Origin of the sequence: Glutamicibacter protophormiae (genome assembly GCF_014647495.1) — a bacterium.
In the GTDB taxonomy this organism is placed as follows: Bacteria; Actinomycetota; Actinomycetes; order Actinomycetales; family Micrococcaceae; genus Glutamicibacter; species Glutamicibacter protophormiae.
This window is the reverse complement of sequence record NZ_BMPH01000014.1, coordinates 56,652-103,252: the sequence shown is the minus strand read 5'-3', so window position 1 is coordinate 103,252 and position 46,601 is coordinate 56,652. Positions and strand designations below refer to the sequence as shown.

Sequence of the window (46,601 nt, the reverse complement as noted above, 5' to 3'; positions counted from 1 at the left end):
TCCTGGACTAGTGGTCCAAGGCCCGATTCAGACCTCGAACGCCGCGCGGTCGCACGGACTTATCAGAGATGAACTTACCAGCAACAACCGTCATTTCCTGCATCAATCCGCGGAATCCCCGGAGTTTCTCCCACGATTCGAGGTGTGATAGTTCACGTGATCAGCCGTGTGCGAACGGGTCGAATCCGTCGTTCGCCTCTTTGAACAGTTCCCAGGCACGCTGGTGCAGGTCCTTGCTCCGGGTGATTTTTGCCGGGCTGGCCAGTGCAATTCGGCCTTTCGAGACGTACTTCGGTCCCAGGTACACGCCAGTCGGGGCGGAGGCGAGGTGAGGGTTCAGCGCCGCTTCGACGATCGCGACGGCACCCTGGTGTTTGCCCTGCGCGAAACCGGCCTGCAGCTGCCCCTGCAGGCGCTTGCCGAAGCCCGGCTCGTTGACGCCGGGGATCTGCGGGGTCAGCCCGGAGACCGAATAGCCCGGGTGCACCGTGATGGAGCGGCTCGGCCAGGACAGCTGTCGAAGGCGCCGGTCCAGAGCCAGCCCGATTCCCTGCAGCATCGCCTTGGACTGCGCATAGGCGCGGTAGGGGTGGTAGTCCCGATCCAGCTTCAGGTTCTGCAAGTCCGCTTGGAGCATCAGGGTGGACATCGAACCCAACGCGATGAAGCGCAGGGGATGCGCCGCAAAAGTTGCAGCAAGCTCCCCCAGGAGCCGGGCGTGGCCGATCACGTTGGTCGTCATGACCTGCTCGTAGCCCAGCAGCCCGGGCTGGCGTGTGGGCGGGGTATGGATGATGCCCGCGTTGGCGACGAGCACGTCGATGCGGCGCCCGCGCAGCTCGGCGGCCAGGCCCACCGCGGAGGCCATGGAATCCGCGTCGAACTGCATGAACTCAAGTTGCGCCAACGGCACCCGCCGGCGGATCTGCGCCGCGGCGCGCTCGGCCCGCGACTGGTTCCTGCAGGCCATCAACACGGTGGCCCCGCTGTCGGCCAGGGCCAGCGCGCTGAAGAAGCCGAGCCCGGCGTTGGCCCCGGTCACCACGGCGGTCTTGCCCCGGCCCAGGCCGGCCCAGCGGGCGCGGTTGGCGTGGACGTCGCCCAGCGGCTGTACGTATCGGGGTGCTGAGTGTCTAGCGGTGGCTTGCTGCATGCATTCAACGCTACTATGCCTCCCGCGGCGGGCCCCGGAAGGCTCGATACGGTTCCGCTGTGAATACGCCGAGCCCGCCAGCACGCGGCCGGGATCCTTGATCGCCCGGTGGCACGGTGGAAAAATGGGGCCATGGGTGTCCCGAAGCCTGATGAAGACGCGGCCCTGAATGCCGCCCGCTACAAGATGAGCCAGTCGGCTGGCGAACCGCTGCCGGTTGATGAATACGCCGACGCCACCGGCATGGCGCCGGTGGACAAGGCTCCGCGCACTCCCCTGCAGTTCTACGCGCAGGACGAGGCCTGGGAGGTTGCGAACTCCGTGCTGGACGAGGCCTTCGCCCGTGGCGACTTCGACAACCTCGCCCTGGCCGGCAAGAACATCGACCATATCACCAGCACCACCGATCCGGATTGGTGGCTGAAGTCGATGATGCATCGCGAGAAGATCTCCGGCCTCGGCCCGCCCGCGCTGACCCTGCGCGTGGAGGATGAGCACATGGACCAGACGCTGGACCAGCTGCCCAGCGAGGCCGCGGTGCGCGAGCACATCGAAGACTTCAACCAGCGTGTCGTCGAGGCCCGGCGCCAGCTCCTTGGCGGGCCTCCGGTGATCACCGCGCTGCGCGACGCCACGGCCGAAGTCCTGGCCTGGCAGCAGCGCTGCCACTGCGCCACCCCGGCTCCCGAGAAAGACCCTGAGCAGGCCAAGCGCCGCTGGTGGCGGCGCAGGAAGCAGGGTTAAAGGCGAAAGCCGCCCTCCCGAAGGAGAGCGGCTTTCGCTAAGTCAGAAGACTTGCAGGTCTTACCAGGAAGACTTGGTGATGCCCGGAAGCTCACCACGGTGTGCCATGTCGCGGAAGCGAACACGGGAGATACCGAACTTCTGGAAGGTACCGCGCGGGCGGCCGTCAATGGCGTCGCGGTTGCGGACGCGCACTGGGGAAGCGTTGCGTGGAAGCTTCTGCAGGCCGACGCGGGCTGCTTCTCGAGCCTCGTCGGTGGCGTTTGGATCAATCAGGGTCTTCTTCAGTTCGAGACGCTTTTCAGCGTAGCGCTCGACGATGACCTTGCGCTGTTCGTTCTTTGCGATCTTGGACTTCTTGGCCATGTCTTAGCGCTCCTCTCGGAATTCTACGTGCTTGCGGACTACCGGGTCGTACTTCTTCAGAACCATGCGGTCTGGGTCGTTACGACGGTTCTTACGGGTGACGTAAGTGAAACCGGTGCCGGCGGTGGACTTCAGCTTGATGATCGGACGTACGTCCTTATCCTTCTTTGCCATTTTTAGAGCTTCACACCCTTCGCAATCAGGTCTGTAACAACAGCGTCGATACCACGGGCATCGATGACCTTAATGCCCTTGACCGACAGGGTCAGGGTCACCTTACGGCGCAGCGAAGGCACGTAGTAGGTCTTCTTCTGGATGTTCGGATCGAAACGACGCTTGTTGCGACGGTGCGAGTGGGAGATGCTATGTCCGAAGGCCGGAGTAGTACCGGTTACCTGGCAAACAGCTGCCATGATCACTCCTTAGTTAGTTAGTAGTAAAAATTCGGCGGTACTCGCGCGTGCTGCCCATAAGTGAATCTCGGCACCACATCTGCGTTATGAGTCCCGCCAACCAGTGAAACACCGTTATTACTGCACACTAGGAAGAAACCAGGCTGGGTGAGAACCAACCGAAGAGCCTTAAAGTATGTAAGACGGTGAACTTCGCAGCCGATCGAGCATTTTCCCCGTACTCAGTGGGTTGCGACATTCGGTATTACGGGCTATTCGTGCATGCCAAGATCCCAAAAAATTGGCATTACGGCATACGCGATTAACGCCAGATTAGCTTATCGAGAATTCCTCAGGGTTCCAAATCCGCGGAGGGGTCCTGCAGGATCCAATGATCCGGGTCCATCCCCGCAGTCAACTTGCGGGTAATTCGTCGAAGATCATTAACGTCCTTGTCATCGAGCGATTCGAAGAGCAGTGAGCGAACTGTGGCCACATGGCGGGGGGCCATGCGCACCACAGCTTCCCAACCGGCGTCGGTTAATGAGGCGATTTTCACACGGGCATCTTCTGCGGACTGCTCGCGGGCCACCCAGCCGCGCACTTCCAGCTTCTTCACCACGTGCGACAGGCGCGAGAGCGAGGCGCTGGTGTGCGAAGCCAGCTTGGTCATGGTCAGCTTGCGGTCTGCGGACTCCGAGAGCATCGCCAGCATGTGGTAGTCGAAAAGGGTGATGCCTTCCAGCAGCTGCAGGTCCGAATCGAGGGCGGCAGGCAGCAGCGTCAGCACCGCATTCAGTCCCAGCCACGCTTCGCGCTCCTGTTCCGAAAGCCAAACTGGCGTCTTGCCCATGAAGTTGTCCCATCCTCGGTCGTGCATGACTCCCAGCATATAAGCGGATCGGCGGTATTGCGCTGCAGGGCCGCAAACGCTCCCGCGCTGTTTCAACCTGCCGGCCGGGGCATCGCCGCGCAGCGCGCCATGCGGGCAGCATTTTGCCACTCGCTTGGAAGGAAGCGGCTTGCGGGGCCCAGGGTAGGTGATTTCCTCCCCGGTCGGCAGCACGAAGCCGCGGCACGGCGCCGCCGGGACGCGCAAGAGGGAACCTGGATGTGCCAGATTCCCTCTGTAACAGGTGCGCTTAGATCTTTTCCAGCTGCTTCTTCTTGCGGTAGCTGATGATCTGGCCGATGATCACCACCAGCAGCGCGATGATGAACATCGCCGAGCCGATCACGTTGGCCTGCGCGGGGATGCCGCGGGTCGCCGAAACGTAGATGAACTTCGGGAAGGTCTGGAAGTTCCCGGAGTTGAAGTTCGTGATGATGAAGTCGTCGAAGCTCATCGCGAAGCTCAACAGCGCGGCCGCGACGATGCCCGGCAGCAGCAGCGGGAAGGTCACCTTCCAGAAAGCCAGCCGAGGGGAGGCATAGAGATCGGCGGCGGCTTCCTCTAGGCGCGGGTCCAGCGAGGAGACCCGGGCGCGGACCGTGACGATCACGAAGGACATGCAGAACACGGTATGCGCGATCACGATGGTCCAGTAGCCAAGCTCCCATCCCAGGTTCAGGAACTGCGCCAGTAGCGAGGCGCCGAGTACTACTTCCGGGGTGGCCAGCGGCAAGATGATCAGCACGTCGGTCAGCTTGCGGAAGCGGAACTTGTAGCGCACCAGGCCCAGCGCGATGCAGGTGCCCAGCGCGGTGGCGATCAGCGTGGCGACGATGCCGACCTGCAGCGAATTCGCCAGCGACTCGCACACCGCCGGAGCGCCGCAGGGATTCGCCCAGTTGTCCCAGGTGAAGCCCCGCCATTCAAGGTTGGTGCGGCCCGCATCGTTGAACGAGAACACGAAGATGTAGACGATCGGCACCAGCAGGTAGACGAAGGCCAAGCCGCCGACGACGGGAACAAACCAGCGTCCCAGTTTCATTTACATCAGCTCCTTGGTGCCGAAACGCCGAATATAAATCGTGACCAGGATCAGGATGGAGAGCATGAGGATGAAGCTCAACGCGGCCGCCCCCGGGTAGTCGATGACCTTGAAGAACCTGGAATCGATCACCTGGCCGATCATCGTGGTGTTGCGGTTGTTGCCCAGCAGCGCGGCGTTCACGTAGTCGCCGGCGGCGGGGATGAAGGTCAGCAGCGTGCCGGCGAAGATGCCCGGGGCGCTCATCGGCAGCGTGATCTTGGCAAAGGAGTTCACCGGGCTGGCATACAGGTCGCCGGCGGCCTCCAGCAGCCGGGTGTCCAGCCGGCCCAGGTTGGCGTAGATCGGCAGCACCATGAACGGCAGGAAGTTGTAGGTCAGGCCGGCGACGACGGCGAAGGGTGTCGCCGTCAGGTGGCCGTCGGCCGGCAAGATCGCCACGAACTTCAGCGTCTGGGCGATGAAGCCCTCGTCGGCCAGGATCTGCTTCCAGGCCTGCGTACGCAGGATGAAGCTGGAGAAGAACGGCGCGATCAGCAGCACCAGCAAGATGCCCTGCAGCAGCGGCTTCTCGCGCAGCCTCACCGCCACCAGGTACGCCATCGGGAAGCCGATGAGCAGCGCCAGCACGGTGGCGATCAGCGCGAAGCCGAAGGAGCGCAGCAACTCGGGCCAGTAGGCCGAGAGCACCGTGGCGTAGTTGCCGATCTCGAAGCCCGGCACGAATTCGCCGATCTCCGCACCCGGCGGCTTCACGTACAGGCTCATGGCCAGCAGCACCACCACCGGCAGCGCGAAGAACAGCGCCAGCACCAGCAGGCCCGGAGCCACCAGATACACACCCGTACGGCCCTTGCGGCGCTCTGCGCGGATCTCGTCCTTGCTGCGCAGGTCGCTCAGCCCGGACTTGGTTATGGTCTGTGTCATTGTTCCACCCCCGCATCCATGCGCTCGTCGCCGGCCAGGCCGAAGGAGTAGTCCGCTTCCCAGTACAGGTAGACGGCGTCCCCCACGGCCGCCGGCTGCTGCCCGCGGTTTTGCGAGAAGGTGCCGATGCGCCCGATGCCCGGCACATCCACCAGGTATTCGGTGGTGGTGCCGGTGAAGGACACATCGATCACGGTGCCGGACAGCTCGTTGTGCGCGGCGCCGGAGGAGCTGCGGTCAATGGTGATCTTCTCCGGGCGCACGCCCACCACCACCTGGCCACTAGCCTGCACCGCGCGCTCCTCGGGCAGCAGCACGCTGCGCCCGGCGACGTCGACCTCCAGCAGCCCGGCGCGCTGGCCGGTGACCTCGCCGCGCATCAGGTTGGACTTGCCCAGGAAGTTCGCGACAAAGGCGGTGCGCGGCAGCTCGTAGAGCTCGCGCGGCGGGCCCATCTGCTCGATGCGCCCCTCGTTCATGACCGCGACGACGTCGGCCATGGTCATGGCCTCCTCCTGGTCGTGGGTCACGTGGATGAAGGTCAGGCCCACCTCGGTCTGGATGGTCTTCAGCTCCAGCTGCATCTGGCGGCGGAGCTTCATGTCCAGCGCCCCCAGGGGCTCGTCGAGCAGCAGCACCTGCGGACGGTTGACCAGCGCGCGGGCCAGCGCCACGCGCTGCTGCTGGCCGCCGGAAAGCTGGGCCGGCTTGCGGTTGGCCAGGTGCGCCAGCTCCACCATGTCCAGCCCGGCCTGGGCCTTGGCCATCGCTTCCGGGTCCTTCTTGCGCTTGAGCCCGAACGCGACGTTCTCCCGCACGCTCATGTGCGGGAACAGCGCGTAGGACTGGAACACCGTGTTGACCGGGCGCTTGTGGCTGGGCAGCGAGGTCACGTCCGCGCCGCCGATCGAGATGCTGCCCTCGCTGGGCGCCTCCAGACCGGCGATCATGCGCAGCGTGGTGGACTTGCCGCAGCCCGAGGGGCCCAGCAGCGCGAAGAACGTGCCCGAGGGGACCAGCAGGTCCAGCTCCTTGACGGCCACGAACTCGGCAAAGCGCTTGGTGACGGCGCGCAGCTCAAGATCCGCCCCTGAGGTGCGGGTCGCCGGCAGGGTGGGTGCAAGATTCGCGTTCATACCCCGATCACTTCCTGGAATTGGTTCTGGAAATCTGTTTCTTCCTCCACCGACAGCTCGCGCTCGGAGCTGGTGTTGGAAAGGAATTCTTCGGACGGGAAGATCAACGGGTCTTCCACGAGCTCGGGATCGAAGTTCTCCATCTCCTGCTGGGCTCCGAGCACCGGGCAGAGGTAGTTCACATAGGCGGCGACTTCCGCAGCCACGTCGGGCTGGTAGTAGAAGTCCATGAGCTTCTCCGCGTTCTTCTTGTGCGGCGAACCCATAGGCACCTGGAAGTTGTCGCTCCACAGCAGCCCCCCGCGCTCGGGCAGCACGAACTCCCACTTGCCGCCCTCCTCGAAGTTCAGCTGCGTGATATCGCCCGAGTAGCACAGGCCGGCGATCGCGTCCCCGCTGATCAGATCCTGCTTATAGGAGTTGCCCTTGACCTGGCGGATCTGGCCGTTGCGGATGTTGCGATCCAGCACCTCCAGGCTGCGCCCGTACTCGTCCTGTCCCCAGGCTCCGGCGATGTCCACACCGTCGTCGAGCATCAGCATCGGCATGGTGTCGCGCATTTCGTCGAGTACGAAGATGCGGCCCTTGAGCGCCGGGTCCCATAGGTCCTCGACATTGCGCAGGCCCTTGGGGAACGCTTCCTTGTTCCATACCAGGCCGGTGTAGCCGGACTGCCAGGTCAGCGACTTCTTGCGTCCCGGGTCGAAGCGCACGTCGCGCAGCGCCGGCAGCAGGTTCTTGATGTTCGGGATGTTGGCGTGGTCCAGTTCCTGGGCGTAGCCCTGGCGGATGACGCGCTCGGCCATCCAGTCGCTGAAGACCATCAGGTCCTGGCCGATGTCCTGCCCGGCGGCCAGCTGGGCCTGCACCTTGCCGTAGTACGAGTCGTTCGAGTCGATGTCCTCAACGTACGTGGCCTTCAGCCCGCTCTCTCGCATGAAGCGTTCCAGCGTCGGGTAGTGCTTGGCCTTGTCGTCATAGTCCAGGTACAGGGTCCAGTTGGCCCAGTTCACCACGGCTTCGCTGTCCGAGAGGTCGGTGGCGGGGGTCAGCGCCGCGGTCGGCCCGGCACTGCTGCCCTTGGTTCCGCAGGCGGACAACAGCCCGGCCAGGGCCAGGCCTGCCGCTCCGGCCAGCACCGAGCGGCGCGAAGCCTGTGCCTGTTCGATGCCCTGCAACAGCCGCCGGCGCTGGATGTTGATAGCGCGTTGGCGCGTCATGTCATACTCCTAGATTTAGGCGCCGATGGCGCTTTGGAAATCTGCGGCGAAACTCGATTCCTCGTCCGCGTCCAGCGACCGGAAGACGTGGGCCTTGGCCAGATCCTCCTCGGCCGGGAAGATCAGCGGATTCGCCATCAGCGACGGGTCGATCTTCTCCATCGCTTCCTTGGCGCCGGTCACCGGGCAGATGAAATTCACGTAGGCGGCGACCTGCGCCGCGACCTCCGGCTGGAAGTAGTAGTCCATCAGCTTCTCCGCATTGGCCTTGCGCGGGGAGCCGACCGGGACCATCAGGTTGTCGCTCCACAACGTGCCGCCGGCCTCGGGGATCACGAACTCCCACTGGTCGTCGTTCTCGAAGTTCATCTGCACCAGGTCCCCGGACCAGACGATGCCGGCGATCGCGTCGCCGGAGATGAAGTCCTCCTTGTAGGAGTTGCCCTTGACCTGCCGGATCTGGCCGCTGTCGATGTTCCCGCGCAGCACCTCCAGCGCCTTCTGGAATTCGTCCTGCCCCCACGTGCCGGAGATGTCCACGCCGTCCTGGAGCATCAGCAGACCCATGGTGTCGCGCATTTCGTCGAGCACCGTGATCCTGCCCTTCAGCGACGGGTCCCACAGATCCGCGACGCTCTTGAGCCCCTTGGGGTACTTCGCCTTGTTCCAGGCGATGCCGGCGTAGCCGGATTGCCAGGTCAGCGAGTGTTCGCGGCCCGGGTCGAAGTCCACGTTCTGCAGGCTCGGCAGCAGGTTCGAGCTGTTCGGGATGTTCACCGGATCCAGCGCCTGGGTGTAGCCCTGGCGGATCACGCGCCCGGCCATCCAGTCGGTCAGCGTGAAAATGTCCTGGCCGATGTCCTGCCCCGACTTCAGCTGGGCCTGCACCTTGCCGTAATAGGTGTCGTTGCCGTCGACGTCCTCCGAATAGTTCACCTTGATGCCGGTCTGCTTGGTGAATGCTTCGAGCGTCGGATAGGCCTTGGCAGCATCGTCGTAGTCCAGGTAGAGCGTCCAGTTGGCCCAGTTCAACGTCGGGTCCGAGGCAGAAATATCGGCCGCGGCAGGGCCTGCGGCGACCCCGGTCTTGCTGCCCCCGGTGCCGCAGGCGGCGAGCAGTCCACCCAGCCCCAGGGCCCCGGCGGCGCCGAGTACCGAGCGGCGGCTGAGGCTGCGCTGGCTCATGGCGCTGACCAGCGCTCGAATGTTCGGATCCTGCGGCAGCTTTTGCGAGTGCGACATCGTCCATCCCCCATCTCTCATCGCAGGTGTGCGATCGATCACACGGAACGTGTTGTGGAACATCCTGTCAGGTCGACGGGGCAGTGACAAGACCTCGACAAAAGATTCCATACGAAAATCCGCCCCATAGCGTCGAAAACTTTATCAATCAACCCCTTTCGCAACTGATTCAGTGGCTGTATGGTCGTGGCTAACGCTCTTGAGACGAGGATGACCATGACACTGCCGCCACCGGCGAGCGCCGGCATCGACGAGATTTCCAAGGAGATCATCGAGCAGCTGCAGGAAGACGGCCGACGCTCCTACGCCGCCATCGGCAAGGCCGTGGGCCTGAGCGAGGCGGCCGTCCGCCAGCGTGTGCAGAAGCTCGCCGACAGCCGGATCATGCAAATCGTGGCCGTTACCAACCCGCTGGAGCTGGGCTTCACCCGGCAGGCGATGATCAGCATCGTCGCCGCCTCGGATATCAGCGCCACCGCCGACAGGATCGCGGAGCTGCCAGAGGTCGACTACTGCGTGGTCACCGCCGGCAACGCGGACATCCTCGCCGAGGTGATCTGCTCCAGCGATGAGGACCTGCTGCGGGTCATCAGCACCATCCGCGGCATTGACGGCGTGCTCAGCACCAATACCTTCACCTACCTTTCACTCAAAAAACAGGAATACAACTGGGGAACACGATGAATACTCCACTTGGCACCGACCGCCAGCAAGCTGCCCGCGACCACCTCTGGATGCACATGGCCCGTCACTCCGGCCTGTACAACGGGGGCAAGGTGCCGATCATTTCGCGCGGCGAGGGGCACATGATCTACGACGACGCCGGCCGCGGCTACATCGACGGTCTGGCCGGGCTGTTCGTCGTCAACGCGGGCCACGGCCGCGCCGAGCTGGCCGAGGTCATGGCGAAGCAGGCCGAGAAGCTGGCCTTCATGCCGTTGTGGTCCTACGCCCACGAACCGGCTATCGACCTGGCCGAGCGCCTGGCCGGCTACGCCCCCGGGGACCTGAACCGCGTCTTCTTCACCACCGGCGGCGGCGAGGCGGTGGAATCCGCGTTCAAGCTGGCCAAGCAGTACTTCAAGCTCAAGGGCAAGCCGGGAAAGACCAAGGTCATCTCCCGCGCGCTGGCCTACCACGGCACCCCCCAGGGCGCCCTGGCGATTACCTCGCTGCCAGGGATGAAGACGCCGTTCGAGCCGCTGGTGCCCGGCACCTTCCGGGTACCGAACACCAACTTCTACCGCGCCCCGGAGATGTTCTCCGAGAATGAGAAGGACTTCGGGCTGTGGGCCGCCGAGCGCATCCGCGAGGCCATCGAATTCGAGGGCGCCGACTCGGTGGCCGCGGTCTTCCTGGAGCCGGTGCAGAACTCCGGCGGCTGCTTCCCGCCTCCCCCGGGCTATTTCGACCGGGTGCGCGAGATCTGCGACGAATACGACGTGCTGCTGGTGTCCGATGAGACCATCTGCGCCTTCGGCCGCATCGGGGACATGTTCGCCTGCAACGACTTCGGCTACACTCCTGACATCATCACCTCCGCCAAGGCGCTGACCAGCGGCTATGTGCCGCTGGGCGTGATGATCGCCTCGGAGAAGCTGTTCGAGCCGTTCACCAAGGGGGATACCACCTTCTACCACGGCTATACCTTCGGCGGGCACCCGGTGGCCGCGGCGGTGGCGATGGCGAACCTGGACATCTTCGAGCGCGAGGATTTGAACGGCAACGTGCACCGCAACGCCGACGCCTTCAAGTCCACCCTCGAGAAGCTCAAGGACATCGACATCGTGGGCGATGTGCGCGGGGCCGGCTACTTCTACGGGATCGAGCTGGTGAAGGACAAATCCACCAAGGAGACCTTCAACGACGAGGAGTCCGAGCGCCTGCTGCGCGAGTACCTCACCCCGGCGCTGTGGGAGGCCGGGCTGTACTGCCGCGCCGACGACCGCGGCGACCCCGTCATCCAGCTCGCGCCGCCGATCACCATCGGCCAGCCCGAGTTCGACCAGATCGAGTCGATCCTGCGCTCGGTGCTCTCGGAGGCATCCAGCAAGATCTAGCACGCCCCTCGGGCGCAGCCGTGTAACCTGGCTGCGCCCGATTGGTGCTTTGTGGCCTGTGACACTACTGTGTGGTTTAAGCAGTCATGGAAGCAGGAACGTCATGCTGGAACCGACCCGAATTACGCTGGCCCGCCACGCTGCGGGGTACAGCGCCATGGATCTCGCCCGACTGATTCAGGTCGCCGAATCCACCGTCCGCCGCTACGAAACCTGCGGCGCCCCCGAAGCCATGGCCGGCGAACTGGCCGCCGCGCTGGGCTGCGCCCCGGGCTACTTCCACCGCCCTCCGGCAGCCGGAATCGACGTCGAACGCATCTTCTTCCGCACCCCGCGGCGCATTTCCCGCGCGCGGAAAACCTCCTGCTCGGCCCTGGGCCGCACCGGGGTCGAACTCTACGACCTGATCACCGGCGACTACCTGCTGCCGGACACCGAAGTGCCCGACTACACCGGGCTCGACGCGGAGGCCGCCGCCGTGCAGCTGCGCCTGGACTGGAACCTGGGCTGCGGGCCGGTGCCCGACCTGCTCTACGTGCTCGAATCGCGCGGCGTGCGCGTGCTCAGCCTGGCTGACGGCCCCAGCTTCAGCTTCTGGGAAGACGGGCAGGCATTCATCTTCCTGGCCGCCGGGGACCGCACCGGCCAGCGCCACCAGCTGGCGCACGAACTGGGCCATCTGCTGCTGCACTCCGCGCTGGGCGCCGGCGGGCACGCCGCCGCCGAAGCCGAGGCCGAGCAGTTCGCCTCGCGGCTGCTGCTGCCGGCGCTGTCGCTGCAGGCGCGCGTGGGCGACACCCTGCGGATGCCCCAGCTGCTGGATGCTCAGGAGCTGTTCGGCGTCCCGGCGCACATCATCCTGTCCCATGCCCGCGACTGCGGCATGCTCGGCGACGACAGCTACAGCTGGCTGATGCAGGAGCTGGCCCTGGAACCGGCGCCGCGCCGCGCACCGCTGGCCTCGCGGGTGTTCTCCCTGGTGTTCCCGTCGCTGCGCGGCGAGGACCGGATGGGCACCCTGCGGATCGCCGCCGCCCTGGGGGTGCCGGCCCGCACCCTGCACGACCTGACCTTCGGGCATGCCTTCATGGTGCTGCCCGGCCTGCAGGAGGCAGCCCCGCTCGGGATGCCCGGGCACCTGCGCGCGCTGCCCTAACCCGGGCGCACCGGCTCCGCCCTAGCGCCGCACGCGCGGCCGGACTAGGCTGGGCATTCCAGGCGGTGGCCTGCCGCCCGGTCTCGAAAGGGTACTGCCATGGACATCAACGCCGCCAAGGCCCGTGCACTGGCCGAAGAATCCCGCGAACAGGGCTGGCAGCGGCCGAGCTTCGCCAAGGGCATCTACATGGGCGAGGTCGACTTCTCGCTGATCGAGCCGCTGCCCGCGCCGGATCCCCAGGTCGCGGCCCGCGGCGCGGCCTTCATCGCCGAACTGGAAACGGTGCTGGACGGATTCGACCCCGGGCGCATCGAGGCGGACTCCCGGGTGCCCGACGAGTACATCGCCGCGCTGCGCGAGGTGGGCGCGTTCGGCATGAAGATCCCGACCGACTACGGCGGGCGGGGGCTGAGCCTGCTGGACTACGGGCGCGCCCTGATGCGCGTGGGCTCGGTCAGCCCGGCGATCGGCGCCCTGCTTTCGGCCCACCAGTCCATCGGCGTGCCCGAGCCGGTCAAGTCCTTCGGCACCGAGGCGCAGAAGCGCGAGTACCTGCCGCGCTGCGCCGCCGGGGCGATCAGCGCTTTCCTGCTCACCGAGAACGACGTGGGCTCGGACCCCGCGCGCTTGGGCACCCGCGCGACGCTGAGCGCGGACGGCGCCTATTACACGCTGGAGGGCGCCAAGCTGTGGACCACCAACGGGGTGGTCGCCGAGCTGCTGGTGGTCATGGCCGCCGTCGAACCCCACGAGGCCTGCGGCGAGCAGCCGGCCGGCAAGGGCGGGATCACCGCGTTCATCGTGGAGGCCGACGCGCCGGGCATCACCGTGGAAAACCGCAACGCGTTCATGGGCCTGCGCGGGATCGAGAACGGCGTGACCCGCTTCGCCCAGGTGCGCGTGCCGGCCGCCAACCGGCTCTCGCGCGAGGGCTCGGGCCTGAAAATCGCGCTGAGCACGCTGAATACCGGGCGGCTGTCCATCCCGGCGATGTGCGCCGGGGCCGGCAAATGGGCGACGAAGATCGCCCGCGAATGGTCCGCCGCCCGCGTGCAGTGGGGCCGGCCGATCGGCGAGCACCAGGCCGTGTCCTCCAAGCTGGCCTACATCGCGGCCAGCACCTATGCGCTGGAGGCGGTGTTCGAGGTCAGCGCGCTGCTGGCGGATGCCGGGATGAAGGACGTGCGCATCGAGGCCGCGCTGGCCAAGCTGTACTCCTCCGAGCTCTCCTGCCAGATCGCCGACGAGCTCGTGCAGATCCGCGGCGGGCGCGGCTACGAGACCGCCGCCTCGCAGGCGGCGCGCGGCGAGCGCGCGGTCCCGGTCGAGCAGCTGTTGCGCGACCTGCGCATCAACCGCATCTTCGAAGGATCCACCGAGATCATGCACCTGCTCATCGCCCGCGAGGCCGTCGACGCCCACCTGCAGGCCGCCGGGGCGCTGGCGGTGGCCGACTCCACGCTGGCCGAAAAGGCCGCCGCGGCGCGCGACGCCTCCGGGTTCTACGCGCGCTGGCTGCCCAAGCTCGTCGCCGGCGCCGGGAGCCTGCCCGGCACCTATTCGGAGCACGGCCCGCTGGCCAAGCACCTGCGCTACATCGAGCGCACCAGCCGCAAGCTGGCCCGCCAGACCTTCGCCGGGATGGCGCGCTGGCAGGCGGGGCTGGAGAAGCAGCAGGTGTTCCTGGGGCGCATCGTGGACATCGGCGCGGAGCTGTTCGCCATGGCCGCGGTGATCGCCAAGACCTCGGCGCTGCTGGATTCCACCGCCCCCGAGCGCTTCTCCGCCGAGACCCTGGCACAGGCGTTCTGCGAGCAGGCGACCCGGCGCTGCGAGGACCACTTCGAGCACCTGTGGGACGCCACCTCGCACGACGACAAGGTGGCCGCGGACCTGCTGGACGGGGCGTACCTGTGGCTCGAGGAGGGCGTGCGCGACGTGTCCGAGGGTACCGGCCCGTGGATCGCGCCATGGTCCGAGTCCGCCCGCGAGGACGTCCGCCGCCCCTACGGAACGGCGGACTGACCCGCTAGTATCTGGTGCCCGCGGAAATGCCGCCGTCCACCGCGTATTCGCCGCCGGTGCAGAAGCTTGATTCGTCGCTGGCCAGGAAGAGGATCAGGCCGCTGACCTCTTCCGGCCGGGCGAAGCGCTCCAGCGAGTTGCCGGCCAGATCCGCATCGGTCAGCGGCCGCAGCGCCTGGGTCAGTGCGGTGGCCACCGCGCCGGGGTGCACCGAGTTGACCCGGATGCCGAACTCCGCCAGCTCCAGCGCCGCGGACTTGGTCAACCCGCGCAACCCCCATTTCGAGGCGCAGTAGGCGTGCCGCTTCGGGTACCCTTCCAGCCCGGCGGTGGAGGACACATTCACGATCGAGGAGGCGCCTGACTTCTTCAGTTCGCGCACGGCCGCGCGCATGCCCAGGAAGGCACCGGTCAGGTTGATGTCCATGACCCGGTTCCAGCTTTCCAAGGTCGTGTCTTCCAGCGGCGCATCGTCGTGGATCCCGGCGTTGTTCACCAGCACGTCAAGCCCGCCGAACTCCGCCACGGCCTGCCCCACCGCGGCGTCCCACCCCTCGGCATCCGCCACGTTCAGGTGCACATAGCTGGCGCGGTCGCCAAGCTCTTCAGCCAGCGCGCGGCCGGCTTCGTCGTTGATGTCCGCGAGCAGCACGGTGGCCCCCTCCGCGATGAAGGCACGGGCGTGGGCGGCCCCCATCCCCATGGCGGCTCCGGTGATCAGTGCGCGTTTTCCTGCAAGTCTCATGCGTTGCTTCTTTCCGTATGCTGTCGCTTTCGCCGGCGCGGCTGGGCGGGCTGGTCGTGGGACCAGAAAACCATTGACCGGCTGGACGGTCAATCCACCTGCCCTGGTGTCGACTCAGTAGACGAAACCGAGATCTTGTCTAGCATGGGGTCATGCCACCGTATCGAAACGCCGTCGCGACGCCGTCCCTCAGAGCTCGCCAAAAGGCCGCCACCCGTGAGCTGATCGTCGACGCCGCAGTGCTCGTTTTCACCGATAGGGGATATGAGGACAGCCGGATCGACGAAATTGCGGCGCGGGCGGGAACCAGCCGCGCCACGTTCTACCTGCACTTCCGGCGCAAGAGCGATCTGCTCTTCGAACTGGCACGTCGCGCGGAACACTATTTCGAAAGTGACTACCGGGAACTAGCCGATCTACTGCGCGATCCCGAGGTCGAGGAAATCCGTTGTTGGATCGCTCGTGGATTTGGCTGCTGGGTTGCAGCCGCAGCGCTTATGCGACCGGTCTTCGAGGCCGCCGACAGAGACCGCCACTTGGCCAATCAGTTGCTGCCCGATGTCCTGCCCGGAGCTCGCCCATTGGCCCGTGCTTTGGTGGATGCCGCAGTTTGCCCCGACGAGTCGACTTCCGAGGCCATGGCCATGGTCTTCATGGCGCCGTTGTTCGTGGCGTTCCGGCGTCGAGCGTTCGGCAGGCCGATCGACGAAGATCGGTTAGCGGTGCTTGTCGCGCAAAGCTGGAATGCACTTGCCGTCGAACATTTGAGAAAGCCGACGTCGCTAAGCCCGGTCGAAGAACCGCGAGGGCCCTGACTTCCGGCGATGGTCCGGAAAATCCCCTTGCCGACGAGTACGGATACCCAGTCGTCGGCCGGCGCGCAGCATGGACTTCTGCGCTGCTGGCCGCAAGCTGTCCCGCTCTAGGAGCGGACTTCGCCTGGCGAATGCCCGCGGCCCTGGGATCGGCCCGTACACACCAGCATGGCCGAAGCCGCCCGGAGGTTTTTGCAGTTCCGATTCGCGGAGTCCCGCTTGGCCCATTGATCGATTAATGGCGCCGATTACGTCAGCAAAGTTCTGCTGTCGCGGCAGGAACCAGGCGAAGTCCGCCGTGAGAAACTCAGGGGTCGGCGATCGTGGCGTCCAGTTGGCCCGCCCGCCACAGCGCCGTGGCCTGCCGCGCCCACTCGGCCAGCCGCAGGGCCTCCGAGGGCGAGAAGAAGTAGGTGTTGAACTGCAGGCGCTGTTCGGGATCCAGTTCCCTGGGCAGCAGCACCATGGGGCGCGAGCCCTTGACCTTGACCGAATGGAACAGCCCGCAATGCCGGGCGATGTGGTGGATTTCGCAGAACAGGTCGCTGCTCTCGATGTCGGTGCGCCCGCCGCGTTCCCACTTGTCCAGGTGGTCCAGCTCGCAGCGGTGCGCCGGCATGCTGCACCCCGGATAGCCGCAGCCGCGGTAGGCGGCGCGGATCGCCCGGGCCTGGGGTTTGGAGAACAGCCGCTGCGTCCGGCCCAGGTCGAGGATGCGGCTTTTGCCGTTGAGCACCACCGGGTACAGCCCGGCATTGCACACCATGGCGCGCACCTGCCCCGCCGGGATCGGGATGCCCGAGGTGGTGACCGCGAAGTCCCGGCCGGATTCGAGCATCTTGTCGTAGTCCAGCAGCACGCCGATCTGCGGGGTGGTCACCGCGTGGCCGTCGCTGGCCAGGGCGCCCGGCCCGTTGGCCTGCAGCACCGTCATGAGCCCCAGCAGGTGCCGCAGCTCCGGCCGCAGGTCCTCGAAGGGGCCGGGAAGTTCCGCTTTCCGCGCTTCAACGGGCGGATTGTCCGGCGGGCCGGCCTCGCTGTCCGGCTCGCCGCCGGGCTCGGAGGCCTCGGGCGTTTCTCCTTCGGTGCCGTCGGCGGTGCCGTCGGCGTCGTCCTCCGCCTTGGCCCAGTCCGGCATGGTGGACTCGTCGTCCCAGCCGGGGGCGGCGCCGTCGTCGACGAGCGCGGCGGCCTGCTCGGCGAGCGCGTCGCGGTTGCCGGCCATGGTTTTCGGGTTGTCGATGGCGCGGAAGATGGCGTGCATGGTTTCGCCCTGCGAGGGCAGGAGCTTGACCAGGAAGCGCTCGAGCCCGTTGCGGATGCCCAGCGGGTAGATGCCGATCTGGGAGAGCAGGGCCTCGGGCGGGCGCTGCTCCCCCACCGCCTGGGCGATCAGCGCGGAGATGTGCTTGCGTGCGGTGGCCGGCTGGCTGCGGATAAGCTCCAGCGCGAGCTCCTGGAGTTCGGCCCGGGTCTGCTCCGCCTCGGGCCCGGTGCCCAGATCCTTGTCCGCGGCCCTGAGCTTGCGCGCGGCGGAGATGACCAGGCGGGGGTCGGTCCCCGGATCGTCGAGGGCCGCGGCCAGCACCGGCAGCGCGGGAGCCGCCGGCTCGCCGGCATCGGTGACCTGGGCGATCAGGCAGTCCGCCGAGGAGAGCCGTTCACGGGCGGTGGAGACCGGGACGTTCAGCCAGCCGGCCAGCAGGTCCAGCGCCTTCTTGAAGTGCGTGCGCCCGCCGGTGGTGCGGCCGGCGGCGGCCTCGGCCTGCTGGGGCGTGGGTTCCAGCCCGCCGTCGGCTATGGCCTGCAGGGAGTCGGCGTCGAGCTTGTGGGCGCCAGTGCGGCGCACTGCTTCGGCGGCGTGCAGCTGGGCTCGGCTCAGCTGCTGCGAGAGGTGCTCGATGAGCAGCGCCGCATAGGCGGCGTGCCCTGCGGGGACGTCGGGGTCGGACAGGGCGCTCACCGCCGATCCGAGCAGCCTGTCCGCGGCGGACAGGTCGAGAAGTGCTTCGCTGCTGGTGCTCATGGATCCAGCCTGCCCTTGCGGTGGCGGGTGCGGGGCTGATGCGCGGCAAGGTGGGGATAACCCAAGGTCCGCGCCGCCGTGCAGCGTGCGCTCGGCCCTGTAACAGGTGCGCGCTCAGCCGTGCATCCGGTACCAGAGCAGCGCCACCTGCAAGCTGGCGCGGGATTCGGCCGAGTCCAGCGAGACCCCGAGCTTGTCCTCCAGCTTGGCCAGCCGGGCGTAGAGCGTGGGGCGGGAGTAGTAGCCGGCCTTGGCCAGGGCGGACTTGTTGCCGCCGTGGGCCAGGTAGAGCTCCAGCAGCTGCAGTCCGTCGGCATCGGGCGGGGAGAGCAGGCCGGCCAGCTCGGTATGGGCGAAGGCGCGCAGCCGGGCATCGGCACCCATGGCGGAGAGCACCCCGCGCAGGCGCAGGTCGGCGAAGCGGTAGTAGGGCCGGGCGCGCGTGGGCAGGTGCGGGACGATCTGCGCGACATGGGCGGCCTCGTCCAGCCGGGACAGGCAGGCGGCCAGCGGGCCCTCGGTGGCGACGCCGATCGCGGCCGGTCCTGCCAACTGCTCTGCCAGCTGCTCCGCCAGCCGGCGGGTGAAGCCCTGCAACGCGGAGTCCACCAGCTCGCGGGCGCGCACCGGCAGGATGACCGCCAGGTAGCCGGGCTTCAGCGACCCGGCCAGCACCCCCAGGCGCAGGGTGTCGGCCAGCTGCTCGATGACCTCCAGCGCGGCGCGTTCGGCCAGCTGGGTTTCCGTGGGGGTGCGCTCGGCGGCGGCCAGCGACAGCACCAGCGGAACGTAGTAGGGCGCGGCGTCCAGGCCCAGCGACTGGGCGCGCACCGCGACCTCCTTGTCGCTGTAGCCGTGCGCGGCCTGCAGCTCGTGCAGCATCGAGGTGCGCGCCTGGTAGAGCAGTTCGCGCTGGTCGCGCCCGGAGAGCCGGGCGATGGTCAGCGCCTGGCCGGCGCGCTCCAGCACCAGGGCGGCGCCGGCGTCGTCCTCCAGCACGGCCGGGACGATGAGCCTGCCCCAGCGGCGGCGGGCGGCCCCCACCGGGGTCTGCAGCCAGTTCTCGGCGCCCGCCGACCGCCCGGTGTGTTCCAGGTAGCCGACGAACCGGGAGCGGCAGATCCAGTCGTCCAAATCCGCGTTCGCGTGGGCGAGGACCAGGTGGCGCACGTCCTCGAGCACCACGGGGGCGTGAAGCAGCTGCGCGGTGCGTTCCACGATGGCCTGCTCGTCGGCCTCGGAGAGCGAGAGCCCGGTGTAGATCTCGTGCACGCTGCGGGAGAACTGCAGGTCGGCCAGCTGCTGGGCGACCAGCTTCTGGTGGATGATTTCGGTGATGGCCACGAAGCGGACCTTGCGGCGCAGCCGGATCACCGGGAAGCCGAGCCCGGCCACCGGCAGCTCGGCGGCGCCCGGGGCCTCGATGATCACGCCCGCGGCGCCGGCGTCGCGCAGCTGCTGAAGGAAACCGCGCACGTCGGACACGTTGCGCAGCGTGGTGAGCACCAGCTCGCGGCCGAAGAGCAGGTCCACGTTGGATTCGGACTCGGTCACGTGCACCCAGCGCAGCTCCGCGTCGAGCCCCTCGGCGCACAGCAGCTGCGGCTCCGCCTCCTGCACCACTGGCAGGGCCAGCACGTCGTCGACCGTCAGCATCCTCGCACCTTTACACTTCGTCGCAGCTTCACGATAAATCATTACACACTGAGTGTGTTGCAGGCCATGTTCGTGCCGCATGATGAATGCAGGAAACCATACGAGGACATTCTAGGAGCCACGATGAGCACGACGCTGACGACCACCTTGCAGCACTGGATCAACAATGCCGCCTACAGCGGCGATGACCGCACCGGCAAGATCTACAACCCGGCCACCGGCGAGGTGACCCGCGAGGTCGCCCTGGCCTCCAAGGCCACCACCGAGGCCGCGATCGCCGCCGCGCACGCCGCCTTCCCGAAGTGGCGCGACACCTCGCTGGCCCGCCGCACCGCCATCATGTTCACCTTCCGCCAGCTGCTGGCCGAGCGCAAGGGCGAGCTGGCCGCGATCATCACCGAGGAGCACGGCAAGGTGCTGGATGACGCGCTGGGCGAGGTCGCCCGCGGCATGGAGGTCGTGGAGCTGGCCTGCAACGCGCCGTACCTGCTCAAGGGCGAGTACTCGGAGAACGCCTCCACCGGCGTAGACGTGCAGTCCATGCGCCAGCCGGTCGGCGTGTCCGCGATCATCTCCCCGTTCAACTTCCCGGCCATGGTGCCGCTGTGGTTCTTCCCGGTCGCCATCGCCTCGGGCAACACCGTGGTGCTCAAGCCCTCGGAGAAGGACCCGTCGGCCGCCAACTGGCTGGCCGAGCTGTTCGCGGAGGCCGGCCTGCCCGAGGGCGTGCTGAACGTGGTGCACGGCGACAAGGAGTCGGTGGACACCCTGCTGAACGACGAGCGCATCTCCACCGTGTCCTTCGTGGGCTCGACCCCGATCGCGCAGTACGTCTACTCCACCGGCACCGCCAACGGCAAGCGCGTGCAGGCCTTCGGCGGCGCGAAGAACCACATGCTGGTGCTGCCGGACGCCGATCTGGACCTGGCCGCGGACATGGCCGTGAACGCCGGCTTCGGCGCCGCGGGCGAGCGCTGCATGGCGATCTCCGTGGTCGTCGCGCTGGAGAACATCGCCGACGAGCTGGTCGGCAAGATCGCCGAACGCGCCAAGACCCTGCGCGTGGGCGACGGCACCCGCGGCTGCGACATGGGCCCGCTGATCACCGGCGAGCACCGCGACAAGGTCGCCGGCTACATCGACGCGGGCATCGCCGCCGGCGCCACCCTGGCCCTGGACGGCCGCACCGGCGCCATCGACGCGGACGGCGAAGGCTTCTTCCTGCACCCGACCATGTTCGACAACGTCACCACCGACATGAGCATCTACACCGATGAGATCTTCGGCCCGGTGCTTTCGGTGGTGCGCGTGAAGACCTTCAACGAGGGCATCGAGCTGATCAACTCCTCCAAGTACGGCAACGGCACCGCGGTGTTCACCAACGACGGCGGCGCGGCCCGCCGCTTCGAGAACGAGATCCAGGTGGGCATGGTCGGCGTGAACGTGCCGATCCCGGTGCCGGTGGGCTACCACTCCTTCGGCGGCTGGAAGGCTTCGCTGTTCGGCGACCAGCACGCCTACGGCCCGGAGGGCTTCAAGTTCTTCACCCGCAACAAGGTTGTCACCAAGCGCTGGCTGGACCCGAGCCACGGCGGCATCAACCTCGGCTTCCCACAGAACGACTAGGACCCATGACTACCGAAATCAGCGATATCACCAGCGACCAGATTGCGCAGGGCCGGCGCGCCCACGAGCTGGACCGCGAGCACGTGTTCCATTCCTGGCAGGCGCAGGGTCCGTTCAACCCGATGACGGTCCTCAAGACCGAGGGCTCGTACGTGTGGGACGGCGAGGGCAACAAGCTCATCGACCTCTCCAGCCAGCTGGTCAACACCAACGTCGGCCACCAGCATCCGAAGGTCGTCGCGGCGATCGTCGAGCAGGCCGGCAAGATCGCCACGATCGCCCCGCAGCACGTGAACGACGCCCGCTCCGAGGCCGCGCGGCTGATCGCATCGCACACCCCGGGCGACCTGGACAAGATCTTCTTCACCAACGGCGGCGCCGACGCGGTGGAGCACGCGGTGCGCATGGCGCGCCTGCACACCGGCAAGCACAAGGTGCTTTCCGCCTACCGCTCCTACCACGGCGGCACCCACCTGGCCGTGAACATCACCGGCGACCCGCGGCGCTTCGCCTCGGACGCCGGCGCGGACGGCATCGTGCACTTCTTCCCGGCCTACCCGTACCGCTCCTACTTCGGGGCCGCCACGGAAGCCGAAGAGACCGAGCGCGCGCTGAAGCACCTGGAGGACCTGATCATCCTGGAGGGCGCCGGCAACATCGCGGCGCTGATCCTGGAGTCCATCCCGGGCACCGCCGGCATCTACGTGCCGCCGGCGGGCTACATGGCCGGGGTGCGCGAGCTGACCCGCAAGTACGGCATCGTGTACATCGCCGACGAGGTCATGGCCGGCTTCGGCCGCTCGGGCGAATGGTTCGCGGTGAACCACTGGGACATCACCCCGGACCTGCTCACCTTCGCCAAGGGCGTGAACTCCGGCTACGTGCCGCTGGGCGGCGTGGCCATCTCGCAGGAGATCTTCGAGACCTTCCGTGAGCGCGTCTACCCGGGCGGCCTGACCTACTCGGGACACCCGCTGGCCTGCGCCGCGGCGGTGGCCACCATCAAGGCGATGGAGGACGAGGACTTGGTCGCCAACGCCAAGCGCCTGGGCGATGAGATCATCGGCCCGCGCCTGGCGCAGTTCAAGGCGGACCACCCCTCGGTGGGCGACGTGCGCGGAACCGGCGTGTTCTGGGCGATCGAGCTGGTCGTCAACCGCGAGACCCGCGAACCGCTGGCCGCCTACGGCGGCAGCTCGCCGGAGATGAACCAGGTCATCGCCGCCGCCCGCGCGGCAGGCCTGCTGCCGTTCGCGAACTTCAACCGGCTGCACGTGGTTCCTGCCATGAACATCCCGGACGAGGTGCTGATCGAGGCGCTGGACAAGCTGGAGCAGGCGCTGCTCGTCGCCGACGGCTTCGTCAAGTAGCTGCACCCGCACAGCTGGCAGGATTCCCCTGCCAGCTGTGCTTTTTAACATTCGGCATTAACAATTCGCTGGCAGATGAATGGGCCGCCTGCCCCCTCGCCCGCTGTGAAATACTGGGGTCACCCGCACAATCTTTATGGAGGAACCCATGGCAGGCGACGCTTTCCAGCCGCATCTTCAGTGGGGCGTCAAGGCCTCGTTCGTTGGATACATTTCATCCCTGGCCGACGGCCGCATCGAAGCCTCGAACGGGGTGTGGCAGGTCGGCAACGCGCTGGCCTTCCCAGTGCACCCGGCCGTGGATGTTCCCGACAATGAAATCTGGTTCAACGGCCGGGTGTCCTTCTCCGGCCACGGCGGGATGATGAAGCTCGAGCTGAACGAGCCGCGTATCGAGAACCAGGGCGAGTCGATCTTCCTGACCATCGACACCCCCGAGGGCCGCACCGCCATTGCGGAACTGGCCGAGACCGGGGTTTCGCACGCCATGGGCATGACCCGGACCCGGTTCTCCGCCGTGGTGACCGAGGAAGGCTCGAAGATGTTCAACGGCCAGTACCCTGCCGGGCAGGCTATGGAAGAAGTCGAAGTCACCCTGCGGGGCTAGAAACACCTATTACAGCAAAGCCCTGCACCGCCGACGAGGTGCAGGGTTTTGTTGTCCCTATAGGCGGGAGAACTCCGAGGCGCGGGCGACCTGGTCCGCGCTGAGCGCATGACCCGTATATTTTTCGAACTGCGCGGCGGCCTGCAGGGCGATCACCTCGGCCCCGGTGATGACCTGCTTTCCCTGCTTCCGCCCGGCGGCGACCAGCGGTGTTTCACTCGGGAACGCGACCACGTCGAACACCGTTTCCGCCGCGGCGATCTGCGCGTCGCTGAATGACTGGGTGGCAGCCTGCGCACCGTCCATGCCCAGCGGCGTGACGTTGACCAGTATCTGGTGGTCTGGCTCCGGATCAACCGCGGTAAAGAAATAACCGTACTTCTGCGCCAGCGCGCCTCCTGCGGCGGCATTGCGTGCGAGCACCGTGAGGTTCTCAAATCCGGCTTCGCGGAATGCCCCGACCACCGCCTTGGCCATGCCGCCGGAACCGCGGACGAGCACGGCGTGCGAGGGATCCAGCTCGTGGCGCTGGATCAGCGTGGCGATCGCCTCGAAGTCGGTGTTGGAGGCGCTGAGCCGGCCGTCGGTGTTAACGATGGTGTTCACCGAGTCGATGGCCGCCGCCGAAGACTCAATGGTGTCCACCAGCGCCATGACGTCTTCCTTGAACGGCATGGACACCGAGCAGCCGCGGATGCCCAGGGCGCGGACGCCGGCGATCGCCCCGGCCAAGTCCTCGGTGGAGAACGCCTTGTAGATGAAGTTCAGTCCCAGTTCCTCGTACAAGTAGTTGTGGAAGCGGGTGCCGATGTTCGACGGCCGGCCGGACAGCGAGATGCACAGGGTCATGTCTTTATTCAGGATGGGCATGGAGGGCTCTTCCGGGGTCGCGGGACGGGGTCTCCACCTTAATATACGGGGGCTGCAAGCGGCCGTGGGTAATTAAAGATGATTTCACGCGCCAAGTTCCCTGCTCCATTAATCTGGCCACATCAGGTCGTTCGGGCGAGGATCGGATTCCCGTCATCCACGTGGCATTTCGAACTTCTTGAGTTTGTGCGTGCCGTCGCAGAACGGTTTGATGGCCGAGCTTCCGCAGCGACACAGGGCCACTGTTTCCCGGCTTGTCGGAACAGCATTGCCTTCTGCGTCGAGAATCTCGAAGTCGCCACGGACGATCAGCGGCCCCTGCGGGCAGACCACGATCTGTGCTCCATCCGCGTTCATCCCTGGACCTTCACTTTCGGTTGACGCAGGGACGAGTCGCCCCGGCCCCACGCTTCAAGCTGGTGGGTTCCCACTAGGGCGTCGATGGCGCAAGCCGCCTGCGCGCCGAAAAACACCGCTTCGGCGATGCTGGGATCCTGCTCGATCAATCCGCCCGCCAGGTCGCGTCCGGCGATCTGCTCGTGGACTGCGTCGGCTTCCACGTGCTCATCGAAGTAATCCGTCACCGGGGAGTCGAAGCCCAGGCGTCGGAATCCGCGCGCATACCGGGCATTGGGGATCGAGGATGTCATCTCGTAGATGGCTAGGTGACCGGCGATACTGCCGCGCAAACGGCGATGCAGGCCGAAGAACGACATCATGTTGACCGACGCCAGCGTGATAGCGGGCAAGGACTCGATGTAGGCTCCGAACTCGGAGTCGAGCCCCAGTCCCCGCATGGTTATCTCGAATAGCTCGGAGTGCATGGCACCAGGCCGGCCTGCCCCGTATTCGTCGAACTGGATCTCCATCAATGCGGACTTTCCGCGCCCGGTCAGCCGTGGGATCGCCCACGAATGCGGGTCGGCTTCCTTAAGCTGGTAGATGGACTTATGCATGAGGAATTCGCGCGTTTGCTCAATCGTCGCATGCCGGGATATGTAGTTCGAGACCGATGGCCCGCCGTCCGCGCTGGCAAGGGCGAAAAGCTGGCGAGCCGTATCCTGTGCGGAGCCGAGCGAGAAACTTACATCCCCGGCGATCTGCCGCAATCGTGCCTCAAACCGCTCTTCAATCTTTGCTCGAAGGCCCAGCAGCGACGGATTCCATTCCCAGCGTGCATCGACCCGGTCGAACCCGCGGTAGTGCAGTTCGTAGAGGGCGAAGAGGAGAATCTGGATGTCCTCGCTATAGAGGATGTCTTCCGAGTCCAGAACTTCGAAGGCGTCATGTTCCAAACCGGACAGATCGACATCGGCGTCGTAGGTTCTCAGCACCTCGAAAAGAGATTCGCTGATCCGGCCTCGATCTTCTGGAAGCTCCACTTCTCCACCTGCTCCTTCGTGCGCACATACTGAAAAATCGACTATAGGCAATGTCCAACCCGATTACCGGGCCGGGGTTCGGATTGCCAGAGAATTCCCACAATGTGTCTCAGCCAGATCGGGACCTACCAGCCCGTCACGGGTTGGTGTGGAAGGCCGGCATCGTTTCGCCGTGCGAACTCCTGCTGGGCGTCTTGCACGAGGGCCGGGCCTCCCCCGCGTGCCCAGCTTGCGCGCTGCCGTTGGGCGCCGTTTCCAACGGATGCAATCCGGGCGAAGTAGTTTTGCACGAAATCGAGATCACCGTTGTTTGCTAGATGTTCGCCTGCGTAGTCGAGCAATTGCCTCAGCACTTGCTCCGGTTCCAGCCTGGTTTCGGTTCCCGCGTCGAATAGGGGTCCAGACATGCCCATCTTGGAGGCATGCCAGAGACCGAGATCCAGTAGCCGGTCCTCCACGGTCTTGGCCATGCGTCCCTGCGCGAGGCCGGTATCCACCAGAGCCCTGACCAACATGGCGATGGCCACCGATTCGCCGGCCGTCAATTGTTCGTCGGCCGCGCGGACCTCTATCGTGGGATTGTGCTCGGACAGGCGCACAGCCCAACCGATATGTCCGGCGTCGAGCAATGCGCCGGAATTAAGCATTATCCGACGCAACCGTTGGTAGTGATCCATGGAGTCGAACGCCGGAGGAACGCCTATCACGGACCAACGGCGGTAATGCACCATCCTCCAGGACTCGAACCCGCTGAGCTCACCGTTCCATACCGGTGAGTTCGCCCCTATGGCTGTCAGCGCCGGTAGCCACGGGCGCAGTACGTTCATGGCTTGCAGCCCGCTCTCCGCGTCCGGGATATGCACATGAATATGCAACCCGTTGATGTAATGTTCGCGCACGATGCCCGGCACGAAATGCTGGATGTCCTCGTAACGCTGCCCTTCGGATATCTCCGTCTCTCCGGGAAGGAAGGGCGGCGTGCCCGTCGCTACTGGCACCAGGCCCGCACCCGCGCAAGCTTCCTGAAGCTTCCGTCGACCCATCAGCAAGCTTTCCAAGGCATCGGAGGCGGTGGTGCAAATTCCGGAAACTAGTTCAACTTGGGAACCGAGGAGTTCCGGGACGAGTGTTGCCCCGGCCAGGTCTTCGCCCTGCACGTGTTCCAGTAAACCGGGTGGGACCGTAGCCAAAGTCGCGGTCTGGGGATTCACGAGAAAAAACTCTTCCTCGATCCCGAAAGTTCGGGGCATGCAATATCCTTCCGGGATGTCGACTCTGCTTCAGCTGGAGTTTATGCCGGCTTGCGTCCGGGCTCGGCATACCAGTCCCAAATCACAGGAAACGCGAAGAAGAACGCAACATTTCTGCGCAATGCGTCTTCCCCCGCCCGCAGGAATCCAAGCAGTGCCGCCACGCATTTCTGGTGGTTTCCCATGAGTTCGCGTCTCAGGCGGGCCAGCGCAGCCGAACTCTCCCTACTCTTGGCACAAGGGACCGGATTAGTAGCTTTTCCGGGTGGATGAAAATGCCTAGTTGCGTGAGGATGCCACGAAGTGAAGAAGCCAATCGATCACGAGAAATTGCACAAATACCTCAGTGAACACCATTTGGGTTCCGCTGCTGGGCTGGAACACTTCGCCAGCGCAAAACGGATGTGGGCGGATACCCAACATGCGGCCGTCTTCCATTCCCTCTGGTTGCAGGTCAAAGAAGACCAGCAGGATCTCGAGCGCATCTTGAAGAAGCTGGGCCGTGAGCCCCATGGCCTTGCGTTGCTGGCCGAGCCCTGGGCTAAGCTTCTAGGCAAGATCAACTTGCTCAACCCCCTGCGGCAGCGTCGCCAGACGCTGGCCCAGACACAGCTCGATGTGCTGACTGGCCTGCTGAACGCCAAGCACAACATGTGGCGCACCCTGCTTCTGATGGTGGGTGAGGAGCCGACGCTGGACGAGGCCTTGCTGAGTGATCTGAAGTTGCGTGCCGAATCGCAGATTCGCCAACTATCGGAGTTCAGCGACAGTTCATGGGCCGAGCGCTTTCGCTGAGTTTGTCCGAACCGAGATACGGAAACACGTTATATGACACTGCGCGCCCATGTTATTGGCTCCGGCCCCAATGGCCTGACAGCCGCTGCCATCCTTGCCGAAAACGGAATCGAAGTGGATGTCTACGAACGGAACAAGGAGATCGGGGGTGCCGCCGCCAGCACCCGGGCATTTGACGGTGAGGCGTTGATCGATCTGGGAGCCGCGGCACACCCGTTTGCCTATGGCAGTATGGCGTTTCGGCACTTGGACCTGCGAAGCCACGGATTGAGTTGGGATTTCCACGACATGCCGCTGGCGCATCCGCTCAATAACGCACCGAGCGTGTTCCTGCACCAAACGCTCGCCGCAACCACCGCCCAATTCGCCGAGGATCGGAAAATCTGGACGGCTCTGCATGGCCCGTTCGTCAAGCGTGCTCAACAATTGCTGGATAACGTGACCGGCCCGCTGTTGCGCGTGCCGCCGAATCCGGTGCTGATGGCACGCTTCGGTCTGCGTTCGCTACCTCCGACTTCCGTCATGGCCTCCAGCATCTTACGCAGCCGCCAGGCCCGGGCGCTCTTCTCCGGAACCAGTGCGCACTCCATGCTTCCCCAGTCCCATCCATTCACCTCGGGGTTCGGGATCATCTTCGGGTCGCTGGGCTCAAGTTGGGGCTGGCCCGTAGCACATGGCGGCACCGGATCGATTGTCCAAGCACTGGGCCGTGCCGCTCAATCCCGCTCGGTACGCATCCATACCGGTCATGAGGTTAAGAACCTCGGTGAGCTTCCGTCCGCGGACATCACGATCCTGGATCTGACACCGCGACAGATCCTGTCGATCGCGCCCGACAGGTTGCCTGCGCGTTATGCCCGGCAATTGTCCCGCTGGCGATACGGAACCGCTGTCTACAAAGTCGACTATCTGCTGGACGGACCGATTCCGTGGACCGATGAGCGCACGCAACAAGCCTGCACGGTGCATGTTGGCGGCGATGCACCCGACATTGCCTGGGCAGAGGGCGAGGTCAACCGGGGGCGCATGCCGGATAAGCCGTTTGTGATGGTTGTCCAGCCCTCCAGCGCGGATGCCACCCGCGCTCCTGAAGGCAAGCACGTCGTCTGGTCGTACGCACACGTGCCCAATGGTTATGCGGGCCGTGCTGGTGCTCTTATCGACGCGCAGATCGAACGTTTCGCCCCGGGATTTGGCGACCGCGTCCTATCTCGCCGCGAGAGCAGCCCGGCGGATCTGGAACGTTGGAACCCGAACCTTATCGGCGGCGATATCGGGGGAGGCTCGCTGCGCGGACTGCAGCAGTTCCTGCGTCCGACCGTCTCTCTTAATCCATATCGTCTGGCCCCGGATGGCCTGTATATTTGTTCCTCGTCCACGCCGCCAGGAGGCGGCGTCCACGGCATGGGCGGTTGGCATGCCGCTCTCGCGGCGCTTCAGGATCGTGGCATCCACCCGGCAGTTGCTGGATAGCCAGTGCTTCACTCCTTGGCCGGGACCCTGTCCAAGTGTTCCGGGATCGACTCCACAGGGATCACAACCACGTCATAAGCTTGCCAGTCGAGCTCTTCCAACTCGGCACAAATGCCAGCGACTTGCTTGACGTCGACTTTGTCCGAACGCGGAACGACGAAAACCTCGATGTGCTGGACCTGGCCGAGTTCGCGGGCTCGGACTGCTGCCTCTCTAACCCAGTCAATACGGGCTAGATGCTCCTCGATTCGCAACACAAGCGGATGCGGATCGGTGCTGTCAAGAGCGGAAGCTCGGCTGTCCAGGAGGTCTGAGGTTGCCGACCGAGTGCTGTCCCAGCCATCTTTGAGAATGCCAATCGAGATGACCAGTGCGGCAACGGAGTCCAACCACCAAATCCCAAGACCGATTCCGGCGACGCCCACAATCGAGGCCGCATTGGTCTGCCAATCGGCCTTGGCCATCTTTGAATCCGCGTAGAGCAGCTTATTGTGCAGCGGTTCGGCGACCTTGATCTTCAGCCGACCGAGGATCACAGCCGGGACAACAATAACCGTCATCACCAGGATCATCGGCCATCCCTGCCAAATTGTCTGGCCGAACAGGTTGACCGTCCCGATAGTGGGATGTTCCGCTTTCACCAATGCGGACATTGATTCGAAGGCCAACATGGCGCCCACCACAAGCAGCGCCACTCCGGCGACGAGATGACCTGCCCCCATGGAGCGATGATAGCCGTATGGATGTCTTGGCTTACGGGTCTTGCGCGTCCAGCGCAACGCTATGAGGAAGGCAAGCTGAGGAAGCACCGAGAGCATGTCCTCAATCCACGCCGTCCTCATGGCTTGGGAATTTCCAACAACTAAGGCGACCAATGCGATGGTGCAGGCTGCATATCCGATGCTGATCCACTCCAGCTTGGCGGCACGGCGCATCAGTTGCTTTTGTTCATGGGGCAAATGGGTTCCCGGTGAACTAGTCATGGCTTCTCCTGAGTCCGGTCGAGAAAGCGTTCCACTTCGAAAAGAAAAGCGTTCTCGCCCGGCGGTACCAGCATCACGATTTTGCTTTCCTGGCCGTCGGCGTCGATCTGCGTCGTGTACGGCCGTGTCATCCCCACTTTTTCGGACCATGGAGTCTTGGAACTAATCCCTCCGGCTACTAGGTCCAGATCCCCGTCCTCCAAAGCTGCGACGAGTTGTTCCTCACCCGCGACCGTCCATTCCACCTCGGCATCCAGACTTTCGGCAAAATCCTTGATGACTTGAATTTCACTGCCCTGCAATTCCTCGTCCGCAACCTCTACGAAGTTCGCATTCGGGGTCACTCCTACACTGATCGTCCCCGATCGGACTTCCTGGAGCGTTCCCTCGGGATCCACGGGAAATTGCGCAACGCAGCCTGACAACAGGGGCAGCACGGCCATCCCCAGTAGGAGTCGTTGCAATGTTGGTGACTTAGCCCGCGCCACTTTATCTCTTTCCTTCCTCGTCAAGGGACGAGCCTACGGTGATGGGGTCACTGTAGGACGGAAAGCCAGACAGTTCATGCCCGACGTGGATATTAGAGGAAATATTCAGAATCCTCGATCGAAGCGCGAGGACTGGGCTCACTCTGGATTTTCCCTGAAACATCTGGATGCCATGAAACTGGTATGGAATGGTGGAGGCAAGACCGCTCTCATCCAGGGACCAGACCTCACTTCGAAGCACCCGCTTCCCCGTAGCCATCTTGAGAAAGGAAAGAGCATGAGCGCCAATCACTTCCAAATTCTGGCCAACAGCGAGGCCTGGGTCGTGACTCTCAGTGGGAAGCATCTGGCAACTTGCCGCTCCCGAGCCGAAGCCTATGACATTGCCTGCAAAAGAGCAGAGGAACTCGGTTCGGGCGAAATCTTCGTCCATGACGCTACCGGGGAGCTCGAATTCCATGAGAACGTCAATACTCCACGGCGCGAAACCCGATAGCTGGGGGTGATGCTCGGCCGGCTCTGTCTGGCACGCGTCGCTGCCTCGCCAGTTTGCCCAACCACACGTCGGAACGGGCCGGTGCTCTCCAGGCTGCTGAAGATGCCAGCGCGTAAATCATCCGAAATGAGGTCGTACCGCGGAGAATACCGTCATAACGTGGGGTTATGAAGGAGCAATACCTGAACGTAGATTTCATGACCCCGCTGTTAGGTGTTGGCTTGGCCGCCGTGCTGCTGGTCGGAGGCGTTCCGCTGCTGCTGCACGGTTGGTACCGTAAGAAGAAGTTCGAGCGACTGGCCGATGGCTACCAGACCTACAAGTTGCGCTCTTCCATCCGCACCGAAGTCATCGCGGGCGGGTTGACGCTGTCGCTGATGGCGGTGCTGGGATTTTTTGCGGTGCTCGGGTATACCTCCTCGGCACGGAATCTGCAGGCGAACATCGTGCAGCTCTATAACCCGGCGAAGCTGGAGCTCGGCTCCTTCAACGGCTCGTGGATGAGCGTGGACATCACTCTGGATGACGGAACCAGCTTCAGCAATGCGCAGGTGGAGATCCGCGACGGAAACGAGCCATTCATCGAGGATGTCTGGTACCACTACCATCCGAAGCCCCAGGGATAACGCCGTCAAAGGCCTCGGGCGCCGGATCTTGCGATCCGGCGCCCGAGAACGGCAACCTAGCCCTTGATGACCTGCGGCTGGGCCAGGGACTTCAGGCCGTCTAGGCCGAACTCCAGGCCGTAGCCGGACTGCTTCGCGCCGCCGAACGGGATGCGCGGATCGATGGTGCCGTGCGAATTGATCCACACGGTGCCGGCCTGCAGCTGGGCCGCGACGTCCAGAGCCTTGGCACGGTCCGAGCCCCAGACCGAGGCGCCCAGACCGACCTCCAGCGCATTGGCGTGCTTGATCGCCTCGGCGCTGTCCTTCACCTTGATGATCGGCAGGGCCGGGCCGAACTGCTCTTCAGTGACCAGGCGGTTGGACGGGTCGATGTCGCTGATCAACGTGGTCGGGTAGAAGTAGCCGGCGGTCGACTCGTCCGGGTTGGCGCCGAGCAGGACGTTGGCGCCGGAAGCGACGGCGTCGGAGACCAGGTCCGCGACGATGTCGTACTGCGCCTTGTTCTGTAGCGGGCCGAGCACATTGTTCTCGTCCAGGCCCACGCCCATCGGCATGGCCTTGGCGACCTCGGTCAGCTCGGTGCAGACCTCGTCGTAGATGGATTCCGGCACGTACAGGCGCTTGAGCGCTGCGCAGGTCTGGCCGGTGTTGATGAACGCGCCCCAGAACAGGTCCTGGGCGATGGCCTTCGGGTCGGCGTCTTCCATGACCACGCCGGCGTCGTTGCCGCCCAGTTCCAGGGTCAGCCGCTTCACGGTGTCGGCCGAGGAACGGATGATGGCCTTGCCGGTGCGGGTGGAGCCGGTGAACATGATCTTGTCGATGTCCGGGTGAGCGGAGAGATTCTCGCCGACCTCGCGGCCGCCGGCCACCACATGCAGCACGTCGGCCGGCAGGACCTCGTTGAGGATGTGGCCCAGGGCGATGACCGACAGCGGGGTGTACTCGCTGGGCTTCATCACCACGGTGTTGCCCATGCGCAGCGACGGCGCCAGCTGCCAGATGGAGATCATCATCGGCCAGTTCCACGGGCCGATGGCGCCGACCACGCCCAGGGCGCGGTAGTGCTTGGCGGCGTAGGTTTCGCCGTCGTCCACCACGACCTCCGGGTCCACGTCGTAGGCGGTCGCGGCGCGCAGCCAGGCGGCAGCTCCCCCGACCTCGAAGCGGGCGTTCGGGCCGTTCAGCGGCTTGCCCTGCTCGCGGGAGAGCAGTTCGGCCAGGGCCTCGGCGTTGGCCTCGATGTTGTCCGCGGCGGCGTTCAGCAGGCGCTTGCGCTCCTCGTGTCCCAGTGCGTCCCAGGCCGGCTGGGCCGCGCGGGCCGCGGCAACCGCGGCGTCCAGGTCGGCGACGGACTTCTCCTCGACGCGGCCGACAATCTGGCCGGTGGCCGGATCGAGGACTTCGGTGCCTCCGGTTGCGGGCTGGATTGCCGCCAGCAGTTCCTGGGCATTTGCGTAGGCCATTGACTTGGCTCCTTATTGCGTGGGTGTTGCGGGTGTACTTAGTGGACGGAAAGGTGTTCGGGCTCGGCGTCGGTGTCGACGGTGCGGGTGCGGACCGCAGAGGTCACCAGGAATCCGATGATGCCCGGCACGATGACCACGGCCATCAAGATGTATCCCAGCATGCCCGGTTCCTCCATGCCGAGCAAGACGTCGAAGTTGACGATGATCTGGATGAAGATGAAGACCAGTGCCAGGCCGGACAGCAGCGGGGCGATGACCCGGGTGAGCAGCGAATCCTTGGTGCGGTGCTTGGCGAAGTAGCCCATGATCGCGAACGAGGTCAGCGCCATGAGCAGCACCAGGCCGAAGGCAGCGGAGTTGGTCAGCCAGGTGAACATGGTGAACACGATGAACATCGGGTCCTGCCCGGTGGAGATGACCGCGAAGACCGCGATCACGATGAGCGCCAGCAGCGACTGGGCCAGCGAGCCGGCGACCGGGGCCTGGGTGCGTCGGGAGGTTCCGGCCAGGATGGACGGCAGCGCGCCGCCGCGTCCCATGGCGTAGAAGTAGCGGGCCACCACGTTGTGGAAGGCCAGCAGCGCGGCGAACAGGCTGGTGATGAACAGCAGGTTGGCCAGGTCGACGAACCAGGCCGGGGCGTGCGTGGCGAAGAAGACGAAGATCAGGTCGGGACCGAATTCTGCGGTGGCCCCCAGCACGTTGGAGGCGCCTTCGCCCACGGAGATCGCGAAGGCGGAGAAGGCGTAGAAGCAGGCGATCACGATCACGGCGATGATCGTGGCGACCCGGGCGGTGCGCTTGGGGTCCTTGACCTCTTCGTTGTAGATGGTGCCGGATTCGAAGCCCATGAAGGCAGCGATGGTGAAGGCCATGACCGCGCCCATGCCCGGGGCGATCGCATCGGAGATGTCGAAGGCGGCGCCCGGGGCGGGAGCCTCCGGGGAAACAACGAAGGCCATCACGTTGTAGATGATGACCACCAGGAATTCGGCGGCCACCACGATGCCCAGCACCTTGACGGAGAAGTCCACGCGGTTCACGCCCAGCAGCCCGACCAGGACCCAGGCCACCAGCGCAGTGGCCCACCACGGGATCGCGGTGCCCATCATGGAATTGGCGAAAGACGAAGCGGCGAAACCGAACATGCCGTAGATGCCGATCTGCATCAGATTGTAGCTGACCACCGCGACCATGGCCGAGCCGACGCCCCAGGCACGGCCCAGGCCCTGGGCGATGTAGGCGTAGAAGGCGCCGGCGTTGGGAATGTGGCGGCTCATGGCGGTGTAGCCGATGCTGAAGACCAGCAGGATGGCGCCGACCACCAGGAAGGACAGCGGCACGGACTGCATGCCGGTGACAGCGTAGTTGGTGGTGACGCCGCCGGCGACGGCGGTGAGCGGTGCGCTGGCCGCGATGATCATGACGACCAGGGCGGGGACGCCCAGTTTGCGTTGTTCAAGTCCCATTGGATCCCCCATTGCGAGTAAGTACCTCTAGGATCCCCCGGCGTGGCGTGGATCACCTTGGCATTGCGTGCAGGTGTCTTGCACTTGAGCGCAGGTTCCGGGCGTCCTAGGCCGCAGCCTGCTGCTGGCGGTAGCGTCCCGGGGTGAGGGCGAATTCGCGGGAGAACATGCGGCTGAAGCCGGCCGCGTCCGGGATGCCCACACGGGCGCCGATCCGCTGCACCGAGACGTCGCCCAGCAGCGGGTCGCGCAGCAGCGCGCTGGCCTGCTGCATGCGGCGGTGCCGGATCAGTGCCGCGACGGTGCGCGGCTCGTGCTCGAACAGGGCATGCAGCGAACGGACGGAGATGAAGTGCGCGGCGGCGATGCGGGCCGGATCCAGTTCCGGCTCATCCAGGTGTGCGTCGATGTAGGCGGTGATGCGCTGGCGCTGCGCGGACTTCGAATCAGCCTGGTTCTCCCCGCCCAGTGCCCCGGCCAGCGCGGTGGCGATCAGGTCCACGGTGTTGCGGGCCAGCGAATAACCCCCGAATTGGTCCCAGGTGGAGAGGTTGTTACCCAGATGGCGCAGCAGCGGAGTGACGGTCCCGGCCAGCGGGTGCTCGTCCTTGAGCGCCACCGCGGTGATCTGCGCGACCTGTTGCGGCGAGAGCCGGAACTGGTCGTGCGGCACCAGCGCCACGACCACGGAGGCGGGCTTCTCGAAGGCCAGGGCGTAGGGACGCTGGGTATCGTAGATGGCCAGGTCGCCCGGGGAAAGCACGGTTTCGCGGCCGTCCTGGACAAGCAGTCCGTGCCCGTCGAGCTGGTAGGAAACCTTGTAGTAGTCCCCGTCGCCGCTGGTGCTCAGGTCTTCGGTGCGCAGCACGGCATGAGGCTTGGCGGTGATGCGCATCAGGCCGATGTCGCCGAGCATGTTGGCCCCGAGTGTGGCGGCGAAGTGGCCGCGGGAGACCTGCTCGCTGCGCAGCTGCACAAAGGCGTCGGAGATCAGCGCCGACCATGCGGAAAACGAGTCAACGTGCTGCACCTGATACATCTGCGCCCCCTGTGCCCTGCGCCCGCAACTGTGCCGGGCGACACGTTTGAGGGTAGCCCAGAAACGCCGAAAAGTCACGATTTTTCTGCATACGTAGACGAAAAATCAGCGGGGCTCGGCCAGCCGCTGCAACCCCGCCAAGTGGTGTTCCAGCTGCTCAAGCAGCGATTGCACGGTGTTGGCCTGCTCGTCGAGCACGCTGCCGGCCTGCGCGCCCATCAGGAAGTTGATCAGCGCATCGCGCGCCGCACCGGCCTCCGAATGCCCGGGGCCCAGCAGCTGTTCCAGCCAGCCGTCCAGCCCGTCGCGCCAGCCCTGCATGGTCTGCGCATTGGCCTCGGCGAGCGCCGGGTCCCCCAGCGCCAGATGCCAGTAGTGCACCGCGACCCGGGCCTCGTCCCGGCGCAGCTCATCCAGCGGCAGCACCTCGTGGGCGAAGGCCTCGACGGCGGCCAGGCCTTCGAGCTGGCCGGCGTTGCGCTCGATGCGCGCATTCGTGGCCTCGGCGACATAGGCGAAGGTGGCCGCGAGGATCGCGTCCTTGGTCGGGAAGTAGATCTTCAGCCCGCCGTTGGCGTAACCGGCCGCGGCGGCCAGATCGCGAAGATTGAGCTTCGCGATCCCCTCGCGCGCAATGAATCTCCACGTGACCTCCACGATCTCGCGGCGGCGCTGGTCATGGTCAACGATTTTCGGCATGGCTTAAGCCTAAGCGAAGAGACGTGTTTCACAGCGGCGCTTGCGTCCTGCGTCACAGAGCCGTATTCTCTACACCCAGAGAACAAAAAATGTTGTGGATCACATCCCGTCACCGAAGGGCTCCAGCATCATGACTGAAACCACCGCCGTCAATACCGACTTCACGCTGCTTTCCGAGCAGGAGATCGCCACCGCCAAGCAGCTGCTGGTGGAGAACCAGCTGTTCACCGACAGCACCCGCATCGCCTACATGGGCCTCGAAGACCCGAGCGAGCAGAACGCCGACCGCCTGGTGCGCGTCATGCTCATGGACAAGGCGCGCAACGAGCCCAAGGACGTGGTGCTGGACCTGACCCGCGGCGAGGTCGCCTCGGTCATCGAGCTGGATCCGGCCGCCGTAGGCCAGCTTCCGGTGCTGGTCGAGGAATTCGAGATGGTTGAAGCCATCCTGGCCGAAGATGCCCAGTGGGCCGCCGCGCTGGAAAAGCGCGGCCTGGCAGTCGACCAGGTGCGCGTCGCTCCGCTGTCCGCCGGCGTGTTTGAATACCCGCAGGAGTCCGGCCGCCGCATCCTGCGCGGCCTGGCATTCCGCCAGGACTTCGCCGAGGACTCCGCCTGGGCCCACCCGATCGACGGCCTGGTGGTTTACATCGACACCATCGAGCAGAAGGTCGACCAGCTGCTGGACTTCGGCATCGTCGACGTGCCGGCGACCCACGGCAACTACACAGATCCGGAGCTGACCGGCCCGATCCGCACCACCCAGAAGCCGATCGAGATCACCCAGCCCGAGGGCGCCAGCTTCACCGTGACCGAGGGCAACCACGTCGAGTGGGAGAAGTGGTCGCTGGATATCGGCTTCGACATGCGCGAAGGCCTGGTGCTCTACAACATCGGCTTCGATGACAAGGGCGAGCGCCGCCGCATCCTGGACCGCGCCTCCATCGCGGAAATGGTGGTCCCCTACGGCGACCCCTCGCCGGTGCGCAGCTGGCAGAACTACTTCGACACCGGCGAGTACCTGGTCGGCCGCTTCGCCAACTCCCTGGAGCTGGGCTGCGACTGCCTGGGCGAGATCCACTACATCTCCCCGGTGATCACCGACGCGGACGGCAACGCGCAAACCATCACCAACGGCATCTGCATGCACGAGGAGGACTCCTCGATCCTGGCCAAGCACTCCGATGACTGGTCCGGCGTGAAGTACACCCGCCGCAACCGCCGCCTGGTGATCAGCTTCTTCACCACCGTGGGCAACTACGACTACGGCTTCTACTGGTACCTCTACCTGGACGGCACCATCGAGTTCGAGGCCAAGGCCACCGGCATCGTGTTCACCTCCGCGATGCGCGACGAGCGCTTCGCCTCCGAGATGGCTCCGGGCTTGGGCGCCCCATTCCACCAGCACCTGTTCGGCGCCCGCCTGGACTTCGCACTGGACGGCGGTCCGAGCCGGGTCATCGAGGAGGAAGCGGTGCGCCTGCCGATTAGCGAGGACAACCCGCGCGGCAACGCCTTCACCCGCAGCCAGACCGTGCTGGCCACCGAAAAGCAGGCGGTGCGCGACGCGAACCAGGCCGCCGGGCGCACCTGGGTGGTCACCAACCCGGAGAAGAAGAACTACCTGGGCAAGCCGGTGGGCTTCAAGCTGCTGCCCCAGGGCCTGCCGACCCTGCTGGCCGCCGAAGGCTCCTCGGTGCACCGGCGCGCCGAGTTCGCCTCCAAGGCGCTGTGGGTCACCCAGCGCGACGCCGCCCACCGCTACCCGACCGGCGACTTCGTGAACCAGAACCCGGGCGTGGACGGCATCGGCTCCTGGATCGAGGACGACAAGAGCATCGACGGGGAGAAGATCAGCCTATGGCACACCTTCGCGCTGACCCACTTCCCGCGCACCGAGGACTGGCCGATCATGCCGGTGGACACCGTGGGCTTCAAGATCCGCCCCGAAGGCTTCTTCGACCGCTCGCCGGTGCTGGACGTCCCGGAACCGGCCAAGCACGGCTGCTGCGCCACCACCACCGAAGCCGATGGCTGCTGCGGTTCTAACGGCTAGCGCGGCCGCGCCGGCGGCGCCCGCCAGGGTTCCGTCCGGGCACCGCGTGCTGGGCTGGGCGGTGCTCGGCTCGGCCGCGGTGCATCTGGCGGTGCTGGCGCTCATCCCGCACTCGGCGCTCTGGACAGTTGTCCTGCTGGCCATGACCGCCTGGTGCCTGAAGTGCGCCTGGTGCGTACTGCGCGGCGGGAATGCGCTGGAGCTGCTGGGCATGTGCGCGGCCATGGGTGCGGCGCACATCGCCATGGTCGTCGGGATGCCCTGGTTCGCCGGCCATCATGGCGGGCACTCCGGGCACCCGAGCAGCCATGCGGTGCCGATGCTGCTGGTAGCGCTGATGGAGTTCGCGCTGATGTTCGCCTCGGCGCTGGTGGTCCGGCGCCACGGCTCCCGGTGATCCTTTCGGGCCTTGGCTGCATCCTAGACGGATGCAGCCAAGGCCCGAGTTTCGTTAACCTCGCAATCCATGCCGCCGGCCTCGCGGCAGGAAAGCAGCAGCGGCACCAGCTGATGCGGCTCCAATTCCCGAGGCCAATGCGCCAGCGAGCTCCCGAAGCGGGTTGCCGCCACGAACGAAGCGCGCTCGACCTCGCTGCCTGCCCCGTGTCCACCGGCATCCACGTGGCCGTGGTCGGTGGTCAGCACCAGATACCAGTCTTCATCGTGGTTCTCAATGCGATGTTCGATGGCCTGTTTGATCCGCGAGAGGTGGTTTTCCACCCGTCCCATCGCCGCCGCATACTGCTGGCTGTGGGGCCCATAGACATGCCCCTCGTCGTCGGCATCGCAGAAGTAGATGAAGGAGACATCCGGGCCCTTGGCCGCGAGCACCTCCACGGCGTGGTCGGCAATCACCGCGTCGACAACCTGGTAGCCGTAGGTTTCGCCGTCGCGGGAAATCACCGTGTGGTGGCCCGAACGCTGCTGCTCGCGGCGCTGCCAGATGACCGGTCCGGCGTCGGCCGGGTCGACCAACGGTGGCCAGCCGGCGGCGGCCAAGGTAGTGGTCGACTGATCGGCAAAGTAAGCCCGGCTGAGCAAATCCGGTCGGTGCAACAGCCGGTGGCCGACAAACCTGTTGTCTTGCACCGCGTGCTCGGCATGGGTACTGCCGGTCAGCAACGTGGACCAGCCGGGTCCGGACAGCGTGGGAACATCCATGCGCAGCGGCGTGAAAACTCCCTGACCAATGACGGCATCCAGGGTCGGCATGGCTCCGGTTCCCCGGGCCAGGTCGATGCGCAGACCGTCAATTCCGACAAGAACGATTTTCGGTTTCATGCAATGGGTCCTAGGTGTGAGAGCAGATGGGCGGGCGCGGCCGGGAGGGAATCCCTCGGCGTGGTGCTGGATGAGTCGATCAGCGCGGCGTCACGCCGCGGTGAGAGGGCCACTCTCATTGCGGGGGAGAATTCGGCGGCTTCGTGGGAGGGCAGATCCACGCGCAGGCAACGTCCTTGAAGCGCCACCATGACGCTGGTCAGGGGGCCGCGCAGCATCATCGATTCGACGATTCCAAGACCGTCGCCCTGCCTCGTCAATCGCAGATCTTCTGGTCTGATCAGCGCTTCCAGCCCGGAGGCGGCGGCCGGGGCCGAATCGGGGTTCGAGATCTTCAGCAGTTTACCCAGTACCGACACCCCTCCGGTCGTAGCGGTGGCCGGGATACGGTTGACCGCCCCGACAAATTCGGAAATGAACGCGGTATGCGGGGCCGAGTAGATCTGCTCCGGGGTTCCGAGTTGTTCGATCTGGCCACCGAGCATCACGCCGACCCGGTCCGCGATGGTCAGTGCTTCCTCCTGGTCGTGGGTTACCAGCAGCGTAGTGGTTCCGGCCTGGACCTGGATCCGTTTGATCTCTTCGCGCAGATGCACCCGCACTTGGGCGTCCAGCGCGGACAACGGCTCGTCGAGCAGCAGCACCCGCGGTTCGATGGCAAGTGCCCGAGCCAGCGCGACGCGTTGCTGTTGTCCTCCGGAGAGCTGGCCCGGAAACTTTGCCGCGTGCTCGCTTAGCCCGACCATTTCCAGCAGTTCTGTGGCACGGCGAGTCCGCACGGACTTCGAGGAGCCTGCGATGCGCAGCCCGTAGGCCACGTTCTCCGCCGCACTCATGTGTGGAAAGAGGCTGTATGACTGGAAGACGAGACCGATCCCTCGTCCGCGAACCGGTGCGCTGGTCATATCCACACCACCGATGCTGACGGTTCCCGTGTCGGGAGTTTCCAACCCGGCGAGCACTCGCAACGTGGTGGTTTTGCCGCAGCCCGAGGGACCGAGCAGAGCCAGCAGTTCCCCGGGAGCAAGCGTGAGATCCAGGTTGTCCAGAACTCTTTTGCCCCCATAGCTTTTCGTAATCCCGTGCAGGGCGACTTCGGCAGAATCCCGGTTCATCGGGGTCCTCCTTTCGAGGTTGTTTTCGGTGCGCTGTCCCTGGAGAGCAAGGCCAGCAACAGCCATGTAACGAGGATGGTGATAAAGGACAGTGCCGCCGCGGCGCGAGGCTGGTTCATGCCCACCTGCACCATGAACACCGGGAAAGTGGAGTGCAGCAGCAGGGCCGCGACGGCGTATTCGCCCAGCACCATAGCGCAGGACAGCAGCGATGCACCCAGCAAGGATCCGCGCAGATTTGGCAGAACGACCTGCCACAGTGTCTGCCATGGTTTCGCGCCCAGGCTTTCGCTGGCGGCCCACAAGGTCCGCAAATCAATGGAGCGGATTCCGGCATCGAGACTTCGATACACCAGCGGCAGGGTCAGCACCATGTAGAAGGGCACCAGCGAGTAGAGACTGACCATGAAGCCAGGGGCGGCCTGCCGGAAGAACAAGTTGGCTCCGGCAACCAACGCGATGGCCGGGACAACATAGGGAATGACCGACAGCCATTCGGTGAAGCGCAACAAGTTCGGCGCTTTCAGGTGCAGGAACAGCAACGTCGGAACCAACAGCACCAACGATCCTATGGTGCTGAGCACCGCCAACTTGGCGGTGTTCATCAGCTGGGTCGCAATGTCCGTTCCAGCCAACGCATCGCGCAGCGGCTCGAAGCTGATTCCCTGGCCCGGAAGGGTGAAACCGAACGCCGCCGAGGCCACCAACGGCAGAAAGAACAGGACCAGAGCCAAGCCGATGATTGCAGTGCGAACAACATCTCCACCTGCAACTTGCGTGCGGGCCTTCACGCCATCGGAGACCAACGGGAGTTTTTCTATCGCAGCCATCTGTTGGCTTTCCTTTCCGCCAAGCTTCGCAAACCCATGGCCGCGACGACAACAACAACCATGCCGGTCACCAGCGCGGCGGCGAAGCTTTCATCGTTCATGACGTCCCCGGAGATGAAGAAGCCGATCAGGATCGGCACGAGGTTCACTCGTCCCCCGGCCAGCGCGTAAGCGGTGGCGTAGGCACCGAAGGAGTTGGCAAAGAGCAACAACAGCGACCCGGCAATCGACGGCCACATGATCGGCAGCGCAATATCCAGCAGGTAGCGGAGGCGGCTGGCGCCCAGTGAATTGGCTGCTTCCTGCCACTGCTTCTTCAGTGCGCCGAAGGCGGGCAGCATCAAGATCGCCATAAGCGGGATTTGGAAGTACAGGTAGACCAGCGCCAAGCCGCTGAACGAGGCCAGCTGGATGTCCTGGCTCAGGTCCCAACCTGTCAGGCCGAGGATTGCCTGAGTGGCGAAACCCTGGACGCCGAGGGTGGCGATGAAGGCGAAGGCCAGCGCCACACCGCCCATCTGGGAAGCCACCGCAGAGAATGACAGCACCAGATTCTGCAGCCAAGCAGGCTTGCGGCCCGTGGCCAAGGCCCAGGCGAGCAACAGTCCCAGAACCCCGCCCACCGCGGCGGTAAGCAACGAGAGGTTAAAGGTCTGGATGAATGCGTCCAGGTATTGAGGCTCCAACAGCTGAGCCATTGCCGAGAAGGAAAAGGCGCCATTTACCCAGAAACTCGTGACGACATTCGCTGCAATTGGAAGGATCAGGAAGAGCGCTAGGAACATAAGCAGCGGAAGTGCGCCAACCCATCCGGGCAAGCCGCGCTGCCTCAGCCCGCGCCAGGAGACGCGCTGCAGCGTGCTGTTCAGGGTCACTGCGAGGCGACCTTCTGGGCCCACTGGTCGACGATCAGCTGGCTAGCCGTTTCGCCCTGTTCAACGGTGGGAAATTCGATCTCGGAGATCACCCCGGCGTCCGGAAGCATGGACAAGGCTTCGTCGGAGAGTTTTCCGGCTTCCTTCAGCTCAAGGTAGCGGGCAGGGATACCGCCGCCCAGTGCGAAGAGCTCGGAGCCCTCGTCGCTGGTCAGCCAGTCGGCCCATAGGCGGGCGCTGTTCGGGTGAGGCGAGTCCGCAACCACCGGCTGGGCGTAGTAGTTGCCGAAAACACCGTCTTCGAAGGTTGTGGTCTCCAATGTGATGCCGGACTTCTCCAGCTCCTTCTCCATGCCCAGGAAATTATAGTTCCAGTCGAAGACCACGGCGGCCTGTCCGGTGCTCAGTGCGGACACCGGTGAAGTAATGGAGACAAGATTGCCGGATTTTGCAAGCTTTTCAAAGAAGTCGATGCCCGGCTGGATATTGTCAACGCTGCCCCCGTTGGCCAGTGCCGCGGCGAAGACCGCCGCGATCGAGGAGGCCCCCTTGCGGGGATCGCCAGGCAGTGCGATCTTGCCCTTGTATTTGGGATCAAGAAGGTCGTTCCAAGACTTCGGTGCCTCAACGACGTTGGTATTGGTTCCTACCTGCACGACGCCGTAGTAGGCGCCAACCCACATGCCATCCGGGTCCTTGAGGTTGTCGGGTATCGACTCGAAATTACTCGGCTTGTAGGCGGTGATCAGGCCCTCTGCTTCGGCCTTGCCGGTGAAGGAATACCCGATGTCGATGACATCGGGTTGGCTCTTCTGGCCCTTGAGGTTCTTAACGGCCGTCAGCTCATCGGCGCTGGAAGCGTTCGGGGTGTCTACCGGGGTCGCGATGCCGTACTTCTCGGTGAAGGTTGAGAACTGGCTGCCGTAGTTGGCCCAGTCCTCCGGAACTGCGATCAGCTGGACTGTCCCCTCGCTCTTGGCCAGCTCGGTGATCTGCTCCAAGCTGCTGCCAACTGTGGTCTCGGCCGATGCTGACTGGCCGCACGCGGAAAGCGAAGCGCCGAGTGTGGCGATGACCGCTGCCCCTGCGACGGACCGAAGAACTGTGCATCGCGAGGCAGAGAAGAGTCCTCGTGACTCCGGGTTCAGTGACTTGCTCATAGCGAAATTACTCTCCATGTGAGTGAACGGGGCCGGTTGGCCCGCTGGCACATCCAAAGCTATTCACGTGACGTTTCCACTTAACGACTTGAAAGTAACCACAACATGAACAGTGGTCTAGACCTTTAAGGGTCCATGAGCTACCCGCTACTCGGCGCGACCGGAAACCACGATTTTCAGGCGATCCGTTCGGATCAGATCACGCGAGTACTCCACAGGCCTTCCGTCCCGGGCGAGCCCGGTGCGCTTGACCCCGAGAACCGCACTGGCCGCGCGGATTTCCAGCAGCTCAGCATCCTGCACGGAAATGATGACCGGGTTGAGCTCCTCAACAGAGGAAAACGGGGAAAGCTCGTAATCCCTTCGCATCAGGCCGTAGAGTGAGCCGTCGAGGTTTTTCTCCAAGAAGCCAGGAAACAGGTCCGCTGGCAGGAAACTATCCTCCAGCACCACGGGAGTTGAGGCGGCAAATCGGAGGCGATGGATTCGATGCACCGGCGCCTTGTCCGGCAGCTGTAGAGCCTCGGTCACCGAGGGGTCCGCGCTCACGGTTTCCGCAGTCAAGACGCGTGAGGATGCGCTGTGCACGCTCCGCAAGAGCTGCTTGCTCAGCCCCATGAGATTGGAGATATCCACCGGCACCCGGGCCTCGGCCACGAACGACCCGCCCCTAGCGCCAACCGCACGGACAATCGCCCCTTCCTGGAGCAGCGAATCCAGCGCCTGGCGTAGCGTCATGCGACTTACGCCAAGCTCCTGGGCGAAACCGCGTTCGGCGGGAAGCCTGAACCCGGGCGAAAGGTGCTCTGCTGCAATCAGCGACGACAGCCACTCACTGATCGACTGATGGGCCGGCCTTCCCTGGTCGAGCACCAATCCCCTGGCAGCTTCGAGAAGTTCATCGGCTTCGATGGCGTTTACTCCTTCATGCGTGATGATTTACCGCGTGTTAATGCAGAGTCCGGATTCGATACGCCCGACGTCATTCTCCCAGACATCTCGGACGCATAGCGTGATCGCGACATGCTTCAGAGGTCTAGACCCTTCGGGGTGCCCCCACAGTATCAAGGATGGATTAATTTTATGCACAGCACCCTAACACCGGCCGCCGAAACCTTGGAAGAATTGGACGGCATCCTCTTTGATTTCAACGGAACCCTCTCCGATGACGAATCACTGCTGCGGGAACTGTTCATCGAGCTGGCCGCCACCTTCTTCGGGGTCCATCTCACCCCCGAGGACTACCACCAGAAGCTGGCGGGACGCAGCGACCGGGAGATCATGGGAGACATTCTGACGCTAGCCCCAGAGGCGACCCAAACACATCCGATCGAATCATTTTTCCCCGTCATCGATGCCATGTACGCAACTGCCATCAAACACGCCAATACGATCAGCTCGGAGACTGTTGAACTGCTCCATGTCCTGCACGCGAACGGACTGAAGCTCGGCGTAGTTACCGGAGCTAGCCGCAACCAAGTCATTCCTGCCTTGGAACGCGCCGGCATTCTGGGGTTGTTCGGCATCGTGGTCACGGATGAGGATGTCGAGACCGGCAAGCCGTCGCCGGAAGGATTCGAGTTTGCAGCCCGGAAACTTGGATTACAAAATCCATCGCGAATCGCGGCCTTCGAGGATTCAATTCCCGGGCTGAGCGCGGTTAAAGCTGCTGGCATGATTCCCATTTGCGTCGAAGGAACGCATCCGTTGAACGTGCTCCAGCAGCATGCAGACCTCATTGTTTCAAAGATCAGCACCAACTGCCTTCGACTACCCCTAGGCTGACGCCGGCGACTGGACCGGGCATGTTGCGGACCCAAGGGTGCTTCACCAGCCATGCAATGCCTCTGGCACCCACCGCATCCTAAACCTGCATACTACGAACTCCCTCAAAGTCTCAATAGTCACAAACCGACCAGTTGGTCGGATTTGGGTTGACACCGTCTCCGGAGAACGCTTGAATATGTAATGAATCACATTCTATTCGTGGTCTTGTCGCTGAGAAGAGGGATATTCTTGACTGCCCCATGGCAATCTCCCGAGATCACCCGCGCTCAATTCGATGCAAAACCCCATGGTCCCCTGGTCGTACCGCTGCCCCGCGCCACGCGCCGCACCTGAACCCGCGAACTTCACCGACCACCTACCTTCAGACCAAGGACCACCCATGGCTATCACCAACCTCATTTCCTTCGACCGCCACGAGGCCCAGGCCTCGCGAGCGCACATCGCCGCCTCGCTGGCCGGAGCCAAGCACACCAGCTACTGGCTGGATACCGACCGGCGGCCGGCGCCCAAGAGCGCCTTGCACGACGGCATCGACACGGACCTGCTGGTGGTGGGCGGCGGCTACACCGGGCTGTGGACCGCACTGCAGGCCAAGGAACGCGACCCGCAGCGCGAGGTCGTGCTGCTCGAAGGCCAGCGCATCGGCTGGGCCGCCTCGGGACGCAACGGCGGCTTCTGCGAGGCCTCGCTGGTGCACGGCGAGACCAACGGCGAGAACCACCTGCCCAAGGAAAACGCGCTGCTGGCGCGGCTCGGCGCGCAGAACCTGGACGAGCTGCAGGAAACCGTTGAACGCTACAACATGGACGTGGATTTCACCCGCGACGGAGTACTGAACGTGGCCACCGAGGCCCACCAGATCGAATGGGTACGCGGGGAAGCAGACGCCGAGGGCGTCGAGGTCCTGGATGCCGAGGGAACCCGCGCGGTCATCAACTCCCCCGGTTTCCTGGCCGGCGCCTGGGACAAGGAGAGCTCCGCGCTGGTCCATCCTGCCAAGCTCGCCTGGGAGCTGGCCCGCGTCTGCACCGAGCTGGGGGTGAAGATCTACGAGCACACCCAGGTCGCCGAGCTGGTGGAAGACGGCGCCACCATGCGCGCACTGACGGCCGACGGGCAGGTCACCGCCAAGCATGTCGCGCTGGCCACCAATGTCTTCCCCTCGCTGCTCAAGCGCCACCGGGCCCATGTCATCCCGGTGTACGACTACGCGCTGATGACGCAGCCGCTGACCGAGCAGCAGCGCGCGGC

46 protein-coding genes (1 of these 46 only partly in view) are annotated in these 46,601 nt (G+C 64.8%); 17 read left to right on the top strand and 29 right to left on the bottom strand.

What is annotated here, in order from left to right:
- Nucleotides 1-160: 160 nt before the first annotated feature.
- A complete protein-coding gene (locus IEY43_RS15335; protein WP_188949455.1) occupies nt 161-1,153 on the bottom strand; it encodes an SDR family NAD(P)-dependent oxidoreductase in 993 nt (330 codons plus the stop codon).
- A gap of 132 nt (nt 1,154-1,285) precedes the next feature.
- Between IEY43_RS15335 and IEY43_RS15330 the strand changes: the two genes are divergently transcribed.
- Entirely contained in the window at nt 1,286-1,897 is a 612-nt protein-coding gene (locus IEY43_RS15330; RefSeq protein WP_188949453.1) for a DnaJ family domain-containing protein, read from the top strand.
- Between the two features lie 60 nt (nt 1,898-1,957).
- Here IEY43_RS15330 and rpsN read toward each other — a convergent pair whose 3' ends face one another.
- The 9 genes from rpsN to IEY43_RS15285 all read right to left on the bottom strand — a co-directional run bounded on the left by rpsN (nt 1,958) and on the right by IEY43_RS15285 (nt 9,114).
- Nucleotides 1,958-2,263 (bottom strand): 30S ribosomal protein S14, encoded by a 306-nt coding sequence (gene rpsN, locus IEY43_RS15325; protein WP_047119909.1) that lies wholly within the window; start codon nt 2,261-2,263, stop codon nt 1,958-1,960.
- A 3-nt stretch (nt 2,264-2,266) separates the two neighbouring features.
- Nucleotides 2,267-2,437: a 50S ribosomal protein L33 gene (gene rpmG / locus IEY43_RS15320; protein ID WP_022874359.1), complete on the bottom strand. Its 171-nt coding sequence runs from the start codon at nt 2,435-2,437 to the stop codon at nt 2,267-2,269.
- A 2-nt stretch (nt 2,438-2,439) separates the two neighbouring features.
- Nucleotides 2,440-2,676, bottom strand: coding sequence for a 50S ribosomal protein L28 (rpmB, locus tag IEY43_RS15315; RefSeq protein ID WP_188949451.1), 237 nt, complete (start codon nt 2,674-2,676; stop codon nt 2,440-2,442).
- 331 nt (nt 2,677-3,007) lie between these two features.
- A complete protein-coding gene (locus tag IEY43_RS15310; protein WP_229777439.1) occupies nt 3,008-3,535 on the bottom strand; it encodes a MarR family winged helix-turn-helix transcriptional regulator in 528 nt (175 codons plus the stop codon).
- Between the two features lie 262 nt (nt 3,536-3,797).
- The gene (locus IEY43_RS15305) at nt 3,798-4,589 is read right to left on the bottom strand and encodes an ABC transporter permease (RefSeq protein WP_188949449.1); all 792 of its coding nucleotides are present in this window, start codon (nt 4,587-4,589) and stop codon (nt 3,798-3,800) included.
- Nucleotides 4,590-5,516, bottom strand: a complete 927-nt coding sequence (locus tag IEY43_RS15300) for an ABC transporter permease (protein WP_188949447.1) — start codon at nt 5,514-5,516, stop codon at nt 4,590-4,592. It lies immediately after the preceding gene.
- A complete protein-coding gene (locus IEY43_RS15295; RefSeq protein WP_188949445.1) occupies nt 5,513-6,652 on the bottom strand; it encodes an ABC transporter ATP-binding protein in 1,140 nt (379 codons plus the stop codon). The genes IEY43_RS15300 and IEY43_RS15295 overlap by 4 nt, the downstream gene beginning before the upstream one ends.
- On the bottom strand, nt 6,649-7,872 hold the full coding sequence (locus tag IEY43_RS15290) for an ABC transporter substrate-binding protein (protein WP_188949443.1): 1,224 nt from the start codon (nt 7,870-7,872) through the stop codon (nt 6,649-6,651). Before IEY43_RS15290 ends, IEY43_RS15295 begins: the two co-directional genes overlap by 4 nt.
- Before the next feature lie 15 nt (nt 7,873-7,887).
- A complete protein-coding gene (locus IEY43_RS15285; protein WP_188949441.1) occupies nt 7,888-9,114 on the bottom strand; it encodes an ABC transporter substrate-binding protein in 1,227 nt (408 codons plus the stop codon).
- A 216-nt stretch (nt 9,115-9,330) separates the two neighbouring features.
- Between IEY43_RS15285 and IEY43_RS15280 the strand changes: the two genes are divergently transcribed.
- From IEY43_RS15280 to IEY43_RS15265, 4 genes are all read left to right on the top strand, one after another.
- On the top strand, nt 9,331-9,798 hold the full coding sequence (locus IEY43_RS15280; RefSeq protein ID WP_188949439.1) for an Lrp/AsnC family transcriptional regulator: 468 nt from the start codon (nt 9,331-9,333) through the stop codon (nt 9,796-9,798).
- Nucleotides 9,795-11,174: an aspartate aminotransferase family protein gene (locus IEY43_RS15275; RefSeq protein ID WP_188949437.1), complete on the top strand. Its 1,380-nt coding sequence runs from the start codon at nt 9,795-9,797 to the stop codon at nt 11,172-11,174. The genes IEY43_RS15280 and IEY43_RS15275 overlap by 4 nt, the downstream gene beginning before the upstream one ends.
- Nucleotides 11,175-11,277: 103 nt before the next feature.
- Nucleotides 11,278-12,330 carry an XRE family transcriptional regulator gene (locus tag IEY43_RS15270; RefSeq protein ID WP_188949435.1) on the top strand — a complete coding sequence of 351 codons (1,053 nt, stop codon included), beginning with the start codon at nt 11,278-11,280 and terminating at the stop codon, nt 12,328-12,330.
- A gap of 99 nt (nt 12,331-12,429) precedes the next feature.
- Nucleotides 12,430-14,358, top strand: a complete 1,929-nt coding sequence (locus IEY43_RS15265) for an acyl-CoA dehydrogenase family protein (RefSeq protein WP_188949433.1) — start codon at nt 12,430-12,432, stop codon at nt 14,356-14,358.
- A gap of 4 nt (nt 14,359-14,362) precedes the next feature.
- On the opposite strand, the gene IEY43_RS15260 is transcribed toward IEY43_RS15265, so the two are convergent.
- Complete coding sequence (locus tag IEY43_RS15260) at nt 14,363-15,103, bottom strand: glucose 1-dehydrogenase (protein ID WP_188949431.1); 741 nt, start codon at nt 15,101-15,103, stop codon at nt 14,363-14,365.
- A gap of 152 nt (nt 15,104-15,255) precedes the next feature.
- Between IEY43_RS15260 and IEY43_RS15255 the strand changes: the two genes are divergently transcribed.
- Complete coding sequence (locus tag IEY43_RS15255) at nt 15,256-15,918, top strand: TetR/AcrR family transcriptional regulator (RefSeq protein WP_188949429.1); 663 nt, start codon at nt 15,256-15,258, stop codon at nt 15,916-15,918.
- Nucleotides 15,919-16,225: 307 nt separating this feature from the next.
- Here the strand turns inward: IEY43_RS15255 and IEY43_RS15250 are convergent, their stop codons facing one another.
- Complete coding sequence (locus tag IEY43_RS15250; RefSeq protein WP_188949427.1) at nt 16,226-17,944, bottom strand: HNH endonuclease signature motif containing protein; 1,719 nt, start codon at nt 17,942-17,944, stop codon at nt 16,226-16,228.
- 114 nt (nt 17,945-18,058) lie between these two features.
- Entirely contained in the window at nt 18,059-19,600 is a 1,542-nt protein-coding gene (locus IEY43_RS15245; protein ID WP_188949425.1) for a PucR family transcriptional regulator, read from the bottom strand.
- A gap of 123 nt (nt 19,601-19,723) precedes the next feature.
- Here IEY43_RS15245 and IEY43_RS15240 point away from each other — a divergent pair, with 123 nt between their 5' ends.
- The 3 genes from IEY43_RS15240 (at nt 19,724) to IEY43_RS15230 (ending at nt 23,203) form a co-directional block, all read left to right on the top strand.
- Complete coding sequence (locus tag IEY43_RS15240) at nt 19,724-21,226, top strand: CoA-acylating methylmalonate-semialdehyde dehydrogenase (RefSeq protein WP_188949423.1); 1,503 nt, start codon at nt 19,724-19,726, stop codon at nt 21,224-21,226.
- Between the two features lie 5 nt (nt 21,227-21,231).
- Nucleotides 21,232-22,596: an aspartate aminotransferase family protein gene (locus tag IEY43_RS15235; protein ID WP_188949421.1), complete on the top strand. Its 1,365-nt coding sequence runs from the start codon at nt 21,232-21,234 to the stop codon at nt 22,594-22,596.
- Between the two features lie 148 nt (nt 22,597-22,744).
- A complete protein-coding gene (locus IEY43_RS15230) occupies nt 22,745-23,203 on the top strand; it encodes an HtaA domain-containing protein (RefSeq protein ID WP_188949420.1) in 459 nt (152 codons plus the stop codon).
- 57 nt (nt 23,204-23,260) lie between these two features.
- Here IEY43_RS15230 and IEY43_RS15225 read toward each other — a convergent pair whose 3' ends face one another.
- The 4 genes from IEY43_RS15225 to IEY43_RS15210 form a co-directional block, all read right to left on the bottom strand.
- Entirely contained in the window at nt 23,261-24,073 is an 813-nt protein-coding gene (locus tag IEY43_RS15225) for a shikimate 5-dehydrogenase (protein WP_188949419.1), read from the bottom strand.
- A 153-nt stretch (nt 24,074-24,226) separates the two neighbouring features.
- Nucleotides 24,227-24,430, bottom strand: a complete 204-nt coding sequence (locus IEY43_RS15220; protein ID WP_188949418.1) for a CDGSH iron-sulfur domain-containing protein — start codon at nt 24,428-24,430, stop codon at nt 24,227-24,229.
- Complete coding sequence (locus tag IEY43_RS15215) at nt 24,427-25,455, bottom strand: iron-containing redox enzyme family protein (protein WP_188949417.1); 1,029 nt, start codon at nt 25,453-25,455, stop codon at nt 24,427-24,429. Before IEY43_RS15215 ends, IEY43_RS15220 begins: the two co-directional genes overlap by 4 nt.
- 125 nt (nt 25,456-25,580) lie before the next feature.
- Nucleotides 25,581-26,705 carry a carboxylate-amine ligase gene (locus IEY43_RS15210; RefSeq protein ID WP_188949416.1) on the bottom strand — a complete coding sequence of 375 codons (1,125 nt, stop codon included), beginning with the start codon at nt 26,703-26,705 and terminating at the stop codon, nt 25,581-25,583.
- A gap of 303 nt (nt 26,706-27,008) precedes the next feature.
- Between IEY43_RS15210 and IEY43_RS15205 the strand changes: the two genes are divergently transcribed.
- The gene (locus tag IEY43_RS15205; RefSeq protein WP_188949415.1) at nt 27,009-27,500 is read left to right on the top strand and encodes a hypothetical protein; all 492 of its coding nucleotides are present in this window, start codon (nt 27,009-27,011) and stop codon (nt 27,498-27,500) included.
- 33 nt (nt 27,501-27,533) lie between these two features.
- On the top strand, nt 27,534-28,973 hold the full coding sequence (locus IEY43_RS15200; RefSeq protein WP_188949414.1) for a phytoene desaturase family protein: 1,440 nt from the start codon (nt 27,534-27,536) through the stop codon (nt 28,971-28,973).
- An 8-nt stretch (nt 28,974-28,981) separates the two neighbouring features.
- On the opposite strand, the gene IEY43_RS15195 is transcribed toward IEY43_RS15200, so the two are convergent.
- Both IEY43_RS15195 and IEY43_RS15190 read right to left on the bottom strand, forming a co-directional pair.
- A complete protein-coding gene (locus tag IEY43_RS15195; protein WP_188949413.1) occupies nt 28,982-29,956 on the bottom strand; it encodes a cation diffusion facilitator family transporter in 975 nt (324 codons plus the stop codon).
- Nucleotides 29,953-30,468, bottom strand: coding sequence for a transporter substrate-binding domain-containing protein (locus tag IEY43_RS15190; protein ID WP_229777438.1), 516 nt, complete (start codon nt 30,466-30,468; stop codon nt 29,953-29,955). The genes IEY43_RS15195 and IEY43_RS15190 overlap by 4 nt, the downstream gene beginning before the upstream one ends.
- A gap of 253 nt (nt 30,469-30,721) precedes the next feature.
- Between IEY43_RS15190 and IEY43_RS15185 the strand changes: the two genes are divergently transcribed.
- Both IEY43_RS15185 and IEY43_RS15180 read left to right on the top strand, forming a co-directional pair.
- Nucleotides 30,722-30,940, top strand: coding sequence for a DUF2188 domain-containing protein (locus tag IEY43_RS15185; RefSeq protein WP_188949412.1), 219 nt, complete (start codon nt 30,722-30,724; stop codon nt 30,938-30,940).
- A gap of 167 nt (nt 30,941-31,107) precedes the next feature.
- A complete protein-coding gene (locus tag IEY43_RS15180; RefSeq protein WP_188949411.1) occupies nt 31,108-31,566 on the top strand; it encodes a hypothetical protein in 459 nt (152 codons plus the stop codon).
- Between the two features lie 56 nt (nt 31,567-31,622).
- On the opposite strand, the gene IEY43_RS15175 is transcribed toward IEY43_RS15180, so the two are convergent.
- The 4 genes from IEY43_RS15175 to IEY43_RS15160 form a co-directional block, all read right to left on the bottom strand.
- Complete coding sequence (locus IEY43_RS15175) at nt 31,623-33,035, bottom strand: aldehyde dehydrogenase family protein (RefSeq protein WP_188949410.1); 1,413 nt, start codon at nt 33,033-33,035, stop codon at nt 31,623-31,625.
- Between the two features lie 38 nt (nt 33,036-33,073).
- A complete protein-coding gene (locus IEY43_RS15170; RefSeq protein ID WP_188949409.1) occupies nt 33,074-34,507 on the bottom strand; it encodes an APC family permease in 1,434 nt (477 codons plus the stop codon).
- A gap of 106 nt (nt 34,508-34,613) precedes the next feature.
- A complete protein-coding gene (locus IEY43_RS15165; RefSeq protein WP_188949408.1) occupies nt 34,614-35,546 on the bottom strand; it encodes an AraC-like ligand-binding domain-containing protein in 933 nt (310 codons plus the stop codon).
- A 105-nt stretch (nt 35,547-35,651) separates the two neighbouring features.
- Nucleotides 35,652-36,245 carry a TetR/AcrR family transcriptional regulator gene (locus IEY43_RS15160; RefSeq protein ID WP_188949407.1) on the bottom strand — a complete coding sequence of 198 codons (594 nt, stop codon included), beginning with the start codon at nt 36,243-36,245 and terminating at the stop codon, nt 35,652-35,654.
- 130 nt (nt 36,246-36,375) lie between these two features.
- On the opposite strand from IEY43_RS15160, the gene IEY43_RS15155 reads away from it, so the two are divergent.
- On the top strand, nt 36,376-38,301 hold the full coding sequence (locus IEY43_RS15155; protein WP_188949406.1) for a primary-amine oxidase: 1,926 nt from the start codon (nt 36,376-36,378) through the stop codon (nt 38,299-38,301).
- Nucleotides 38,276-38,698, top strand: a complete 423-nt coding sequence (locus IEY43_RS15150) for a hypothetical protein (RefSeq protein ID WP_188949405.1) — start codon at nt 38,276-38,278, stop codon at nt 38,696-38,698. The genes IEY43_RS15155 and IEY43_RS15150 overlap by 26 nt, the downstream gene beginning before the upstream one ends.
- Nucleotides 38,699-38,721: 23 nt before the next feature.
- On the opposite strand, the gene IEY43_RS15145 is transcribed toward IEY43_RS15150, so the two are convergent.
- From IEY43_RS15145 to IEY43_RS15120, 6 genes are all read right to left on the bottom strand, one after another.
- A complete protein-coding gene (locus tag IEY43_RS15145) occupies nt 38,722-39,582 on the bottom strand; it encodes an alkaline phosphatase family protein (protein ID WP_188949404.1) in 861 nt (286 codons plus the stop codon).
- Nucleotides 39,579-40,697, bottom strand: coding sequence for an ABC transporter ATP-binding protein (locus IEY43_RS15140; protein ID WP_188949403.1), 1,119 nt, complete (start codon nt 40,695-40,697; stop codon nt 39,579-39,581). The genes IEY43_RS15145 and IEY43_RS15140 overlap by 4 nt, the downstream gene beginning before the upstream one ends.
- Nucleotides 40,694-41,527: an ABC transporter permease gene (locus tag IEY43_RS15135; RefSeq protein WP_188949402.1), complete on the bottom strand. Its 834-nt coding sequence runs from the start codon at nt 41,525-41,527 to the stop codon at nt 40,694-40,696. Before IEY43_RS15135 ends, IEY43_RS15140 begins: the two co-directional genes overlap by 4 nt.
- Entirely contained in the window at nt 41,515-42,225 is a 711-nt protein-coding gene (locus IEY43_RS15130) for an ABC transporter permease (protein WP_209550326.1), read from the bottom strand. The genes IEY43_RS15135 and IEY43_RS15130 overlap by 13 nt, the downstream gene beginning before the upstream one ends.
- A 173-nt stretch (nt 42,226-42,398) precedes the next feature.
- Nucleotides 42,399-43,403 (bottom strand): ABC transporter substrate-binding protein, encoded by a 1,005-nt coding sequence (locus tag IEY43_RS15125; RefSeq protein WP_209550327.1) that lies wholly within the window; start codon nt 43,401-43,403, stop codon nt 42,399-42,401.
- Between the two features lie 306 nt (nt 43,404-43,709).
- Nucleotides 43,710-44,435 (bottom strand): GntR family transcriptional regulator, encoded by a 726-nt coding sequence (locus IEY43_RS15120; protein WP_209550328.1) that lies wholly within the window; start codon nt 44,433-44,435, stop codon nt 43,710-43,712.
- Between the two features lie 177 nt (nt 44,436-44,612).
- On the opposite strand from IEY43_RS15120, the gene IEY43_RS15115 reads away from it, so the two are divergent.
- Nucleotides 44,613-45,347 carry an HAD family hydrolase gene (locus IEY43_RS15115; protein ID WP_188949399.1) on the top strand — a complete coding sequence of 245 codons (735 nt, stop codon included), beginning with the start codon at nt 44,613-44,615 and terminating at the stop codon, nt 45,345-45,347.
- 382 nt (nt 45,348-45,729) lie between these two features.
- Nucleotides 45,730-46,601 carry the 5' portion of an NAD(P)/FAD-dependent oxidoreductase gene (locus IEY43_RS15110; RefSeq protein WP_188949398.1) on the top strand. The gene runs 574 nt beyond the window's last position, so only the first 872 of its 1,446 coding nucleotides appear in the window; its start codon is at nt 45,730-45,732; its stop codon lies beyond the right edge, outside the window.

What these genes read in the sequence shown, in the direction of transcription:
- IEY43_RS15160 (WP_188949407.1), bottom strand. Translation starts at nt 36,245, where the DNA reads ATGCCGAAAATCGTTGACCATGACCAGCGCCGCCGCGAGATCGTGGAG.
- IEY43_RS15265 (WP_188949433.1), top strand. Translation starts at nt 12,430, where the DNA reads ATGGACATCAACGCCGCCAAGGCCCGTGCACTGGCCGAAGAATCCCGC.
- IEY43_RS15230 (WP_188949420.1), top strand. Translation starts at nt 22,745, where the DNA reads ATGGCAGGCGACGCTTTCCAGCCGCATCTTCAGTGGGGCGTCAAGGCC.
- IEY43_RS15290 (WP_188949443.1), bottom strand. Translation starts at nt 7,872, where the DNA reads ATGACGCGCCAACGCGCTATCAACATCCAGCGCCGGCGGCTGTTGCAG.
- IEY43_RS15165 (WP_188949408.1), bottom strand. Translation starts at nt 35,546, where the DNA reads ATGTATCAGGTGCAGCACGTTGACTCGTTTTCCGCATGGTCGGCGCTG.
- IEY43_RS15145 (WP_188949404.1), bottom strand. Translation starts at nt 39,582, where the DNA reads ATGAAACCGAAAATCGTTCTTGTCGGAATTGACGGTCTGCGCATCGAC.
- IEY43_RS15250 (WP_188949427.1), bottom strand. Translation starts at nt 17,944, where the DNA reads ATGAGCACCAGCAGCGAAGCACTTCTCGACCTGTCCGCCGCGGACAGG.
- IEY43_RS15135 (WP_188949402.1), bottom strand. Translation starts at nt 41,527, where the DNA reads ATGGCTGCGATAGAAAAACTCCCGTTGGTCTCCGATGGCGTGAAGGCC.
- rpsN (WP_047119909.1), bottom strand. Translation starts at nt 2,263, where the DNA reads ATGGCCAAGAAGTCCAAGATCGCAAAGAACGAACAGCGCAAGGTCATC.
- IEY43_RS15300 (WP_188949447.1), bottom strand. Translation starts at nt 5,516, where the DNA reads ATGACACAGACCATAACCAAGTCCGGGCTGAGCGACCTGCGCAGCAAG.
- IEY43_RS15280 (WP_188949439.1), top strand. Translation starts at nt 9,331, where the DNA reads ATGACACTGCCGCCACCGGCGAGCGCCGGCATCGACGAGATTTCCAAG.
- IEY43_RS15295 (WP_188949445.1), bottom strand. Translation starts at nt 6,652, where the DNA reads ATGAACGCGAATCTTGCACCCACCCTGCCGGCGACCCGCACCTCAGGG.
- rpmB (WP_188949451.1), bottom strand. Translation starts at nt 2,676, where the DNA reads ATGGCAGCTGTTTGCCAGGTAACCGGTACTACTCCGGCCTTCGGACAT.
- IEY43_RS15225 (WP_188949419.1), bottom strand. Translation starts at nt 24,073, where the DNA reads ATGCCCATCCTGAATAAAGACATGACCCTGTGCATCTCGCTGTCCGGC.
- IEY43_RS15130 (WP_209550326.1), bottom strand. Translation starts at nt 42,225, where the DNA reads ATGGCTCAGCTGTTGGAGCCTCAATACCTGGACGCATTCATCCAGACC.
- IEY43_RS15255 (WP_188949429.1), top strand. Translation starts at nt 15,256, where the DNA reads ATGCCACCGTATCGAAACGCCGTCGCGACGCCGTCCCTCAGAGCTCGC.
- IEY43_RS15240 (WP_188949423.1), top strand. Translation starts at nt 19,724, where the DNA reads ATGAGCACGACGCTGACGACCACCTTGCAGCACTGGATCAACAATGCC.
- IEY43_RS15195 (WP_188949413.1), bottom strand. Translation starts at nt 29,956, where the DNA reads ATGACTAGTTCACCGGGAACCCATTTGCCCCATGAACAAAAGCAACTG.
- IEY43_RS15245 (WP_188949425.1), bottom strand. Translation starts at nt 19,600, where the DNA reads ATGCTGACGGTCGACGACGTGCTGGCCCTGCCAGTGGTGCAGGAGGCG.
- IEY43_RS15155 (WP_188949406.1), top strand. Translation starts at nt 36,376, where the DNA reads ATGACTGAAACCACCGCCGTCAATACCGACTTCACGCTGCTTTCCGAG.
- IEY43_RS15330 (WP_188949453.1), top strand. Translation starts at nt 1,286, where the DNA reads ATGGGTGTCCCGAAGCCTGATGAAGACGCGGCCCTGAATGCCGCCCGC.
- IEY43_RS15235 (WP_188949421.1), top strand. Translation starts at nt 21,232, where the DNA reads ATGACTACCGAAATCAGCGATATCACCAGCGACCAGATTGCGCAGGGC.
- IEY43_RS15200 (WP_188949414.1), top strand. Translation starts at nt 27,534, where the DNA reads ATGACACTGCGCGCCCATGTTATTGGCTCCGGCCCCAATGGCCTGACA.
- IEY43_RS15260 (WP_188949431.1), bottom strand. Translation starts at nt 15,103, where the DNA reads ATGAGACTTGCAGGAAAACGCGCACTGATCACCGGAGCCGCCATGGGG.
- IEY43_RS15270 (WP_188949435.1), top strand. Translation starts at nt 11,278, where the DNA reads ATGCTGGAACCGACCCGAATTACGCTGGCCCGCCACGCTGCGGGGTAC.
- IEY43_RS15170 (WP_188949409.1), bottom strand. Translation starts at nt 34,507, where the DNA reads ATGGGACTTGAACAACGCAAACTGGGCGTCCCCGCCCTGGTCGTCATG.
- IEY43_RS15305 (WP_188949449.1), bottom strand. Translation starts at nt 4,589, where the DNA reads ATGAAACTGGGACGCTGGTTTGTTCCCGTCGTCGGCGGCTTGGCCTTC.
- IEY43_RS15335 (WP_188949455.1), bottom strand. Translation starts at nt 1,153, where the DNA reads ATGCAGCAAGCCACCGCTAGACACTCAGCACCCCGATACGTACAGCCG.
- IEY43_RS15185 (WP_188949412.1), top strand. Translation starts at nt 30,722, where the DNA reads ATGAGCGCCAATCACTTCCAAATTCTGGCCAACAGCGAGGCCTGGGTC.
- rpmG (WP_022874359.1), bottom strand. Translation starts at nt 2,437, where the DNA reads ATGGCAAAGAAGGATAAGGACGTACGTCCGATCATCAAGCTGAAGTCC.
- IEY43_RS15285 (WP_188949441.1), bottom strand. Translation starts at nt 9,114, where the DNA reads ATGTCGCACTCGCAAAAGCTGCCGCAGGATCCGAACATTCGAGCGCTG.
- IEY43_RS15150 (WP_188949405.1), top strand. Translation starts at nt 38,276, where the DNA reads ATGGCTGCTGCGGTTCTAACGGCTAGCGCGGCCGCGCCGGCGGCGCCC.
- IEY43_RS15140 (WP_188949403.1), bottom strand. Translation starts at nt 40,697, where the DNA reads ATGAACCGGGATTCTGCCGAAGTCGCCCTGCACGGGATTACGAAAAGC.
- IEY43_RS15220 (WP_188949418.1), bottom strand. Translation starts at nt 24,430, where the DNA reads ATGAACGCGGATGGAGCACAGATCGTGGTCTGCCCGCAGGGGCCGCTG.
- IEY43_RS15175 (WP_188949410.1), bottom strand. Translation starts at nt 33,035, where the DNA reads ATGGCCTACGCAAATGCCCAGGAACTGCTGGCGGCAATCCAGCCCGCA.
- IEY43_RS15310 (WP_229777439.1), bottom strand. Translation starts at nt 3,535, where the DNA reads ATGCACGACCGAGGATGGGACAACTTCATGGGCAAGACGCCAGTTTGG.
- IEY43_RS15210 (WP_188949416.1), bottom strand. Translation starts at nt 26,705, where the DNA reads ATGCCCCGAACTTTCGGGATCGAGGAAGAGTTTTTTCTCGTGAATCCC.
- IEY43_RS15275 (WP_188949437.1), top strand. Translation starts at nt 9,795, where the DNA reads ATGAATACTCCACTTGGCACCGACCGCCAGCAAGCTGCCCGCGACCAC.
- IEY43_RS15180 (WP_188949411.1), top strand. Translation starts at nt 31,108, where the DNA reads ATGAAGGAGCAATACCTGAACGTAGATTTCATGACCCCGCTGTTAGGT.